Below are 56,352 nucleotides of genomic sequence, written 5' to 3' on the forward strand. Positions count from 1 at the left end.
TCCGGTTCCGAGCCCGGCGGGGAACTTGAAGTTCAGGCCGACCCGGCCTGCCTTGGGCAGGTCGATCGCGTAGTAATCGGTGTCATCGATGCCTCCGCTGAGTGCCGAACCGGAAACCGTGGTCCCCAGGGGCACCACCGTCGCGGCCGCCATGGTGTTGTTGGGTTCAGTTTCTGCCGTCGCAGCTAGGGAGGGCGCAGCTGTCAGAAGTGAAAGAAGCACCGCCAGGAGTGCTGTGAGTGCAGTGCGTGCCGGACTGAAAATGCGACGCATGGCGCCGATCCCACGTGATGCCAATTTTTCCCCCTGAATTGTGCGTCTGTTGCATTGCACTAGATAAAGTGTGGAGAGCGTCCGCTCAAGATAATGAAGTGCTCGAATTGTCATGCTGAATTTTGCTAAATGACCGGCTTCGTCACATCGAAAGGAAGCTGTCAAGTCGCTTGAGTCGCGGCATGTTGGTTAGGTGGGTGCGGAGAACTCGCTTTGCCGGGGTCGAGCCTCGCTATTCTTGGGGGGGAAAATGACGTTGTGGCGTGACGTTGGCTGCGTTGCTGTGCCACGTCGCAAGGCTAGGTATCCAACCTGTACATTTTCTTGGCTTCCTCGTCGGAACCCGAGTGCTTTCTCGCACGGTGAAGCGCCTGCGCAGAGTGCGGCGCGGTGGTAAATCCGCCCCCAGCGCGAATTAGATGGCATCGACATCATTCGTCGACGTCACCAATTCAGCATCCTGCCAGTCTCCTGGCCCAGTGCACCCGCAGCTCAGGTGGTGCCGGAAACGGTGCTGGCGGAAGCCGTGCTTGTTACCCAGTCGCAGGCTGCGGCGCACCCGTGACGGCGCGCTTCGGATCAGCCGGGGCCGCGAGTCAGCCGGGGCGCTGCCCCGGCGCTTGCTCCGGCCCGGGGCCGCGGGCCGCTTCCTCACCGGCCCGGACAGTGGCATCGATCATGGAGTTCATGAAGCGGGTGGCGATCTCCAGTTCTTCGGGCGTGAAGGTCGCCATGGCTGCACCCATGTGGCGGGCCAGCGGCAGGAACATTGCGCCGCCGTCCCGGTACGCCTTGGGCGTCATGCGCAGCTGCACCTGGCGGCGGTCCGCGCCCTCGCGCTCACGGACCACGTGGCCGGAACTGTGGAGCCGGTCGATCAGTGCGGTGGTGGCCGGGGAGCTGAGGTTCAGCTCTTTCCTCAGCACCCCTGGAGTGACAATCTGGTCCCGCGCCGCGTGCCGCATGATGACGGCGAGGGCGTTGAGGTCCGTGCGGTGCATGTCATTGCGGCCGCCGGCGGAGTCCACATAACGGTTGGCTTCGAGGGTGAATTCCTGCAGGAGCCGGACGAGGGGCGGCGGACCGGCGGCTTCGGGCGGGACTGTGTTCTTGGGCGAGACCGCGTCTTCGGATAGGCCCGGGGATTCGGCTGACACGGCGGACCTCCTTCGTCCCTTGATCCTGCCCCGGCGGTCTGACCGCGGCAGGTCGGCGCTGTCGAGGGCGCCTTCGGGAGTCTACTGCAGGGTCTGCGGAGCGGCCTGACGCCGGCTGTCTCTATTCTCCTCCGGTGCCCCGGGCAAATGGGTTATCTCTATGATGGAGATAGTCTACTATGGAGTTGATCTCTGCTCCCACTCCGAGGCGCACCCTGGAAGGAAACATGAAAACGACTTCGTCCGCGGCGACCCGTGTCCCGTTCTGGCTGCGCTGGCTGGTCCCCGCAGTGCTCGTCTTGGCCTGGCTGGCGATCGCCGGCGTCGGCGGCCCTACATTCGGCCGCCTGAGCGAGGTGTCATCGAATGACCAGGCATCGTTCCTTCCCGCCGGGGCCGAGGCCACCGAGGCCGCGGACTGGCAGGCCAAGTTCAGGGACTCCAAGGAGATCCCGGCAGTAATCGTGGTTGAGAGCGACTCCGCCTTCACCCCGGCCCAGCTCCGCGAGACCGCGGCCCTCAAGGGCAAGCTGGAGGCCCTGCAGGCCGGGAGCACGGTGATCGGTCCCATCCCCTCCGAGGACGCCAAGGCAGTCCAGTTCGTGGTGCCCATTGCTTCCTCGGCGGAAGTGAAAACGGTCGTCAAGGAACTGCGCAACGAGGTCCGGGCGTCCGCGCCAGCCGGAATGCAGACCTTCGTCACCGGACCGGCCGGCCTCACCGCGGACCTTGTGAGTGCCTTTGCCGGCATTGACGGCATCCTGCTGCTCGTGGCCCTGGGCGCCGTGTTCCTGATCCTGCTGATTGTCTACCGTTCCCTGCTGCTGCCCGTCATGGTGCTGTTCACCTCGGTCTTCGCGCTGTGCGCCGCGATCCTGCTGGTGTTTGGCATGGCTAAGGCCGGCTGGATCCAATTGAACGGCCAGAGCCAGGGCATCCTGTCCATCCTGGTGATCGGCGCAGCCACCGACTACGCCCTGCTGTATGTGGCCCGGTTCCGCGAAGCCCTGACCCACACCACCAACCGGACGGCCGCCGCCGTCACCGCATGGAAGGCGGCCTGGGAACCGATCCTGGCCTCCGGCGCCACCGTAATCATCGCGCTGCTCTGCCTGCTGTTCTCCGACCTCAACTCCAACAAGGCCCTCGGCCCGGTGGCGGCGGCGGGCATCCTCTGCGCGCTCTTCGCCGCCCTGACCCTGCTGCCGGCCCTGATGGCACTGCTGGGCCGGGCAGCGTTCTGGCCGTTCCGGCCCAAACTGCTCCCGGAAACCGATCGGGAACCGGAACTGGTCACCGGCCTCGAGGGCCAGAAGGGACTCTGGCGGGCCACCGGTTCGCTCGTATCCCGCCGGCCGCGCACGGTCTGGGTCGCCTCGGTGCTGCTGCTCCTGGTAGCCGCTACCGGCCTCCTGCAGCTTAAAGCCAACGGCGTCGCCCAGACCGACGTCATCCTCACCTCCTCCAATGCCGTCGACGGGCAGGATGCCCTGGGCCGGCACTTCGACGCCGGGTCCGGCAGCCCCGCGGTGATCGTGGCCGACGAGGAAAACGCCCAGGACGTTCTGGCGAAGCTGCAGACCAGCGACGGCGTCGGAGACGCCTATCTGCTGGCCGAAGGGGGCGCCCCGGTCATCACCGGCGCCCCGGGCGCGCCGGCTGCCCCCGCAATCAGGGACGGGAAGGTCCTGATCAACGCGACGCTGAACCACGCCGCGGACTCCGCCGAGGCCGAAAACGCCGTGGTGTCGCTCCGCCAGGACCTGAAGAAGATAGACAGCGGTGTGATGGTCGGCGGTGTGACGGCCACGGCGCTGGATACCAACACCACTGCCCAGCGCGACCTCGTCACCATCATCCCGGTGGTCCTGGGCGTCATCCTGGTCATCCTCATGCTGCTGCTGCGCTCGGTGCTCGCGCCGGTCCTGCTGGTCGCCTCCGTGGTCCTGTCCTATGCCGCGGCGATGGGCGTCTCCGCCTTCGTGTTCAACAATGTCTTCGGCTTCCCGGGCGCGGACGCGACGGTGCCCCTGTTCGGCTTCGTCTTCCTCGTGGCACTGGGCGTCGACTACAACATCTTCCTGATGAGCCGGGTCCGGGAGGAATCCCTCAAGCACGGTACCCGGGCCGGCATCCTGCGCGGCCTCGTAGTGACAGGCGGGGTCATCACCTCTGCCGGGGTGGTCCTGGCGGCCACCTTCGCGGCCCTCGGCGTCATCCCGATCATGTTCCTGGTCCAGCTCGCCTTCATCGTCGCGTTCGGCGTCCTGCTGGACACGGTGCTGGTCCGCTCCCTGCTGGTGCCCGCGCTGGCCTACGACATCGGCCCGCGGCTTTGGTGGCCCGGCAAGCTCGGCCGGCCAGGGAGCGGGGCTGTGGCCCGCGACGGCGCCCGGGCCACGCTGTCCGCCGAAAATCCGAAGGCAGATCCGGCTGAAAACGAGGAGGCCGGGGTCCGCTAGGCGGAACCGAAGACCGCAGCCGCCGTCACTGTCCCTGGTCCCTCCACCAGGCAACGGTGGCGGCGGCTGCCTCGTGCAGCGGGGTCGGTGTCAGCCCCAGCGCGGCCTGGCTCGCCGTGGAATCCATGACGAAGGGGTGCTCGAACTGGTACAGGGTCTCGGCCAGGTCCCGCATATCCGTGGAAAACACTCCCATTGCCCTCACCGCCCACCCGGGAACGCCGGTGACACGCGGTGCCCGGGCGCCGGCCGCCTTGGCGAATGCCCCCGCGATCTCGCGCTGGGTCAGTGCAGGTCCAGTGGGCGCATGCCATACCCGGTTCCACACCTGGGGCCTGTCAGCCGCCGCAATCATGGCGGCCGCGAGGTCCGGGACATACGTGAAGGAATGCGGCTGGTCCGCCCGCCCGATCACCTGCATTGGCTTGCCGGCCGCGACGGGCCGGACCATGCGCTCGCCGGCGTGCGAGTTGCGGACCCGCGGCCCGAAGAAATCGCCGGCCACCATGCTCACGGTGGCGGTGGGGGAGGCCGCCCGGGCCGCGAGCAGTGCGGTCCTGACTCCGCGCTTGCCGCCCTGCGCCTGCCGGGGGCTGTCCTCGGTCATGATGTTTTCCGGGGTGCTGTAGGAGTACAGGCTTTCCGGGAAGACCACGACGGCGCCCGCCGCGCCCGCCGCGGCGAGCACATTCAGCTCGGCGGCCGGGAGCTCCCTGGCCCAAACCTCGGCGTTGTAGCGCGAGCCGTGGATGCAATGAAAAACGGCCGCGGCGCCCTGGACGGCCTCGCCGAGCCGGGCGGGCTCGGACACATCGATCGACACTCTTTCCACCAGCGGGTGGGCGGGTCCGCTGCCGGACCTCGTCAGGAGGCGCACCCGGTGGCCCGCCGCTGCCAACTGCTCGGCGACGGTCCAGCCCACCGGGCCGGCCCCTGTGACGACATAGAGCCTGGACGGTTGGTGCCCGGAGGCTGCAGGTTGGGACATTCCGATCTCCTTTTGAAATAACGAGAGCAGTGCTCTCCCATTCAGGATGCGACGCCGTGGCCGACAAGTCAAGAGCGGTGCTCACATTTGTTGACAGTGCTCTTGGATGTGGAATGCTGGACTCATGCCAGAGGACAGGATTGCGGGCGCGATAGACGCCGGCGTTGCGGCAGGCCCGGCCGGAGCGGCCGGAGCGGCCCCGGCGGCGGTGCGGCTGCGCACCCCGCGCGAGCGTGCCCGGGCCCAAACGGTGGCCGATATCGTCCGGCTGGGCCGGGAGCATCTGGTGCTGCACGGTGCCGCCGCGCTGTCCCTCCGTGCCGTGGCCCGTGATCTCGGGGTCGTCTCTTCGGCGGTCTACCGCTACGTGGAGAGCCGCGAGGAGCTGCTGACCCTTCTGCTGATTGATGCGTACAACGAACTTGGCGATGCGGTGGATGCCGCCGTCGGGGCAGTGCCGGAGGATGACTTCGGCGGGCGCTTCGCGGCGCTGGGCTGCGCGGTGCGGGACTGGGCGCTGCGCGAGCCCTCCCGCTACGCCCTGCTCTTCGGCAGTCCGGTGCCCGGTTACCAGGCCCCGGCGGGGCGGACCACCGGCCCCGGGACGAGGGTGATTACTGCCCTCATTGGAATCCTCGACGGCGCCTTCCGGGCCGGGCGGCTTGCCGTGACCGGCCAGCGGAGTCCTGCCGTGGCCGCCGGGCTGGCGGGGGACCTGGCGAAAATCCGCGCCGAGTTCGGCCTGGCGGTGCCGGATGACCTCCTGGCCCGCGGCGCACTGGCCTGGACCTCGCTCTTCGGTGCCGTCAGTTTCGAGGTTTTCGGCCAGTATGGCCCAGACACGTTCACAGCCCGGGAAGAGCTCTTCGGCCACCACCTCGCGGTGCTGGCCGACGTCGCGGGTCTGCCGGCGGCCGGCGCTGCCCGGTAAACCAGGTTCCCCTGTTGCCTTGCCGTGGCGCTCGATAGACTGCCCCTGCGCCCGCACGGGCGCGCCAGATGCGTCCAGGAAGGATCCATCCATGTCTGAAGAGACCAGGCCTGAAGAGAACAGGCCTGCAGAGAACACGCCTGAAGAGAATGTCCCCGGAAAAGCGGCGCCGCGGAACGTCGATGCCGTTCCTGCGGAAGATGAGGCAGAGGCCGCGGCACCTGAGGGGCAATACGTTGAGGGCGACTACGGCTCCGCCGGCACGGCAGGCCAAGTCCCGCCCACCGCCGTCGAAGGGGAGTACGCCGCGGGGGACTACGGCGAGGCCGGCGTGGCCGGAGCCGCCGTCGTCGGCGACGTGGAAGGCGACTATCCCGAGGGTGACTACGGCGAGGGCGGGGTCTCCGGTGAGCCGGCCGGCGTCGCCGAGGAAGGTGAATACCCCGAAGGTGACTACGGGAGCGCCGGTACGTCCCGTCCCGAGCGATCCGCCCGGCCGGCAACGGGAGAGCCTGCCGACGGCGACGCCGCTCGGGGCGACAACTAGCGAGAGCAAAGCTGGCGGGACCAGCCGGCGCGGGCGCCGGCTGGTCCTCTGCCCAGGTCTTCGCCCCTGCGCCCAGCGGGCAGGTTCGCGCAGGGCGAAACGCCGCCCGGGACGCGCGAGAAGGGCTGGATTGAGGGGAATTTAGGCGGCGAGGAGCTGCCGCGGGCGAGGCGGAAAAGCGAAGTTGAGTCGACTTCGCTCAACTTTAAATTGACTTATGTCCCCCTCTGGGTAAAGTTGAGTGTAGATCGCTCAATAACGGTCGGACCCACTGCGGTTAGAGCAATTGAGGTTAGAGCCACAGCCACTGTGTTGGAGCCACTGCGGGTCCGCGGCCATCTCCGCAAGATTCCAAGGAAGTAAGGAAGCAATCCATGTCACGTGCAGTAGGTATTGACCTCGGAACCACTAACTCCGTCGTCTCCGTTCTCGAAGGTGGCGAGCCCACCGTCATTGCCAACGCCGAGGGTGGCCGCACCACGCCGTCGGTTGTTGCCTTCTCCAAGTCCGGCGAGGTCCTGGTCGGCGAGATCGCCAAGCGCCAGGCCGTCAACAACATTGACCGCACCATCGCGTCCGTCAAGCGCCACATGGGCACTGACTGGACCGTCGCCATTGACGACAAGAAGTACACGGCGCAGGAAATTTCCGCCCGTATCCTCATGAAGCTTAAGAACGACGCCGAGTCCTACCTCGGTGAAAAGGTCACCGACGCCGTCGTCACCGTGCCGGCCTACTTCAACGACGCCCAGCGCCAGGCCACCAAGGAGGCCGGAGAAATCGCCGGCCTGAACGTCCTGCGCATCGTCAACGAGCCCACAGCGGCCGCCCTGGCCTACGGCCTGGACAAGGGCAAGGAAGACGAACTCATCCTGGTCTTCGACCTCGGCGGCGGAACCTTCGACGTCTCCCTTCTGGAGGTCGGCAAGGATGAGGACAACTTCTCCACCATCCAGGTCCGCGCCACCGCCGGTGACAACCACCTCGGCGGCGACGACTGGGACCAGCGCGTCGTTGAATACCTGCTGAACCAGCTCAAGGTCAAGGGCATCGACCTCACGAAGGACAAGATTGCCCTGCAGCGTCTCCGCGAAGCCGCGGAGCAGGCCAAGAAGGAACTCTCTTCCTCCTCCAGCACCAACGTTTCCCTCCAGTACCTGTCCGTCACCCCCGACGGCCCGGTCCACCTGGACGAGCAGCTGACCCGCGCCAAGTTCCAGGACCTCACCAAGGACCTGCTGGACCGCACCAAGAAGCCGTTCCAGGACGTCATCAAGGAAGCAGGCATCAAGCTCTCCGAGATCGACCACATCGTGCTCGTCGGCGGCTCCACCCGCATGCCGGCCGTCTACGACCTCGTCAAGGAACTGGCCGGCGGCAAGGAGCCCAACAAGGGCGTCAACCCCGATGAGGTCGTCGCCGTCGGCGCCGCCCTGCAGGCCGGTGTCCTCAAGGGCGAGCGCAAGGACGTGCTGCTGATCGACGTCACCCCGTTGTCCCTTGGCATCGAAACCAAGGGCGGCATCATGACGCACCTGATCGAGCGCAACACCGCCATCCCGACCAAGCGGAGCGAAACCTTCACCACCGCGGATGACAACCAGCCGTCCGTGGCCATCCAAGTCTTCCAGGGCGAGCGTGAGTTCACCCGCGACAACAAGCCGCTGGGCACGTTCGAGCTGACCGGCATCGCGCCGGCCCCCCGCGGCGTTCCGCAGGTCGAGGTCACCTTCGACATCGACGCCAACGGCATCGTGCACGTTTCGGCGAAGGACAAGGGCACCGGCAAGGAACAGTCCATGACCATTACCGGCGGCACCGCGCTGTCCAAGGAAGACATCGACCGCATGGTCCACGACGCCGAAGAGCACGCAGCCGAGGACAAGGCCCGCCGCGAGGCAACCGACACCCGCAACACGGCCGAGCAGCTCGCCTACTCCGTGGACAAGCTGATCGCCGACAACGCCGACAAGCTGCCCGAAGAGGTCAAGACCGAGGTCAAGGCCGACGTCGACGCCCTCAAGAAGGCCCTCGAAGGCACCGATGACGCCGCCGTGAAGACCGCGTTCGAGAAGCTGCAGGCTTCCCAGACCAAGCTCGGCGAAGCCATCTACGCCCAGGCCGGTTCCCCCGACGGCCACGCCGGTGCGCAGGGTGCCCCCGCAGGCGAGCCGGCAGCCGGCTCCGACGAGGACATCGTCGACGCCGAAATCGTTGACGAAGACGAGAAGAAGTAATCATGCCGCATCACGGTAACGAAGAAGAGCACGGTTCTTCCGAGAGCCGGCGCGACGCGGAACAGCAGGAGAACGAGCCGCAGAAGCCGGTGATCCACGACAACCGCAAGGTTGATCCGAAGACCGGCCAGGCCCGCCACCCCGGCCAGGAGCACGCAGCTGCCGCGGCAGACTCCGGAGACGCACTGTCCCAGGCGGAGGACATCCTCAACAGTGTTGAGGTGCCCGCCGCGGAATCTGTGGCCCAGGGCGCGCCCGCTGCCGAGGCGGAGGAGCTCAGGAATGACCTCCGCCGCCTGCAGGCCGAGTACGTCAACTACCGCAAGCGGGTCGAGCGCGACCGGGCCGTGGCGGGCGAGATGGCCGTCATCGGCGTCCTGAACGCGCTGCTGCCGGTACTGGACGACGTCGACGCCGCCCGCCAGCACGGCGACCTCGCGGACGGCCCTTTCGCCGCGATCGCCGCCAAACTGGAGGCTGCGCTGAAGACGTACGGGCTGGTCCGCATCGATGAGACCGGCGTGGAGTTCGATCCGACCATCCACGAGGCCCTCATCCAGCAGCCCGGCACGGATATCGAAATCGATACCGTCAGCCAGGTGCTGCGCTCGGGCTACAAGTCCGGCGACCGTGTCCTCCGCGCGGCCCAGGTGATCGTGGCGGTACCGGCGTAGGTTGCCTCTGGCGCTCCGCCGGATAGGGGGCGGTGCCCGCTTCGCGGTGCCCTCCACACCGCCGCCCCCTATCCGGCCTCCGCGCCAGCGTGTTGCTCGCCTAAAGTGAGTTGAGAAACAGCGCGAAGCAGATGATGGGCCCCGGGAGTGGCATCGGGCCTGTCGGAGCGTGGGGACACCAATGCGGGGAACGTCGCGTCGGAGAAGAAGTTCAAGGACATCTCCGAGGCCTATTCCGTGCTCTCGGATCCCGATGAGCGCCAGCAGTACGACGCCATCCGGGCCATGGGCGGCGGCGCACGCTTTGCCCCTGGCGGAAGCGGCGGGGCCGGCGGCGGAGCTGGCTTCGAGGACCTCTTCGGCGGGCTCTTTACCGGCGGCGGAGGCCGCCACTCCGGCGGCTACAGCACGGCCGGCGGCATTCCGCCCGAGTTCGCAGATCTCTTCGGCGGCGGCGGATTCGGCGGCGGGGGCCAGTCCTTCCAGCGGGCTCCGCAGAAGGGCTCGGACCGCACCGCGTCGACCTCGATCTCATTCGGCGGGTCCATCCGCGGCACCACGATCGGCCTGCGTGAACCGGACGGTGAGGTCATCGACGTCCGCATCCCGGCCGGCATCAAGGACGGACAAAAGGTCCGCGTCCGCGGCAAGGGGCAGTACGCCCCCGCCGGCAACGGCGACCTCATGGTCACCGTTTCGGTAAAGCCGCACGAATTCTACGTCCGCGACGGCGACAACCTCCGGATCCACGTCCCGGTCTCCTTCCCGGAGGCGGCCCTGGGCGCAGACATCGAGGTTCCGACGGTCGACGGCGACACGGTCAAGGTCAGGGTTCCGGCAGGGACGCCCTCGGGCAGAACCCTGCGCGTCAAGGGCCGCGGCGTCAAGCACGCCAAAGCCACCGGCGATCTGCTGGTGACGATCGACGTCGCTGTTCCGCGGAAGCTGAACAAGGAAGCGGAGGAGGCCGTGAAGGCCTTCGCCGCGGCCACCGCCAATGAGGACGTCCGCGCGGGCCTGGCAGCCAAGGCCCGGCTCTAGGAACGGGATCCAGCCATGGCCATCGACTTCGACCAGCCGATCTTCGTCATCTCCGTTGCCGCGGAACTGGCGGACATGCACCCGCAGACGCTGCGCCAGTACGACCGGCTGGGCATCGTCTCGCCCAGCCGTGCCCCGGGCAAGTCGCGGCGTTACTCGCAGCGGGATGTGAATATGCTCCGCGAGGTCCAGCGGCTCTCCCAGGAGGGGGTCTCGCTGGAGGGCATCAAGCGGATCCTCCAGCTGGAGAACCAGGTGGCCGCCCTGCAGCGCCGGGTCGGAGAACTGACTGAGGAACTGGGCCGGCGCCGCCAAGGGGCCGATTCGCGGATCTTCGCCGCAGGAACTGCCGGCGACGTCGTCAGCCTGGCCCGCGGCAAGCGTCCGCAGGCGCGGTCGCAGGCGCTGGTGGTGTGGCGGCCGAGGGGCATGGGCTAGGACTCATCTCGCGGTTTCCCCAGGTTTCCCTGGCGAGCAGGGCGGCGATGACACGGCCGCGGGGAATGTGTCAACCATCACGTTTTTCGGTTACGTCGCAATGCCGGGGCAAGTAGCGGCAGGAGCAAACCGAGTACACCGGAACGCAATCAGGTACCCGACCATCCGATAGTCGGGTACCTCATTTGCGTGACTTCATGCCCATTCCGCGCGTTGAATTGGAGTGTCAGAAAAGGCTGGCATGACACGCCTACAGCTCCTGCGGGAAGCCCGGGCGCGGAGCCAGCGCAGGAGCAGCGTAGACGCCGGGGGGCATCGCATGCATGATTCAACCGAGTTTGATCAGTCCAGGTGTGATTCGCCCAGGTTTGATTCGCCCCTTCGGGGCGGGTCCCGGCTGCGGCCAGTTGCGTTGACGGGCACGCCGTGAGCCCGGGACTCCAGGCGGCCGTCCTGTTTGCCGGTTCCCTGCCGGGGCACATCCTGATGTCCCTGGGGCAGGCCCTGGTGGTCGTCTGCCTGTGCTTCGACTTCGTCCGCGCGGTCTCCGTGCCGCGATCCCGCAGCCGGTTCGTCGCCAACACGTGGTTCCGGACACTTGCACTGCCTTCCATCGTGGTCATGGCGTTCAGCGTGCTCCTCGATGCCGCCTCCGGCTCTTGGCCCGAGGTCGCCGCCGGAGTGTTCGTCATGGTCGCCGTGATCTTCAGGTGGCACCATGGCAGCGACGAGGACAGCTGGTGGACGGGCAAAGGCAAGGCCGTGGGCCGTTGGCTCCGGAACCGGGCAGCCTCCGGGTCCCTGGTTGCTCCGGCCACGGCCTGAAAAACTACGGCCTGAAAAAGACCTTGCTGTCCGGGCGTCCCAGGGTGTCCAATCCTTAACACAAGGCCCTGCAGGGCACGAGTGGATGCGACGCCGGGAGGTTCTCATGCCGTCGAAAGGCGCCAAGACGCCGTCAAGGGGACCGGTCCGGGGTACGTCTGACCTCCGGCGGGCAGACGCCAACGGCGTCGCGCCGCCGGAACAGCCGGACAAGGTCCGCAATGTGGCACTCGTGGGGCATTCCGGTTCCGGAAAAACGATGCTCACCGAGGCACTTCTTGCCGCCACCGGAGCCATCACCCGCAAGGGCTCGATCGCCGAGGGCACTACGGTGAGCGACTCGGATCCTTCCGCCATCGCGCAGCAGCGCTCCGTGGCGCTCGCGGTGGTGCCGGTGATGGTGGGGGACATCAAGGTCAACCTGCTGGACACTCCGGGCTATACGGATTTCATCGGCGAGCTGAGGGCAGGGCTCCGGGCGGCGGATGCGGTGCTGTTCGTCGTCTCGGCCACCGACGATGTCGACGCAGCGACCACGGCGCTTTGGAGCGAGTGCCAGCGGCTCGGGATGCCGCGGGCCGTGGTCATCAGCCGCCTGGACCATCCGCGCGCGGACTTCGACGCCGCCATCGCCCGCTGCCGCCTGGCATTCGGCGACTCCATCCTTCCGCTCTACCTGCCGGTCCCCGCGGACGGTCCCGTCACCGGGCTGCTGGGACTGCTGACCGACACGGTCTCCGACTACAGTGATGCGGAACCGGCGCCGGCCACCCGCGCCGCGACCGGCGTCGAACTCGCCGCCGCGGAGTCCGCACGGGGCGCGCTGATCGAAGGGATCATTGCCGAGAGCGAAGACGAGACGCTCATGGACCGCTACCTCGGAGGCGAGGAAATCGCCCCCGACGTCCTGATCACCGATCTGGAGACGGCCGTGGCCCGCGGGTCCTTCCACCCGGTGCTGCCGGCGTCGGCGGAGTCCGGGCTCGGCCTGGCGGAACTGCTCGAGGTCCTGGTGCGTGCGTTTCCGACGCCGGCGGAGCGCGGCGTCCCCGCAGCGACCGACCTCGACGGGGTGCCCGCCGGCGCGCTCGGCTGCGACCCCGACGGTCCGCTGCTCGGGGAAGTGGTCCGTACGACGATCGACCCGTTCCTTGGCCGCGTCTGCCTGGTGCGCGTTTTCTCCGGCGTGGTGCGGGAGGACGCCGCCATCCATGTGGGCGGCCGCGGAATGGCCGACCGCGGCCACGAGGACCACGACAGCGACGAGCGGGTCACCCACCTGTACTCGCCACTGGGATCAGGACTGCGGCCAGTGCCTTTCTGCGTCGCGGGGGATATCTGCGCGCTGACCAAGCTGGGCACCGCCGAGACCGGCGACACGATTTCGGCCAAGGAGCTGCCGCTGCTGGTGGCCGCCTGGGACATGCCGGACCCGCTCATGCCGGTCGCCATCGAAGCCGCCACGCACGGCGACGAGGACGCCCTGGCCAGGAACCTGGGGAAGGTCACTGCCGGGGACCCGACGCTGCGGGTGGAACGCAACTCCGAAACCCACCAGCTGATCTTGTGGTGCATGGGCGAGGCGCACGCCGACGTCGTCCTGGGCAGGCTGCGGGACCAAGGGGTGAACCTGCAGAGCGTCCAGGTCATCACGCCGCTGCGGGAGACGTTTGCCGCGCCGGCCGCCGGACACGGGCGCTATGTCAAACAATCCGGCGGCCACGGCCAGTACGCGGTTTGCGACATCGAGGTGGAACCGCTTGACCGCGGCGGCGGGTTCGAGTTTGTCGACAAGACCGTTGGCGGCGTGATTCCCGGGCCGTTCATTACCTCGGTGGAAAAGGGCGTGCGGGCCCAGATGCAGAAAGGCGTCTCGGCCGGTTTCCCGGTAGTGGATATCAAGGTAACGCTGATCGGCGGCAAGACGCACAGCGTGGATTCCTCCGATGCTGCCTTCCAGGCGGCCGGGGCGCTGGCCCTCCGGGAGGCGGCCGGGGCAACCCGCATCCAGTTCCTGGAGCCGGTCTCGTCCGTGACCATCAGCGTTTCGGAGGACCACGTGGGCGCCGTGATGAGCGACTTGTCCTCCCGGCGGGCACGCCTGACCGGAACCACCTCCGCAGGCGCCGACGGCACCGAGATCAGCGCCGAGGTGCCGGACCAGGAACTGTTGCGGTACGCGGTGGAGTTGCGGGCCCTGACAGCCGGCAGCGGCCGGTTCCGGCGCAGCTACCTGCGGCACGAACCCGTGCCGCAGGCGCTGCGCTGATGGCCCCTGCTAAGTGCAGCGTCAGCCGTTGATGACCTGCGGAACGCCGAGGGCCTTGAGGCCTTCGACACCGAATTCGAGTCCGTAGCCGGACTGCTTCGCGCCACCGAACGGGATGCGGGGGTCCACGGCCCCGTGCTTGTTGATCCAGACGGTGCCGGCCTCGAGCCGGGCCGCCACCTTGCGTGCTTCGGCGGGGTCGGAGGACCAGACCGAGGCGCCGAGTCCGACGTCGACGGCGTTGGCCATGGCGATGGCCTCGTCCACCGTGCCGTAGCGGATGATCGGCAGGGCGGGGCCGAACTGCTCCTCGGCGACCAGCGGGTTGCTGTTGGCGATGTCCGCGACGAGGGTGGTGGGGTAGAAGTTCCCGGGCCGGTCGTTCTCCGGGTTGCCGCCGAGCAGGATCCTGGCGCCGGAGTCGCGGGCTGCCTCGACGAGCCTGGCGACGATGTCGAACTGCTGGCGGTTCTGCAGCGGGCCCAGGACGTTGGCCTCGTCGAGTCCGTTGCCCATGGGCATGGCACGGGCCACGCTGGCGAGTTCCTCGCAGACGGCGTCGTAAATGGCGTCGTGGACGTAGAGGCGCTTGAGCGCCGCGCAGGTCTGGCCGGTGTTGATGAAGGCGCCCCAGAACAGGCCCTCGGCGATCGCCTTGGGGTCGGCGTCGGGCAGGACGATGCCGGCGTCGTTGCCGCCGAGCTCCAGGGTGAGGCGCTTGACGGTGTCGGCGGAGGATTTGATGATGGCCTTGCCGGTGGCGGTGGAGCCGGTGAACATGATCTTGCCGACCGCGGGGTGTCCGGCCAGGGCCTCGCCGACGTCGCGGCCGCCGGAGACCGCCGTGAGGAGGCCTTCGGGGAGTTCCTGGTTGAGGATTTCGACGAGGGCAAGGACGGACAGCGGGGTGTATTCGGACGGCTTGATGACGACGGCGTTGCCCATGCGCAGGGCTGGGGCGAGCTGCCAGACGGTGATCATCATGGGCCAGTTCCAGGGGCCGATCGCGCCGACGACGCCGATGGGCCGGTAGTGCAGTTCGGCGCGGGTTTCGCCGTCGTCCACCACGGTTTCTGGGTCCAGGGGCGTGCCGGCGGCGACGCGGAGCCAGGCGGCGCAGGCGCCGACCTCAAAGCGGGCGTTCGGGCCGTTCAGCGGTTTGCCCTGCTCGCGGGAGAGCAGGCGGGCGAGTTCCTCGGCGGAGCGTTCGACGGCGTCGGCGGCCTTGAGCAGCGCGGCGGACCGGGCGTCGTGGCCCAGTGCAGCCCAGGCCGGCTGCGCGGCGGCTGCGGCGGAGATGGCGGCTTCGAGGTCCTGAACGGTGTGGACCGGTGCTTCGCCGACCGGCTGTCCGGTGGCCGGGTCACAGATCGTGCGGGTTTCCCCGGACACCGGGGTGATCGAGGCGAGCAGGGCGTCGTAGGTTTCCATGGGGGTACTCCACATCGAGTAGGTCAGAGAACGCGGCCGGTGCGGCCTAAGAGTGCTGTTTCAAGCGTGCTCCGGCGAGGGGCCGAGGGGCTTGTCTATCCGCGAAGAGCTGTTGTGCGGGAGCGAACGGAACACCGAAAGCTATTTCCTGAGGCTGCGGACCCGAAGCCGTCCGGCCCGCCGTGCGGCCGGCGCAGGGCCTGGTGCTGACTACGCTCAGGAACAACAACCGGTCGCTAATCGACAAAAGCGTGACGGGCGCCACCTGCCATGCTGGATTTCACGGTGCAACGCACCCCATCTCCCAGACTCATGACCGTTAAGAAGGATCCGATGAGTATTTCAAATTCAGATTCCCGGACCGCAGAATCCAGCCACCGCACGGAGCACTCCACCGCGCTGCGTGCCGGCAGCGTCGGCGTCATGGGCATTCTCTTCTTTGTTTTGTCAGCCCAGGCGCCGTTGACCGGAATCGTCGGGGCATCACCCCTGGCCGCAGCGCTCGGCAACGGCGCCGGCGCCCCCGGCGCGTATCTGGTGGTGGGCATCGTCATCGTGATCTTCGCGGTCGGCTTCGTGGCCATGAGCCGGAAGATCCAGGCCAACGGCGCCTTCTACGCCTATGTCACCGCCGCCTTCGGACGGAAGGTCGGCGCGGGAGCGGCGTGGCTCGCGCTCCTCGCGTACAGCACGGTCCAGGCCGCGATGTATGGGCTGTACGGCGCGGCATTCTCGGGCCTCCTCGGATCTGCCGGGATGGTGGTCCCTTGGTGGCTTCTGGCCGCCATCACCATGGCGGGCGTGCAAGTGCTGGGCTCCTTCAACATCGAACTGGGGGCGCGGGTCCTGGCGGTGCTCGTGGGTCTGGAGGTCGCCATCCTGCTCATGTTCGGCTTCACCGTGCTGTTGCGGGGCGGCGGGCCGGAGGGGATCAGCCTGGCGGCGTCCTTCTCTCCCGCGGCGATCGGCGCAGGCGCCCCGGGCGTTGCCATCATGTTCGCCGTCGCCTCCATGTTCGGCTTCGAATCAACGGCCATCTACTCGGCCGAGGCCAAGGACGCCCACCGCACGGTCGCCCGGGCCACGTACCTTTCGGTAGTCGTCATCGCGGTCTTCTTCTCCTTCATTTCCTGGATGCTGGTCAGCTACTACGGACCCTCGCACGTCATCGACGCCGCGGGCGCGGCCCTCGAATCGGGCGATTCCACCGCGTTCGTGCTGACGCCGATGGTGGAGCTGTTCGGGCCGTGGGCCGGAACGGTCACCGGCATGCTGCTCGTGACCTCCCTGCTCGCCGGCATCATCGCCTTCCACAACGGCATTAACCGCTACCTCCATTCGCTGGCCCTGCGCGGGTCGATGCCCCGCGGAGTGGCCCGGACCAACCGGCACAAGGCGCCCGCCGTCGCTGCGCGGATCCAGACCGTGGTCGCCTTCCTGCTCGTGGCGCCGTTCGCGGTGCTGTCCCTGGATCCTGTCCTCACCCTCTTTTCCTGGTTCAGCGGGCTGGCCGTGGCCGCGCTCCTGGTGCTGTACATGCTCTGCTCGCTGGCCGTCGTCGCCTACTTCCGGCGGGAAAGGGTGTCCGGCCAGCTCTGGCAGACCGCGGTGGCACCGGTGCTCGCCACCCTGCTGCTTGGCTGGGTCCTGTCCCTCGTCATCATCAACTTCACCGCTCTGATCGGCGGCAGTGCCGAAACGGCCGTGGGCCTGCTGCTGACCGTACCCATTGTGTTTACCGCCGGTGTGCTGGTGGAAATTGCCGTGGAGCGCAGGGCCGCGCGCGCAGGGGTCACTGCCTGACGGCGGGCCCTGCCCAGGGCGCCGTCCTGCTCCGGATGTCTTATTTCGACACGTTTATCCTCATCGCTGTCGCTCCGTCCGTAACATTGAAACTAATAGAGGCTTCGGCTTGCCAAGTTCGCTGTAAAGGACTAGTCCGCATTGTCACTCGAATCATTGCCCGTCCTGGACTTCTCCCGATTGAATGCAGGGCCTGAGGAGGCCTCCCAGTTTCGGGACGAGCTGCGTAACGCCATGCATGAAGTCGGGTTCCTTTATCTGGCGGGCCATGGCATCCCGCAGAAGCTCGTTGACGACATGCTCGACGTCGCACGCCGCTTCTTCGAACTGTCCGAGGAACAGAAGCTCTCCGTCGAGAACGTCCACAGCCCGCAGTTCCGCGGCTACACCCGCGTCGGCGGCGAACTCACGGACGGGGCGGTGGACTGGCGCGAGCAGATCGATATCGGCGTCGAGCGTGACGCTGTGGAGCCGGGTGCCGGCGTCGCTGACTACTGGCGCCTGGAGGGGGCCAACCTATGGCCGGATGCACTGCCCGAAATGCGGGCGATTGTCTCTGAGTGGACCGAGCGGCTGAGTGCCATTTCCCTCGCTCTCCTGCGGGCGCTTGCCGTGTCCCTGGGAGCGCCCGAGGACACCTTCGACGCGGCTTTTGCCGCACGGGCTTTTCCCCTGCTTAAGGTTGTACGTTATCCGGGGGAGTCCAATCCGGAGCCCAAGCAGGGCGTCGGGTCCCACCGCGACGGCGGCGTCCTGACGCTCCTTCTGGTCGAACCCGGAAAGGGCGGACTCCAGGTCGAGTATCAGGGGAAGTGGATCGACGCACCTCAGGTGCCCGGAACATTCGTGGTCAACATCGGCGAGATGCTCGAACTGGCCACAAATGGCTATCTAAAGGCGACTCTGCACCGCGTGATCTCGCCCCTGCGCGGCACTGACAGGATCTCTCTGCCGTTCTTCTACAACCCTGCGCTGGACGCGACCATGCCGAAGCTTGCGGTGAGCCCGGAGTTTCAGTCCAAGGCCCGCGGACTGTCCGTTGACCCGACCAACAGCCCGATCCTGGAAACCTACGGAGACAACGCTCTTCGCTACCGGCTCCGGGCCCACCCGAACGTCGCCGCAGTTCACCACGCGGATCTGATCACGAACTGACGTTGGCGCCGGTGCTGACGACGGCAGGTGCTCTCGGCAGGGGGTGAAGGCCAGGCTCAGGCGCCGCGCCGCCAGTCGCTGGGGGACTCACCGAAGGCATCACGGAAGGAGCGGCTGAAATGGGCCGCATCCAGGAAGCCCCAGCGCGCGGCCACGGCTCCGACCGGCATTCCGGCCAGGAGCGGATCGCGCAGTTCGCGGCGCGCCCCCTCCAGCCGCTGGGTCCGGATCCAGCTCGCCACGGTGGTCCCGGATTCATGGAAGACGTTGTGCAGGTGCCGGGTGGAGATGAAATGGGCCGCCGCGATGGACGCCGGTGACAGCATTGGATCGGCCAGGTGGGCATCGATGTACTCGCGGACGGATGCCGCCAACAGGGCCTGGGGCCTCATACGGTCGGGGGACATGTCCAGTTCCGAATGCAGCATCGTGGAGACGAGATCAAGGGCGTTGGTGGCCAGCCGCGATCCGCTGGGGCCGCTCAGCGCCTCCAGGTTCTCGGCGAGATGGGCGATGAAGGGACCGACGATCGCGGCGAGGCCCCCGTCGGCGGCCATCCGCAGCGCCGAAAGCTGCGCGATGCAGTCCGGCGGCAGGGACAGCGCGTCCCAGGGAAACATCAGCACCATGAGCCGGGCGTCGCCCTCGAAGGCAAGCGTGTACGGGCGGCTGGTGTCATAGATGGACAGATCGCCCGGATGCAGGACTGCCTCGCGGTTGTCCTGGATGAGGAGCCCGGTGCCCTGCAGCTGGAGATTGAGCTTGAAATAGCGCTGGTTGGACTGCGCAATCAGCGCCGGCGTGCGGTGGACCTCATGGCTCGAGGAGGAGACCTCGACGAGTGCCACACGGTCCAGCCTGCGGGCCCGCATGCGGCCGCGGAAGTTGTCCGCATCGGCGCTCGAGGCGGCCAGGGGAACGAAGGACTCCGCGACCAGGTGCCTCCAGTGGTCGAAAGATTCTGCTGTGCTGGTGAGTACATGCTGTCCGGCGGGGCTGGCCACTGGGCGGGTTGCAACTGCAGTCATCGAAGATCCTGACGCCGTCGTAATTCTTGGAATGTGTCATGGGACACAGTCCTTTCAGAGTAGCGGCGCGGCCCGCCGATGTCATCTTTTTTCGACGCTCGGCGAATAAAGATTGCCTGGGGCCTAGCAGGCCAGCAGGGTCAGGAAGCCTTCCAGCTGCTCGTTCAGCCCGAGTTCCACCTGGCCTTCCGGGGTGAGTGCCGCCGTAATCTGCGCGCCGAGGAGGAGGTTGAGCAGCTGCCCGGCCAGGGCGGCGTCGTCGACGGCGGTGGTGACGGCGCCGGCCTGCCGCGCCTCGGCAAGGTACCGCCGCATCGCCGCAAGCCATTGCTCCATCGAATCCCGGTGGATCCGGGCCTTGCCGGGGTCATTGATGGCCTTCTGCCAGAACGGGATGACAATCCGGGCCTCGTTGATCCGCTCCTCATCCAGCGGCAGCACCTCGACGCAAAACGACCGCAGGGCCGCCAGCCCGGCCTGCCCGGCGGTGACTCCAGCGATGCGCTCGTTGGTGCGGTTGAAGACGTGCCCGAACGCGAAGGTCAGCAGGTCATCCTTGGTGGGGAAGTAGGGCTTGAGGGCGCCGTTCGCGAAACCTGCCTCGAGGGCAATTTCCCGCATGGTGGCACTTTCAATCCCGAGCCGGGCGATGATCCGCCACGTGGCGTCGACGAGTTCAAGCCGCCGCTGGTCGTGGTCGACAATCTTTGGCACCGGACAGCTCCCCAAATATTTTGAGTCGGACTCTTGTGGCACAGCTTACATTTCCGTATTCTCTACAACTATAGAAAATAAAGTTCTGACCCGCCAGGGTCACCGAACGAAGGCCGTCATGATGACCGCACAAACTGACACCCGCACCCCTTACAGCCCCTACAGCCTGGCCACGGGCGCCGAAATCACCGCGGTCCAGGGCATCCTGCGTGCCGCGGGACTGCTGGGCGGGACCCGGCGCATCGCGTACCTCGGTCTGCTGGACCCCGCCCGGAACGCGCCGGCCGAAAGTGAGGATCGCCGGTTCCGGGTCTTCCTTCACGATGCCGCAGGGGGAAGACCGGCCGATGTGACCGTTTCGGTCTCCAGCGGCACGGTGGTTTCCGCCGTCGAGCTGGACACGGCGGCGACCGGCGAGCTCCCGGTGCTCGAGGAGGAATTCGAAGTCGTCGAACAGCTCCTGGCCACGGACGAGCGCTGGCTCAAGGCCCTCGCCAGCCGCGGTCTGGACGTCAGCAAGGTCCGCGTTGCCCCGCTGTCCGCCGGCGTCTTCGAGTACCCGGAGGAAAGGGGCCGCCGGATCCTGCGTGGCCTGGCCTTCGTGCAGGACTTCCCCGAGGACAGCGCCTGGGCGCACCCGGTGGACGGGCTCGTGGCCTATGTCGACGTCGTGAGCCAGGAAGTGACGCAGGTGCTGGACACCGGCGCCGTCCCGATTCCCGCGGAGCACGGCAACTACACCGATCCGGAGCTCACCGGCCGGCTGCGCACCACGCAGAAGCCCATCAACATCACGCAGCCGGACGGGCCCAGCTTCACGGTCACCGGCGGCAACCACGTCGAATGGGAAAAATGGAGCCTCGACGTCGGCTTCGACGTCCGCGAGGGGGTGGTGCTGCACAACCTTGCCTTCCAGGACGGCGACCGCCTGCGTCCCATCATCAACCGTGCATCGATCGCCGAAATGGTGGTCCCGTACGGGGACCCGTCGCCGATCCGGTCGTGGCAGAACTACTTCGACACCGGCGAATACCTCGTGGGCCAGTACGCCAACTCCCTGGAACTGGGCTGCGACTGCCTCGGCGAGATCACCTACCTCAGCCCCGTCATCAGCGACGCCTTCGGCAACCCCCGCGAGATCCGCAACGGCATCTGCATGCACGAGGAAGACTGGGGGATCCTGGCCAAGCACAGCGACCTCTGGACGGGCATCAACTACACCCGCCGCAACCGCCGCCTGGTGATCTCGTTCTTCACCACCATCGGCAACTACGACTACGGCTTCTACTGGTACCTCTACCTCGACGGCACCATCGAGTTCGAGGCCAAGGCCACCGGCGTGGTTTTCACCTCCGCCTACCCCGAAGGCGGCTCGGCCAACATCTCCCAACTGGCTCCGGGCCTGGGCGCCCCGTACCACCAGCACCTGTTCAGCGCGCGGCTGGACATGGCGGTCGACGGCCTCACCAACCGGGTCGAAGAAGAGGACGTGGTCCGCCAGGGAATGGGCGAGGGCAACGAACGCGGCAACGCGTTCTCACGGAAGCGGACTGTCCTGGCGCGCGAGTCGGAAGCCGTCCGGGAAGCCGACGCGCGCAGCGGCCGGACCTGGATCATTTCCAACCCGGAATCACGCAACCGCTTGGGCGATCCCGTGGGCTACAAGCTGCATGCCCAGGGCCAGCCCACTCTCCTGGCAGACCCGGAGTCCTCCATCGCCCGGCGCGCCGCCTTTGCCACGAAGGACCTGTGGGTCACGCGGTTCGCGGAGGAGGAGCGGTACCCCACGGGCGACTTCGTCAACCAGCACGCCGGGGGAGCAGGCCTGCCGGCCTACATTGCCCAGGACCGCGACATCGACGGCCAGGACATCGTGGTGTGGCACACCTTCGGCCTGACCCACTTCCCGCGTCCGGAGGACTGGCCCATCATGCCGGTGGACACGGTCGGCTTCAAGCTCCGGCCCGAGGGCTTCTTCGACCGCAGCCCCGTGCTGGACGTGCCGGCCAACGCTCAACAGTCCTCTGGCTGCCATGGCGATGGCGACGCCGGCGCACACTGCCACAGCTAGGCCGACGCCGTGAGTGTCGCAGCCAGCTTGGGCCGCCGGGCCGGCCCCGCCGGCGTCGTCTTACATTCCCGGATCTGCGCCGCCGTGACCGCGGCGTCGTGCCTCGCGCATCTGTGGCTGGCCGCCGGGAACCAGCACGGGACCTGGCTGAACGTGCTCATGCTCGCCATGGTGGCAGTGTGCCTGCCGTGCGCCGTGCACATCTGGCGCCACGGCAGGCTCAGGGCCCTTCGCCAGGTGATGGCCGCGGCGCTGGCCATGACCGCGGTGCACGCGGTCCTGCTCCTCGGCACGGGAGCCGGCGGCACGGGCCACAGTCACCACGGAACCGCCGCAGCGGCCGCAGGGGCCGGCGCGGCGCCGTCGGGTTCCGGGGCGCTGCTGGCAGTCATCGCGCTGGAAATGACGACGGCGCTAATCGCCGCGACGCTGCTGGCCCGGCTGCGGGCGGACCCCGGTCGGCCGTATCTTGGTTGAAGCGCGGCTGAAGCGCTGCTTCCGGGTTGGTCAGCGTCAGTCGTTGAACAGGCCCGCCAGGTCCTCCGCCGTCAGGGCGCCGCCGGTGAGTGCGTCGCCTTCCATGACGTCGGCGAAGAGCTGGGATTTTTTCGCCTTGAGCGCCATGACCTTCTCCTCGATCGTGTCCTTGGCGACCAGCCGGTAGACCATGACGTTCCGGGCCTGGCCGATCCGGTGGGTCCGGTCCACGGCCTGGGCCTCCGATGCCGGGTTCCACCACGGGTCCAGCAGGAACACGTAATCGGCCTCGGTGAGGTTCAGGCCGAAGCCGCCGGCCTTGAGGCTGATGAGGAATACCGGTGCGGCGCCGTTCTTGAACTCGTTCACGACGTCGGTGCGGTTGCGTGTGCCGCCGTCGAGGTAGCAGAACTCGATGTTCTCCTCGACCAGGCGCTCCCGGACCTTGCCCAGGAAACCGGTGAACTGGCTGAAGATCAGGGCCCGGTGCCCTTCGGCCACCAGGTCCGCGAGCTGCTCGAACAGGACATCGAGCTTGCTGGAACGCACCCCGGACAGGGAGGGATCGATCAGCGAGGGATCCAGGCTCAGCTGCCGGAGCAGGGTCAGCGACTGGAAGATGGTGAACCTGTTCTTGTTGACGTCCTCAATCAGGCCCAGGATCTTTTGGCGCTCCCGCTGCAGGTGGGTCTGGTAGACCTTCTGGTGCCGCGGGTTCAGCACGACTTCCAGGATCTGCTCCTGCTTGGGCGGCAGGTCACTGATGACCTGTTCCTTGGTGCGCCGCATCATGAGCGGCCGGACGCGCCGCCGGAGCTTGTCCAGCTGCCCCTTGTCGCCGTTCTTCTCCACCGGCTTCTGGTAATACTCGGCGAACCGTTTGGGGCTGGAAAAGAGCCCGGGAGCCACGATCGAGGTCAGTGCCCAGAACTCCATCAGGTTGTTCTCCAGCGGAGTGCCGGTGATGGCGAGTTTGAAGGCGGCGGGCAGTTTGCGGGCGCACTGGTAGGCCTTGGACTGGTGGTTCTTGACGAACTGCGCCTCGTCCAGGACCAGCCCGGCCCAGGTCTGGGAGGCGTAGGCCTCGTAGTCGATCCGGAACAGGGCGTAGGAGGTGATGATGATGTCCGCTCCGGCCATCGCCTCGGCCGGGTGCGAGCCGCTCTTGGCGAAGGTTTCGCCGATGGCGCGCACGCTGAGCCCGGGCGCGAACCGTGCCGTTTCCGCCTCCCAGTTGCCCACCACGGAAGTGGGGGCGACGACGAGGAACGGGGCGGCCCCGGACCCGGGCCCGGCTTCATCGCCTGCGGCGGCGTCTTTTGCGGCACAGATCAGTGCGAGGGCCTGGACGGTCTTGCCCAGGCCCATGTCGTCGGCCAGCACGCCGCCGAGGCCGTGGCGGTACAGGAAGCTCAGCCAGTTGAAGCCCTCCAACTGGTACGGGCGCAGCTCGGCGTTCAGCGACCCGGGCAGCGGAAGGCCCTTGATGCCACCTTCAAGGAGACCGCCCACGGACTCGCGCCACGCCGCGGCCTGTTCATCCACGATGCCCAGGTGTGCGAGCTCGTCCCACAGCCCGGCCTGGAAGCGGCTGATCTGCAACGGGGCGTCCTTGTCGCCGGGGTTGTCCTGCAGGGAGCGGGCCTCGTCGATCAGGGCCCGCAGCTGGTGCAGCTCCGGCAGGTCCAGCGCGAAGTACGCCCCGCTGGGGAGCAGCATGCGGGTCTGGCCGGCGGCGAGGGCGGAAAACAGTGCCGCGAAGGAAACCGGTTGGCCCTCCAGGGTGATGACGATGCCCAGATCGAACCAGTCGCGGCTGTCCGTCGCCTTTGTGGAGATCGCCACCACCGGGGCTTCGTCGGCTTCGCGGTAGTCCGCAATCTCGCCGGAGGTATCCACGGAGACGTCGGGGAGGTCCCGGAGCCGGGGGAGCACGTCCTCGGTGAAGGCGAGGGTGTCCAGTCCGGCCAGCTCTGCCGTTGCAGCCAGGCGCGGCGTGCCCCAGCCGCCGGTCGCGGATTCGCCCAGGGCAGGCACGACGTCCCAGGGCTGCCCGACCGCCTCGAGGATGCGAGCCTCGGCCGGGTCGTCCCGGTAGCCGTGATCGCCCGGGTGCCGCCACAGCGGCTGCGCCGTGACGAGGTTTCCGGACGTGTAGTGCCATTCCCAATGCAGCCGGACCCGGTGGTCGGCCCCGTAATTGGCCAGCAGGGACAGGGTGGGGACGGCGAGCGTGGGCAGTTCCACCGACTCGTCGGAGGCGGTAACCCGGGCGGTTTGCTTGAGCTTGGGGTAGAACCCGGTCAGGAAGCGGCTTTCGTCCCGTGCGGGGATGTGCAGGGTGGTCCCGCCCGTGACGAAGGTCAGCAGTTCCTCGCTGAGACCGCTTTCCAGCGGGGCGAGGGTGATGACGGGGTCTGCGGGGGCGGTACCGGGCAGGGCGCCGCTGTCGGACGCCAGGAAGATTCCGTGCGCCGGGCGGCCGATGGTCCCGACCGACGCCGGATCCACCACCTCACCTTCGACCGTGATGGTCGGCGCGAGCTCGAGACCGCCGTCGTCCCCGCCGGTGCCGATCCGTGCCAGGTTCAGCCCGACGGCGGCAGGCTGTTCGACCAGGCGCACCGGCTCCGTGCCGCGGCTGTGCACCAGGGCGACGCCGATTTTCTGGGCCTGGGACAGCAGGCTCCACAGGTTCTTGCCGGCGTAGGTGTTCAGTCCCAGCCACAGTCCGGTGCCGGAGTGCTGGCGGTTTGCCACAGCGGTGTGCGAGGCGAGGAATTCCTGCATCCACTCGACGTGCGCCTCGTTGCATTCGCGCCGGTAGTTCAGGTAGCTCAGTGTGCTCCAGGAGACGTCGCCGCGGATCCACTTGCCCTTGGCGCCCATGATGACGGGGCGTGCCTTGAGCTGGCGGACGCTGCGGAGCGGGTCGCGGCGGCCCGTGTAGGAAAAGTGCGGGGCGGGTTCCTCGACGTCGAACTGGAGCGCCAGGGGGGTACCGTTGGCGGATGGCGTGATCCCCGGGTGGGCGATCAGGGGGCTAAGGGCCTGCTCCCAGTCGGCCATTTCCGGTGGCGCGCTTTGGCGGGAAAGCCGCGTGCCCTCGGCGGGGGCCAGCAGCTGCATCCTGGTGGCGGGGTTGTCTTCGGCCGCGAAGAGCAGGGCCGCCACGTGCTTGCAGTCCTTGCGGACCGGGCAGCTGCAGACGCCCACCGTGCAGCTCCAGCCGCCTGCCTTCCGGACCAGCTTCGCCGTCGTGGAATAGGGCACGTCGGAACCGCCCCGCACCTTGCCCAGCAGCAGGCCCGTGGCGGCGTCGAAGGAGATCCCGGAAACGCGGCTCCCCATGGCGTAGGCGAGCCCGGCCGCGAGGGAGCGGTCGTTGATCGCGGGAGTCTGTATTGCCAGTGCCGCACTCTCGTCCGGATGGGATGGCATGTGCGCGCTACTTTCGGCAGGTGGTCATCTGATCCATCTTACCGAGCCGGCCGGGACCCCGGAACTTCGCCGCCGCCAGCACAAGCGCCGCTTAAACTTCGCCTGACGTTCAACCGGGGCTCGGCCGCCCGCCGTGACGACGGCCCTACCGTGGAGAGGTCCGGAGTATCAGCAGCGCCAGCAGTAAGGATTCCGCATGACCCACAGTGAGCCCACCATCCAGTCCGCCCACAGCTACCCCACCGTGCTGACCACCGAAAGCCTCAAAGGCGGAAACGAGGACGTTGTCGACGCGAACGTCAACGTGGTCAACGCCATGTTCGAGGAGTTGCTGGACACGGAAGAGATCTCCCCGGCTGCGCTGCGCAGTTACTACGTGGACTTCTACCTGACGCAGGCGCTGGCCGGCGGCTTCGCGCAGTACGTGTTCACCGCGCCCGAACGCGAGGAAGTCGACCCCTACGTCCGGGAAGGCCTGGAGGCCATGGGTGCCGCCGCGCACTTGGACCTCTTCAACCGCACGGTGGCCGCCTTCGGCGCCCTGAGCGACACCGACGTCGACAGCTACCTTGATGGCGGCAGCGGCTGGGCCGCCGGAAGCACAGAGGAAGACGAACCGGGCGACGGGGTCTCCGACGCCGTTCGGCGCATCGAAGAACTGGACGGGGAATTCGAGTCGATCCTCGCAACAGAGGACATCGCTGCGCTGAATGCCGCGTGGCTGCGCGGCCAGGAGGACTTGCTGGTCCTTTCCGACGACGACCTCGACGCCCACATTGCCGGGCGGGTGGCCCGGCTTTCCGACCTCGCGGAGCGCCAGGCGGCAGCCGCCGAGGAGGCGCTCCTGGACGCGCCGGAGTTCGAGCAGATCATCCGCGAGCTGTGCGCCCTCGCGGGCCACAGCCTGGTGCGGATCACCATGGGCGATCCGAATTATGAGCACAACGGGGAAACCACCCTGGCCTGGCACTTCACCACGGAACAGGGCGAATTCCTCATGCTGGAGGACGACGAGGAGGCCTTCATGCTCAATCCGCGGACCCAGGAAATCCTCGCGGCTGTTGAGTTCGAAGGGGCTGTTGAGTTCGCAGGGTCAGCGGAGTTCGAAAAGGCCCGCCCGTAGGCGGCCTTCCGCGACAGTTTTCCGGTACGGCCGGCGTCTGCCCCCAAATGCAGGCGCCGGCCGTGCCGTGTTGAGCAACCCGTGCCGACTAACTCTGGCCCGGCCGTGCCGGGTTTAGTTTTCCTGCCCGGCGGACCGGCCGCGGATCCGCGGCCGGTGAGCCTACCCGGCCGGCGGTGCCGTGATCATTTCCCCGGAGGGTGACACGAGGAACCAGACCCCGCCGACGCCCTGGCCGTTGATGTCCCCCGCGGCCTGGTCCTTGGAGTAGTAGTAGATCGGCATCCCGTTGATGGTCACCTGCATCTTTCCGTCAGCCGTGGGAATGGTTCCGACCTTGCCGGTGACGCCGTTAACTGTGGGAGTCGCCGTCGTCGACGTGACAGCGGGCCACGACGTCAGGCACGCGCCGGTGCAGACGCTGTTCCCGGAATCCTTCGTGTTCTTCGTGAAGAAATAGACGCTCAGTCCCTGGTCGGCCACCACGATCTGGCCCGCCTTGGACTCGCCCACCGAGAGCTCCGCCGCGGTCATGGACGACGGCGCGGAACTCGCCGGCGCGCTGGACTCTGCGGGAGCCGACGTGGCCGGTGCCGCCGACGTCGGCGTCGTGGTCGTTCCGCCGCCGCAGCCGGACAGGAGGGCGGCCAGAGCGAACGCGGACAAGCCAATGCTGAGATGCTTCTTCATTTGCTGCTCCTAGACTCGAGCCAGCCCAACTCGGAGGCCGGCGCTACGAGATACGACGCCATGGAGAGCGGAATGGTTCATGGCGGAACCGACATGTTCGTGTCGGGCTGTCCTGGGGCACACTGAACTATTGGGCCTGCCCGTACGTCGTAGAGGGGCAGAGCACGAATTTCCGGGAGGTGGGCAATGCCGCTGGACGAAGACGTCGTGGCTGCGATTTACCGCGACCACGGAACGGCCCTGAAACGCTTTGTCCTCAGCGTCTCCCGGGATCCTCAGCTCGCCGACGACGTCGTCCAGGAGACGGTGCTGCGGGTCTGGCAGCAGGCGCCGCAGATCACAGGCAGCCTGCGCAGCTACCTGTTCCGGACGGCACGCAACATCATGATCGACAATTACCGCAAGGCCCAAAGGCGGCCGCAGGAAGCCGGCGACCGCGATGTCCAGGCCCTCCCGGAAGGCGGCGTCGGCGCGGGGCGCATTGACGAGCTGCTCAACAAGGTGCTGATGGAAGAGGCGTTGCTGCGGCTCAGCGCGGAACACCGCGAAGTCCTTGTTGCGCTCCACTACCGCCGCTACACAGTCCAGGAGGCATCCGCCCAATTGAAGATCCCCAGCGGCACGGTGAAGTCCCGGGCGTTCTACGCCGTCCGGGCCCTACGGACGATCCTCGACGAAATGGGGGTGCAGCAGTGAACGGGACCGAGTTGCATCACTACCTCGGCGCGTACCTGCTCGGCGGGCTGGAGCCGGCCGAAGCCGCGGCCTTCGAGCAGCATCTTGCGGTGTGCGCCCACTGCCGTCAGGAGCTGGACGAACTTGCCAGCCTCCCCGCGCTGCTGGACGCGATCCCGGTGTCCGACGCCGTCGCGCTCACCGCCGCGGCGGCGGCCGCCCGGGACCGCGCGCTGATCCCGCCGGAACGCGAACCTGTCCCAAGCCGGCTCCTGGACGAGCTCGCCGCCCGACGCCGGAAGGTGCGGCGCCGGTGGACGTCGGCGGTGGCCGCGGCGGCCGCCGCATGCCTGGGGCTGGGGATCCTGGCTGGTCCGCTGCTGAACCAACCCGCCAAACCGGACGCGAGCTATTCCGTTGCGGCCAGCAGCGGGTTGGAGGTCACTGTGGGGCTCGTCAAGAAGACCTGGGGCACCGAACTGGCGGTGGACGGCCGCAGCCTGCCCGTCGCCGGGACCCTCTCACTCTGGGTAAAGGACCGTGACGGCGGCGTGGACCGCGCCTGCGCGTGGACGGCGACGCCCACCGGCAGAGTCCGGATCACCGGGGCGACGCCGGTGCAGCTGGCCAGGATCGCCAGTGTCGAGATGCGCGATGAGCAGCAGCAGACCGTTGCTGTCATTGCCGTGCCCCAGGGGTAGCCCACTCGTGGGGCGCGGCGGTCCGTCCGGTCCGGGACATGCTTCCGGTCCGGGACATGGAAACCGACGCGGGCCTACATCTTCGCGAGCTTGGCCCGCATCGCCATGTAGATGCCGTAGCAGATCAGGCCTACGCCCACTGCGGCCAGCAGGTACACGCCGAACGGCTGCTCCCGCAGGGCCTTCAGGCTGCCGTCGAGCCCGGTTGACTCTTCGGGGTGTGCCTTCACCGTGGCGATGATGATGAGCAGGCCCACCAGCAGCAGGGCAAAGCCTTTGGCAACGTAGCCCACCATGCCGATCACCGTCACTGCGGTGCGCGCCTGCGGCTGGGACGGCATCCGCAGGTACTTGATGAAGGACTTCTTGAAGCCGCGGATCGCGTAAACGATCCCGGTGACGGCTACCGCGGCGCCGATGATCACCAGGAGTGCGACGCCTCCCGGTGCCTTCATGAGGTTTACGGTCATATCGGACGTCGACTCGCGGTTGTCGGAGCCGGCCCCGGTGGCGACCGACGCGAGCGTCAGGGCGAACGCGGTGTACACCACGGCCTGCAGGGCCGCCTTGAGTTTCTTGCCGACCTTTTTCTTGGTCGGCAGGTGCCCGAAATCGAAAATGGCGTCGGACGCCTGCCAGATGGCCAGCGCCACGCAGGCGGCAAACGACGTCCAGAGCAGCAACGGCCCCGCTGGCTGCCCGGCGAGCTCTTCCACCGCGCCGCTGACATCGGCCTGGCCCTGGCCGCCCATGGCAAGCCGGATCGCGACCAGCCCGATGAGGAAGTGCAGCAACCCCGACACGGCGAACCCGGCCCGCGCTGCGATTTCGAGGGGCTTCGAATTGGTGACGTCCTCGGCGACGTCAGCAGCGTCGTTCAATTCTCGTTTGATGATCGTTTCCTTAGTACTACCCAGCGTGGTTCGTTCCGTAATCGTGCCACGCGAAGCCGCTCAACAAAAGGTACCCGCGCGCCGTGGTGCCTAAATCCGGCGGTAGCTGAGGTCGAAGATCAGGCGGCCGGCTTCGTGCGCCTTGTTTTCGAAACTGGTCAGAATACGGCCCTCAAACCGCGGCGCCCACCCGCCGGTCCCGTCGACGCCCTCGTTGGGTCCGGTGTGCTCGGTGCTGACCGGCGCCCGGCCTTCCTTGACCGGTGCTCCGCCCACGCGGGACTCGACGCCGGATTCCCACACCTGGGTCAGGGGGCTGTCCGCGCCGGCGCGCTCGCCCTCGTGCAGGTTCTCGAACTCCGCCGAGCCCGCCATGACCTCGCGGACGTGAACGGCGTAGTTGGACCAGTCGGTCGCGATCCGGAAGATGCCGCCGGGCTTGATGGCCCGGGCGGCGAGATCAGCGAACGCCGGTTGAATGAGGCGGCGCTTGTGATGCCGGGACTTGTGCCATGGATCCGGGAAGAACACCCATAGTTCCGTGACGGAGCCGGCCGGGAGCATGGTTGCGAGCACCTCAGGGGCGTTCGCCTCGACCACCCGCACGTTGCTCAGTCCGCGGCTGTTGATTTTGATCAAGGTGTTGGCCAAGCCGGGGGTGTAAACCTCCACGGCCAGGAAGTCCTTGTCCGGGTTTTGCTCCGCGGCGTGGCAAACGGCGTCGCCCAGTCCGGAGCCGATCTCGACAACCAGCGGAGCCGTGCGGCCGAATTCGGCCTCTGCGTCGAACACATAGTCCGGGTGGACGGAGGTGTTGGCGACATGGCGGGGGACCTCAACCGCCCAACGGTCTGCGTGTTCCTCCCAGGCCGCCTGGCGTCGGCCCTGAAGGCGCGTGCCGCGGCGTACAAAGCTCACCGGGCGGCCCCCATAGGTGCCGAACGAGGCCTGGCTGCCGGGGGTCACGGGGCGCGGCAACTGGCTCTGGTCCGGGAAGCCGGACTCCGGGTTTGCCTGCAGGCCGGGGGATTCTGGGGATTCGCTCATCCCTTCCAGAATAGTTGAGTTCGCCGGGCCGGGCCGCCCGGGGATCCCGCGGCCGCCCCGGCGGGCCGGTCGCGGAGGAAGGATTGAAGGGAAGGGGTGAAGACGCGGGCCTGCAAGAATGGGGCGGGTGACCTCAGCTGGGAAAACTGACGAGTTGGACCATTCGGCCGGCGCCGTTCTCCGGGACGGCCCCGTCGGGCCGCCGCGCGCTGCCGGCCGCCGGCAGCTCGCGTATTTGGGGATCTGCCTGGTCCTGATCGGGCTGAACCTCCGCACAGTGTTTTCGAGCTTCGCTGCGGTACTGCCGGAGGTGACGGCCGACGCCGGGCTTCCGGCCTGGGCGGTCATGGTGCTCACCACCGTCCCGGTGACGCTGCTCGGGGTGTTCGCTCCGCTCGCCCCTGGGCTGGCACGCCGGTTCGGGGCCGAACGGGTGCTGCTCGGTGCCATGGCGGTGCTCACCGCCGGGCTGCTGCTGCGGCCCCTGGAGCTGCCGGCGGCCGGCCACCTTCCGGCTCTGCTCGCCGGGACCGCCGCGTGCGGGGCCGCGATTTCACTGTGCAACGTGCTGCTGCCGGGCGTGGTCAAGCGTGACTTTCCGCATCGCCTGGGCCTCATGGGCGGCCTCTACACCACGGCGATCTGTGCCTCGGCCGCGCTCGGTGCCGGCTTCACGTTCCCGGTCTTCCGCGCGAGCGGGGAATGGACGGCGGCGCTCTGGTTCTGGGCGTTGCCGGCCGGCGTCGTCCTTCTGCTGTTCCTGCCGCCGGCGCTCCGGGCCCGTCCCGGCGGGGCGGCGCGGCCGGCCGGAGGCGTCAACGTCTGGCGTTCCGCCGTGGCCTGGCAGGTGACCGGGTTCATGGTCCTGCAGGCCATGATGTCCTTCAGCGTCTTCGCCTGGCTGGCGCCGATCCTGCGCGAACGGGGGGTGGACGGCGGCACGGCCGGCCTGATCGTCTCGGCCTCGATTGCGCTGCAGATGCTGGGCTCGCTGTTCGCGCCGGCGCTGGCCACCAGGTTCCGGGACCAGCGTGCCCTCAACACGGTGGTGGCGCTCATGACCGGCGGTGGCTTCGCGCTGAGCATCTTCGGGCCTGTGGAACTCCTGTGGCTGTGGACCGGGCTGCTCGGCCTGGGGCAGGGAAGCCTGACCGCCGCCGCGCTGACGCTGATCATGGTCCGCACCCGGGACGGGCACACCGCGGCCCACCTTTCCGGGATGATGCAGGGCGTGGGCTACGGGATTGGCTCCAGCGGCACGCTCCTGGTCGGCCAGCTGCACCAGTCCACCGGATCCTTTGCCGCGGCGGGTGTGCTGTTCATGCTGGTGGGCTCTCTCGCAGCGGTGTTCGGGTACCGGGCCGGGCGCGACCGCTACATCGGCGACTGACGTTTTAAATGCGATGAGCTATCAGTTGTGGCTGTCCTGGACCCTCCAGAACAGCCACAGCTGATAGCTCAACCGGGCGGGACCGGATCAGAGCGTGAGGTCCTTGCCCTTGGTTTCCGGGATGGTGAAGACGCAGGCCGCGGAGATGGCAAGCAGCAGCACGGCGTACACATTGAACAGCTGCGGCATCTGCACGGTGGTGCCGAGCCACTGCTGCAGATAGGGCGCGGTTCCGCCGAACACGGCCACACAGATCGAGTAGGGCACTCCGACGCCCACGGTGCGGATGCTGGTGGGGAACAGCTCGGCGTAGACGGCCGGGACGATCGCCGCGCTGGCGGCGATGAAGATCAGCATGACGGACATGCTGACGGCCAGCTGCCAGGCGGAATCCTTGAGCAGGGCGGTCATCGGGAAGTGCATGATTCCTGCGCCGATCGCACCGGCCCACAGCACTTTCTTGCGTCCGATCCGGTCCGCCAGCTTGCCCCAGAAGGGCAGCGCCGCGATGAACACGATGTTGCCGATCACGCCGGCCCACAGGGCCTCGCCCCGGTCGATCTTCAGGGCGGTGGTGGCGTAGCTGGGGGCGACGACACCCCAGATGTAGTAGATCACGGTCAGGCCGACCGTCAGGCCGATCACCTGGAGGGCCTGCTTGCGGTGGCGGACAATCTGCGGCCAGATCGGAGCGCGCTTCTCCGTCGCGGCCTCACCCTCGAAGACGTCCGTTTCGTGCAGCCGGGACCGCATGATCAGCGCGTAGAGACCCATGGCCGCGCCGATCAGGAACGGGATGCGCCAGCCCCACGCGTTCATGAGTTCGGTGCTCAGCGTCATGTTCAGCACGGCACCGAGCAGGGTTCCGAACAGGATACCCACGGTGCCGGAGGTGTAGATCAGCGTGGCCCAGAAGCCGCGGTGTTCCTTCGGCGCCATTTCGGACAGGTACGTCTGCGACGACGGCAGCTCGCCGCCGTGGGCCAGGCCCTGGATCAGGCGCGCCACCAGGAGCGTGAGCGATGCCCAGACGCCGACGGCCGCGAACGTCGGCGCGATGCCGATCATCAGGCTGCCCACCGACGCCAGCCCCACGGCCAGGGTCATGGAAGCCTTCCGGCCGATCCGGTCACCGATCCAACCGAACAGGAAGCCGCCGAAAGGGCGGGCAACGAAGCCGACGGCGAAAATCGCCAGGGTGGACAGCACCGCGGACGCAGGATCCGACTTGCTGAAAAGCTGGCTGGCGATGAACGGCGTGAACGTGGCGTAGATGGCCCAGTCATACCATTCGACGGCATTGCCGATGCCGGTGCCGACGAGCGTCTTGCGGGTGGATGTTCGGGTTGCCGCCGGCGTGATCGTGGCTGCAGTCATGGTCTTCTCCCTCGGGGTGCGGGTTAGGAAAGGGCGGAGGCGGCGGCTACCGTGTTGGCCGCGGCAGGAGCGTCGGCGGCCGCGAGTGCGGCCAGCCTTGAGATGGCGAGCTCGGCGTAGAGTGCGGCGCCGTCAGCCAGCACGCCGTCGTCGAACGTGGCGTACGGGGAGTGGTTGAACGCGGAGGTGGCATGGTCGGTGTCCCGGGGGACGGCGCTCAGCCCGATGAACGTGCCGGGGACCTCGGCCAGAACCCTCGAGAAGTCTTCGGAGCCGCTCAGCGGGGTGGCCCAGCGGGAGAGCCGGGAGTCGCCGAACAGGCCCGCAATGACGTTCTCCGCGGTGTGCGTTTCGTCCTCGTCCGTGATGGTCAGCGGATACTCCTGCTGGTAGTCGACGTCGACGTCCAGGCCGTGTGCCGCCGCGATTCCCTTCAGCAGCCGCGGCACGGCGTCCATCATTTTCTGCCGGGCTTCCTCGGAGAAGGTCCTGATGGTGGCCTCGATGCGCGCGGTTTCCGGGATGATGTTGCGCTTGGTGCCGGCCTGGAGGACCCCCACGGAGAGGACTACGGGGTCGAACATGTTGAACTGGCGGGTGATCATGACCTGGAGGGCAGTGACCATCTCGGCGGCCGCCGTGACGGGGTCCTTGGCCGAGTGCGGGGCCGAGCCGTGACCGCCGGCGCCGAGCACGGTGACCACCAGGCCGTCGGAGGAACTCAGCATGACGCCGGGCTTGGTGCAGAACGTGCCGTGCGGTTCGAGGGCGGAAAACACGTGCATGCCGTAGGCGGCGTCCACACGCCGGCCGGCGGCATCCAGCACGCCTTCGCGGATCATGTGGCTCGCGCCGTCGAAGCCTTCCTCGCCGGGCTGGAACATCAGGACGACGTCGCCGGCCAGCTGGTGCCGGCGTTCGGCCAGGAGGGTGGCGGCCCCTGCCAGCATGGAGGTGTGCAGGTCGTGGCCGCAGGCGTGCATGGCGCCGTCGATCCTGGACGTGTAGTCCACGCCCGTCTTCTCCTGCACCGGCAGGCCGTCCATGTCAGCGCGCAGCAGCACCGCCGGGCGCGAGCCCCCTTCGGCCCCGGGCCCCTGCCCCCGCAGTACTGCGGTGACCGACGTCGTCTCCTGGCCCAGGGTGATCTCGTAGGGAAGCCCGTCCAGGGCCTTGAGCACCTTCTCCTGGGTGCGGGGCAGCGCCAGGCCGATCTCGGGTTCCCGGTGCAGTTCGTGGCGGAGCCGGGCAAGGTCCGTCTGCATTTCCCGGGCATCTGCGGTGATCGGCACGTGTTCTCCTTGTTTGTCGTTTGTCGTTTGTCGAAAATCGCCTGGCTGGCGACTGGCTTGTTTTTCGAAGTTCCTTGGTTCACGTCCGGCGGGGACGTCCTGCGTCTATTCTCAAGTGACACAGTTCACACCCGCCCGAAGGGCAGAAAAAATGCACGAATAGACTGTTGCCGCAGGTTTCGTGCACGGATGAAGGGATAAATGATGGAACTCAGCGAGGACGATCTCGCCCTGATCAACGTCCTGCAGATTGCCCCGCGGCTGAGCTGGGCGGATGCGGCCCAGGTGCTGGGCGCGCACGCCACCACCCTGGCCGCCCGGTGGGAGCGGCTGCTGGACTCTGGCGTGTCCTGGATCACCGCCCACCTAATCGGTGACCCCCAGCAAATGTGCCTGGCATTCGTCGCCGTGGATTGCGAAATGCACCGGCGCGAGGAAGTCACCGCCAGGCTCGCCGAGATGCCGGAAATCGTCACTGTGGAGGAGGCGGCCAGCCACCGGGACCTCATGCTGACCGTCATTACGCCCTCCCTGGACGATTTCAGCCTGAAAGTCATCTCCCGGCTGAAGGAGATTGACGGCCTCCTCAAATATCAGACCGCCCTGTGCACCAGGCTGCACGCGAGCGGCGGCTCCTGGCGGCTGAACGTGTTGAGCCGCGCGCAGCAGGCCGCCGTGCGGGCGTTGGCCGGCCCCGAGGCCACCGGGGTTGCCCAGGTTGCCGCCCGGGAGGCGCTGCCGGACAGCCACCTGGCGCTCCTGCCGTTCCTGGCCAGGGACGGGCGGGCCACGGCGGCGGACATTGCCCGCGGCCTCGGCAGGCACCCGGCCACCGTCCAGCGCCAGCTCAACCGTGTGCTCGCCAGCGGCATCCTGTCATTCCGGTGCGAGGTGGCCCAGAAACTCTCCGCTTTCCCCGTGACCTGCCAATGGTTCGTCAACGTCCCCGCCGGGCGGCACGAGGCCGCCGCCGCCGAGCTGAGGACCATGCGGAACGTCCGGCTCAGCGCCTCCACCACGGGGCCCACGAATTTCGTGATCATCATGTGGCTGCAGTCCCTGGCGGACGTCATGAACATCGAGGTGGCGCTGCAGCAAAAAGTTCCCGGGATCGAGCTCGTGGAAAGCGTCGTCATGCTGAGCACCGTCAAGCGTGTGGGCTGGATGCTGAACCCGGACTCCAGGGCCAGTGGCGCCGTCGTGGTTCCTGTCCAGGGGTTCGACGAGGCGGGCTGACGGCGGCGGACCGGCAGCTGATGGGCCCACCGGCCAGCTGATAGGCCCACAGGCGGGCGGGCTGTGAGGGTCCGGTTGTAAGCTGTGGCACGTGCCCCAGACCGACCCGCCCCATCACCAGGAATCCCGTCCGAAAGCCGTCCCGGAATCGGCCGGCATCTTCCACCGCAGCTACCTGCTGGTGACCCTCGGCGCCTGCGCGCTTGTGTTCCTGGCGGCCTTCGAGTCCCTGGCGGTGACCACCATCATGCCGCTCGTCAGCCGGGAACTGGACGGTGCGGGACTCTACGCCTTGGCCTTCGCCGGGCCGCTTGCCACCGGGGTGATCGGCATGGTGGCCGCGGGCAGCTGGTCGGACCGCAAGGGGCCGGTGGCGCCGCTCCTGGCCGCAGTGGGCATGTTCGTGCTCGGCCTGCTCATCGCCGGTACCGCCGGAACCATGCCGGTCCTCGTGTCCGGACGGCTGGTGCAGGGACTCGGCGGCGGCGGGCTTACCGTGGCCCTCTACGTGGTGATTGCCCGGGTCTACCCGCCGGTCCTGCATCCGAAAATTTTCGCCGCCTTCTCCGCGGCCTGGGTCATCCCGTCCCTCGTGGGACCGTTCGCGGCCGGCGCCGTGGCCCAACTGGCCGGCTGGCAGTGGGTCTTTCTCGGTGTGGTCGGACTGGTGGTGCCGGCCCTGCTCCTGACGGCCCCGGCCCTGCGCGGCCTGAACGGCAGCACGGGCGCCGACGGAGATTCCCCGGCCGCTGAGCCAGGGTCCCGCGGCCGGCCGGGAGGCCTTGCCAAGTTGGCGCTGGCGGCACTGGCAGCGCTCGCCGTGCTGGGCCTGAACCTGTCCGCAGCGGTACCGGTCGCCGGCGGGGTGCTGGCGGCGGCCGCCGTCGCCGTCGCGCTCCTGGCCGTCCGTCCCCTCATGCCGCGCGGAACGCTGACCGCCCGGCGCGGCCTGCCGAGCGTGATCCTTACCCGCGGCCTGGCATCCGCGGCGTTTTTCGGCGCCGAGGTCTACCTGCCGTACCTGCTCGTGGAACGCTACGCCTTCGCCCCGACGTTTGCTGGCCTAACGCTCACCGGCGGCGCCATCGCCTGGGCTGCTGCGTCGGCCATCCAGGGCCGGCTGGGGACCCGGCTGGAGCACCGGAGGGCGGTGCGGATCGGATCGGCCCTGGTCCTTGGCGCCGTCGTCCTGGCCCTCGTGACCACGGTGCTGGCCTGGCCGGCCGCGGTCGCGATCGCGGGATGGATCTTCGCCGGGGGCGGCATGGGCCTGATGTATCCGCGGCTGAGCGTCATGACCCTGGCACTCTCCACCAAGGACACCGAGGGTTTCAACAGTTCGGCGATGTCCATTTCGGATTCCCTCGGCGGCGCCCTGGCCCTCGCCGGCACCGGGATCGTGTTCGCAGCGTTCGCGACGGCGGCGCCGTCGGCGTCGTTTGCCGGAGTGTTCGCGCTGACGGCGGTGATCGGGACCGCCGCCGTGGCCGTCGCGCCGCGCGTCGCCGTCGCCCCGGCCGCCGTCACCAAACGCGCGTAGCGGCAAGCACTATGACGGGCACAGCACCATGACGGGCACTGCACCATGACGCGCACTGCACCATAACAAGCACTGCACAGGAGCCCCGGCCGGATGATCCGGCCGGGGCTCCTGTGCGTCAGCGCTCCTTTGTTTCAGCGCTCCCTTGTTTCAGCGCGGGGATCAGGCAGACGCGCGGGCTTCCTCCTGCGAGCGGACGGCCTTCCATTCCACAATCCGGGCCTGCTGCAGCGGGGACTTGCGGTTGAAGTGCCAGGCCGCGCCCAGCAGCAGGAACCACACGGGCGCCACGAAGAGTGCCAGCCGGGTGTCGTCGGCCTGCCCCAGGGCCACCAGCATGAACACGAAGAACGCGAGCACGACGTACGGCATGAAGGCGGAGCCGGGCATCTTGAAGGACGAAGCCTCGTGCAGGGCCGGCCGGCGGCGGCGGAAGACGATGTAGCTGACCAGGATCATGGACCACACAAACATGGTCAGCACGGACGCCACGGAAGTGACCACCGTGAACGCGCCGATCACGGAGTCGCCGGAATAGAGCAGGACCAGGCCGGCCAGCAGGAAGATGCAGGAGAACAGCAGCGCGTTCTGCGGTACTTTGCGGACGCTGAGCTTTCCGAACGCTTTGGGCGCGTTCCCGTCCTGGGCGAGGCCGTAGACCATCCGGGAGGTTGAGTAGATTCCGGAGTTGGCGCTGGAGGCGGCGGAGGTCAGGACCACAAGGTTGATGACCACCGCGGCGATCCCCAGCCCGGCGAGGGTGAACATGCCGATGAACGGGCTGCTGGCGGGGTCGATGGTGCGCCACGGATTGACGGCCATGATGACCACCAGGGCGCCCACGTAGAAGAGGAGGACGCGGACCGGGATGGAGTTGATGGCGCGCGGCAGGTTCTTCTCCGGGTCCTTGGTTTCGGCGGCGGCGGTGCCCACCAGTTCGATTCCGGCGAAAGCGAAGATGGCGATCTGGAAGCCGAGGACGAAGCCGAACATGCCGTGCGGGAACATGCCGCCGTCGTTCCACATGTTGGCGAGGTTGGCTTCTGCGCCGTTCGGGGACGTGAAGTGGGTGGCGATCATGACCGCGCCGGTGACGATCAGGGCCACGATGGCGACCACCTTGATGATGGCAAACCAGAACTCCGCTTCACCGAACGCCTTCACGGTGGGGAGGTTCAGGAGGATCAAGACCACGGGCGTGAGCAGCGCGGGGATCCACAGGGGCGTGCCGGGAGCGAGCTTGTCCACGTAGCCGGAAATGGCGACGATGTCCGCCACCCCGGTGACCACCCAGAAGAACCAGTAGGACCATCCGGTGAAGAAGCCGGCCCACGGCCCGAGGAGGTCACCGGCGAAGTCGCTGAAGGACTTGTAGTTCAGGTTGGAGAGCAGGATCTCGCCCATGGCACGCATCACGAAGAACAGCATGAAGCCGATGATCATGTAGACGAAGATGACGGAGGGGCCGGCGAGCGAGATGGTCTTCCCGGACCCCATGAACAGGCCGGTGCCAATCGCGCCGCCGATGGCGAGCAGCTGGATGTGGCGGTTGCCGAGGGCCCGGGCGAGGTGCGGTTCGCGGTTCCCGGAGTCACCGTTGGCGGAGGCGGCAGTTCCAGTTTGGGCAATGTCAGATTCTGCAGTGGCCGGAGCGGCCGTGGTGATGCGTTCAGACATGAGGCTTCTTCCTTGTCACAGGCGGTCGCCGGCGGGGGTTCCACAGTGCGGGCCGCACGGATCCGTCAGAGTGTGACGGAGGTAACAGTTTTGGCGGGTAGATCAAGGTTAGGGCCGGTATTTCGTGGTCCCTGTTGTCACGTCGGTCCGTGTAGGTGGACCGTCTGGTCGGTGGAGTGCCGCCGCGCTCCCGGCGGGACGAAGCTCCCGGAAGGCGCGGGAGCCGGTCCGGGACCCTCATCTTTCGCCGGGCCCTAGGGAAAATTGCGACGCCGGCACGCCCGCCCGCTGCGGGGCTCCGAATCGCATTGGCGCAGATCACCCGCCCGTGGGCGGCTTCGACAGCTGTCGATCATCTTAGCTTCAGTTGTCGTCCGCTGTCTTTTGTCATATTTTGCGCGTAGGGGCTTCTGAAACCTGGTCGGTGCCGATCTGGACGATGCCAACGTGGACATTCACAGGGTGCGGGCTGAAGTGCCGCCGCACCGCCGCGGCCACGGCCCGGGCCACCTCCGGGGCCGGGTACGCCCCGCTCACGCCGATGCGCGTCCTCACAGTCGAAGGTGTCGCGCCGGCACCGGAATCGATGACGTCAACAGCCGGCGGCGCTTCTCCGGTCACGGCCGACCGGGCCGCGCCCGCGATCGTTTGCCAGAGCGGTCGCGCCGGATACACCGCCGTCACGCCGTGAACGGCATCGATGACCGCCCGCAGCTCGGCCGGCAGCGCGGCGTCGGGCAGCTCGGCCGGCAGCGCGCCGTCGGGCTGTTCGGCCGGCAGCGCGGCGTCGGGCAGTGCCGCAGGCGTGCCGTGCCCGGGAGGCAAGGGCTGGGTCATGGCGTCTCCTCTGGGTCTGGATTGCCGGGCTCCAAAACGTCGGTGATCGTGACATCGATCGCCGTGATGTTCAGTTCTGTCTGCAGGGCCAGGGTCGTGGCCAACTCCCAGCGAAGCGCGGTGGCGCGCTGTTCCAAGGGATGCCCGTAGACGACGGCGAGGTCGACGCCGATGGTGATGGGGGCCCCCGGCTCGGTGACGTCCCCGTACAGGCGGCATTTTCCGGCAGCGGTGCCGGGCAGGGAATCCGCAACAGAGCGGATCAGCGCCGATATGGCGCCCTCTGTCTCGGTGAGGAGGTCGCCGGGTGTGTCGGCGCGCAGGGGAATGTTCCTGCCCGGCCGCAGTTCCAGGTGCAGGTTGTCCAGAATGGTCTTCATCCAGTCGTCGCTGCCGCTGCCGGCCGCAGCGGTGTCGGCGTCGAGCAGTTCATTGCCGAGGGCCGCGAGCCTGCGCAGCGAGGCCAGCCCGGACTGGCATTCGGGACAGTCCTCAAGGTGGCCGGGATCGCCGATCCGTCCGGTGTCCAGGTATTCGCTCAGGTCTGCCAGGTTGTGCCCGCAGCCGAGAGTCTCGCCAGGGGTGCTCATCGCCAGTCCTCCATTTCGCGGGCCAGAGTGATGCGTGCCCGGGAAAGGCGGCCGCGGACGCTGGCAGTGCTGATGTTCAAGGTTTGCGCAATTTCCTCATAGCTCTGGTCATTGAACGCCTTCAGCACCCAGCAGCGGCGTTGTTCCTCGGGCAGGGCGGCCAGCGCGGTCTTGAGCGCGTCCATCCGGGAACCGCTCAGGGCGGAGTGTTCGGGGTGGTCCCTGTGAGCGGTGCCCGCACCAGCCTCCAGCCCGTGGTGGAGATCGCCGAGGTCCGAATGGTTTCTTCGCCGGCGCAGGTGGTCGATGCTGCGGCTGCCGGTAATACGCAGCAGCCAGCCCTTCACGGCGTCCCCATCGCGCAGGGTGTCGAGCTGCTTCCAGGCCTGCATCAGCGATTCCTGCACTACGTCGTCGGCATCGGCGAGGGAGCCGGTCAGGCGGCGGGCGCAGGCCCGCATAACGGGGCCATGCCGTCGGGCCAGCGCCTCGAAAGCGGCAGTGTCGCCGTCGGTGGCCCGACCCACCAGCAGGGCGTCCGGTACGAGGTCCAGTTGATGCGGCGCCGAAGGTGAACCAGTCACGCGCTTATCTCTGCTTTCATCGCGGGCCTATCGGGGTGCGGGCTACTCCTTGCTGAAGCCTTCCTTGAGCTTCCGCGCGGCGTCCTTGATGTTCTCTCCGATATCGGCCGCGGCGTCCTTGACCCGGTCGCCGGCCTCCTGCAGTTTTGCCTGGGCCTGCTCGTGCTGGCCTTCACGCTTGAGGCCCTGGTCGCCTGTCATGCTGCCGGCGCCTTCTTTGGCCGCACCGATGTGGTGGATGACTGTGTAGTTGACTTTGTCGTCGATTCCCATGATGTTTCCTTTGCTGCCATTACGGCGTGGTGCGGTGTTGCGGTACGTACTTCCGGCCGGCTAGCGGGCGCGATCCGGTGCGGCCGCCCAGGTTTTGGTGCCGCTGGTGATTCGGACTAGAACCGGGAGCGGATGGCCGAGCAATGTGTCGATCCCCTGGACCAGGACGTCGGCGGTGTCCGCGATCTCCCTTGGAGATGCGCCCTGCCGCGCCTGGAGCCGCAGCCGGAGTCCCGTTGTGCCTCTGATGTCCCATGCCGATACCGAGGTGCCGAGTACCAGGCGGTTGCCGGCGAGGGCCTGTTTGACGGCCGCCGAGACAAACCCGGTTTCGACGACGGTGGTGCCGCGGCCGCCGTCGGATTCCCGGCCGACGCGAGGTGTCCGGCCGCCACCCTGCGATGCGATCCAGGCGATACTGAGCCCGGCGGCCGCGGCCAGCGCGGCGAGCCCGGCCACGGCCCACCAGCTGCGGGCGGGGCCCGGGAACGGTGCCGAGGCGAGGAGTGTTCCGGCCTGGTCCAGGAGGGAGGATCCTGTGGCCGCCCATGCGGCCGCAACGTCCGGCAGGATCCCGGCGGCAGCCGTTGCAGCGCCGGCCGCGAGCAGCACGAGCCCGGCCAGGGCCAGCAGGATCCGATTCAATGCCCTGTTGGTCCGACTCATTGCCCCAGCGCCCCTTCCCTCATGATGTGGATTGTCGGTGCGATCCGGCGGCCAAGGGAGTACCCGGCCAGCTCGTCGTCGACCGCGGCGCTGATCGCGTCCCGGTCCACGGAAACGCCCGACGTCGGACGGATCTGGACGCGTACAGCCCGCTTGCCCACCGTGGTGATGATCTGCCCGGGTGCCAGCCCCGCGGTGAGGCGCGCCCGCCGGGATACTGCCGAGGCGATCACCTCGCCATCGACCACCACGGCGCTCCGGCCGCTGTGCACGGCGTGCCGGGACCGGCGGCCGGGCATGGTTGCGGCTGCGAGCAGCGCCAGACCGAGAACCGCCAGGCCGGCGCCGGCGGCCACCAACCCGGCCGGGAGCGTGGTGGCCGGCACGCCGGTGAGCCATCGGCCCAGCCGGTCGGGGCTGCCAAGGAGCGGGCTCTCCTGGAGGAGGGCCAGGACGGTCTCGAGGGCAAGCCAGAGGAAGACGGCGGCAAGGACGCTAGCGGTCAGGATGGACGCCGTGGCCCGGGAAGAGTGGGTCTCCCTGCGAACGAGGCGCCGAATGGCTCGATCCTGGCTCATGCGATTTTCCTTTCCTTGTGGTTCCGGCGTGGCGCTCCGGATGGCGCGTCGACCCTGGCAGTGCCGGAGTGCTGTGCGGCCCCGCTGAGCCGGATATCTACGCTGCTTAGCGTCCGGCCGGTGAGGTCCAGGCCGCGGGCAATGATGGCTGTCCGGGCCGCCCGGGAGCGGTCGAAGACGGTGCCGCCGTCGGGCCCCCGGCGCGGGCCGAGGAGCGGCGGGAGCGCCAGCTTCACGGAGACTCTCGCGGCGAGCCGGCCCGAATCGTCATCCAGCACCGCGGCGACGTCGGATCTCGGAACGCTGAAGGCGTGGGCCGCGATCGTCTCGATGGTGTGCCTGAGGGCTGCCGGGGTGATCCGGGTGTGCCCCGCCCGCATCACGAGGAGGAGCGCTTGCCGCGCAGGGCGTCCAGCACTCCGCCAAGATCCAGCCGCCCCTCGGCCGCGCGGCCCAGCACGGCCCCTGCCCCCATGAAGAGCGCGGTGAGCAGGAAACCCCAGAATCCAAACGCCAGGGACGCTGCGGCCAGGACGGCTCCGATGGCCAGGCCGGCCAGCGTGGGGCTCAAGCCACCCTCGGCTCGGTCCGTGCGTCCTCGGTGTCCTCGTCATCGGAGGGCACATGGATGTCCGTGATGGTGATGTTCACTTCCGTCACCTCCATGCCGACGAGGTCCCCGATGGCCGTATAGACAGCGTCGCGGGCCTTGTCCGCGACAAGCTGGAGCGGGTGCGGGTACTCGACCACCAGGGTGATGTCGACCGCTACCTGCGTTTGTCCGACTTCCACGCTGACGCCCTGGGTGAGGTCCTTTTGGCCGACCTTTTCACGCAGGGTTCCCAGCGCACGGGCTGCTCCGCCGCCGAGGGCGTGCACTCCTTCGATTTCCTGGATCGCGATGCCGGCGATCTTTGCCACAACGCCGTCTGCGACAGTGGTCGCACCGCGGCCGTCGATGCCTGGGGCCGGTGCGGGCGCGCCCAGCGTGGGGGACTTCGCGGCGGGCGCCTTCGCTGCGGGTGCCTTCGCTGCGGTTGCCGGGCCGGCCTGTCCCTGGACGTCTGCCGGGGTGTGCGTCTGGGTGGTCAAGGCAATCACTCCTGATCGGTTGAGGAAGACGCTCTGTGGCGCCGTCATAGATAAGACGGGCCGCGAACGGAAATCCTCACGGTCGAATCGGAGTGAGCTGCATCACATGCGGTCCTGGACATCCCGGGGCCGCCTGAGGCAGCGGCCCCGCAGGCCATCCAGACAATGGCCCGACAGGCCGTTGGGCCGTCTACTGGGCGGCCAGGCGCGTGGCCCGCAGCACGGCATCCGTAAGGGACACTGCCTCGCCGTCGGGCCCGACGGCGCTGCGACGCCGGCTGTCCAGGACCTCGGCACGCCACATCGGCTCCTCGATCCGGAGTTCCCGGGCAAGGTCCTCGGCCGTGAAGAACTTCTCCGGAGTATGGTGCGCGCCCCACGGAGGCAGCCCGTCGGGGTGATGGCCGACGATCAGCAGCGTTCCGCCGGTCCGCACCGCGGCCGCGGCGAGCTGCAACGCCTGCTGCCACGGCATCTGGGTGGAATGCAGGAACTGGGCCGTGACGAGGTCGAACAACCGGTCCGGGACCCATGTGGCAAGATCCTGCTGCACCCACTCGATGGTGGCGTCCTGGCCCCGTTCCCGGGCGTGGGCGGCCGCACGCTCCAGGGCGACGGCGGAAACGTCCAGGCCCGTCACGCTCCAACCGCGGGCAGCAAGCCATATCGCGTCCGCGCCCTCGCCGCACCCCAGGTCCAGGGCCTCGCCGGCAGGAAGGTCCGCCACCTCGGCGACGAGTTGCGGATTCGGCTCCCCGCTCCACATCCTGGACCGGCTGCTGTACTTTTCATCCCACAGCCGGGCCGCGGAACCGGGCGCCGCATCCTCGACCGCCGCGTGTTCGGCGGCGACATGCCCGTGGCTGTTGCTGCGTTTTGTCATGGTTTCCCCTCATCATGGCGGTTCGCCGGGTTTCGCTGTTTGTTTTCAGGCACGACGGCGGTGACGAACCCTCCCGGCGCGGACCGCCGTCGGGTCTCCCTGCCGAAATTCCTGTGCTCCTCAAGGACCAGTCCGAAGCACCCAACAAAGTCCGCGGCGCTCTTCCTGGCCGGGGGAGTGTTGTCGATCCCAAAGGTCAGGGGCTCGCCGACGAATCTCGCGGCAGCCCGCGCATACCGCATGTAGGGCGATCCCGAGGTGATCGTTTCCCTGGAAAAGTAGTCGAAGGCCACGATGCTGCCCGGGGCGGTGCCGGCGATCCTGCGCAGCGTCGCCTCGACGGAGGCGCGGTCCAGGTACATGGTCACCGCTTCCCAGAGGAACAGTGCGGGCCGGTTCGGGTCGAAACCGGCTGCGAGCAGCTTCTCCATCCAGTCCTCGGTCTCGAAATCGGCGGGTACGTACGTGGCCAGGCGCGTAGAGAGGCCCGCTTTTTCGAGCATCGCGAGTTTGAAAGCCTGGGTCCGGGGCAGGTCGAGTTCAAAGCAACGCACGCGGTCCCCGGGCGCCAGCCGAAACGCCCGGGTGTCGAATCCCGCCCCGAGGATCACGAGCTGGTCGATGCCCCCGCGATGCCGTTGAACGGCCGCGTCATAGAGGCTGGTCCGTGCCGTCGGCTGGTGGCGCATCGGTGCCGGCCCCGGGTACGGATAGCGGTAGAGCCTGGGCACGTAGCCCGTGATCAGGTGGGCGGCGAGCGTGGGGGCGGTCTCCATCTGGATGCCAGTCGCGGACACGTTCGGCAGAACGGCCATGAGCCGGGCCGCGGGGACATCCGGCCGTGTCCCCAGGCGGTGCTGCATCCAGCGCGTGTAGAGGGATGCGAGCAGCGTGGCCGACGTGCCGGTGCGCCGGCTGTAGGCGAGCATCCCGGGGACGGACGTGATGTAGCCGGCCGCACTCAAGGGAAACAACGCCAGCTGGATGACCCGAAACAGGCCAGCGGAGACTATTCCCGGCATTGCGTCCGACTCCCCTCACGGGCCGCCCCTCGTGCGGCCCTTCCCGCCCACCATGGTCCTCCCGGACGTAAGGGCGGTCAATACGCCGTCCGGGCTTCCGTCCGGGCGCCGCGCAGGCGGACGGACACGTGGAAATCACGCTCCGGAAACCAATCTGAAACCTGCGTCATGAATGCTGGGCACAAGACATTGAACGCTGGGGAAGGGCAATGACCATGGACGTTGACGAAGCACGGCAGATCCGCAGCTCGGCCGAGTTGAACGTGGGGGACGAGATTGAGGCGTGGCACAACGGGAAGCTCTTCCACCGGGGCCCGGTGACCCAGACCGTCACAGGCGTGGACCTGTTCTGGATCCTCGATGCCCGGACGGGGACCCGCCGCCTCATCGACGCCGAGGCGCTCGTGATCCTGCGGCCAGCCGACCGGGGACCGGCCAAAACGCCGTCACGGGCGGCCGTCAACACATCCGCTCATGCATCCGCCCAGTTGTCCCACATGCCGCTGTTCCAAGCCCCCAGCATGGCGGGCTAGGGGCCGGGCCGGCCGTCACGGATACGGGACCCGGGCCTGCCGGGTGGTAGGCTAGTGGAACTTGATGTGCAGTGATGCCCACTTTTGATTTGGTTGACCGGCTTCGGTCCATCAGCCGGATCCCTGCCGGATTCCTTCGGGAATCCGCACGCAGGCAGTGGGATTTTTTCATGTGAGAGGCACATCCTGCGTCGATGAACGCGTTCCATTTGGTCCCGGCGGCCGCTTGCTGAAGTTTGGCAACAGCCCGGTTGATCACCTGACTTTTCTTCGGCGAACCCTTGAGCCAACCGGCATCGGGGGCCGATATCCGCACGGATACCGCCTGAAAGACTTTGAAACACATGACTACATTTGCTGCCCTCGGCACGCCCAAAGCACTTGCCGACACCCTGACCGCACAGGGGATCGTGGAGCCCTTCCCGATCCAGGTCAAGACCCTTCCCGACACCCTGTCCGGACGCGACGTCCTGGGCCGCGGCCGCACCGGCTCCGGCAAGACCATCGCATTCGCCATCCCGCTGGTGGCACGACTCGCCGAGCGCGAAGCCAAGCACTTCCGCAAGCCCGGCCGCCCGATGGGCCTGGTCCTGGCTCCCACCCGCGAGCTGGCCACGCAGATCAACGCGACCATCGAGCCGATGGCCAAGGCCATGGGCCTGACCACCACCGTGATCTACGGCGGCATCTCCCAGGCCCGCCAGGAAAAGGCCCTGCGCGCCGGCGTCGACATCGTCATCGCCTGCCCGGGCCGCCTGGAGGACCTGATCCGCCAGCGCATCCTGACCCTCGAAGCAGTCGAGATCACCGTCCTGGACGAGGCCGACCACATGGCCGACCTTGGCTTCCTCCCGGTGGTCAAGAAGCTCATGGACATGACCCCCACCCAGGGCCAGCGCCTGCTGTTCTCCGCCACCCTGGACAACGGCGTGGACAAGATCGTCCAGCGCTACCTGTCCAACCCGCTGACCCACTCCGTGGACGACCCGCAGGCCGCGGTGACCACCATGGAACACCACGTGCTGGTGGTCAATGACCAGACCGTCAAGAAGCAGCTGATCGTCGAGCTCGCCTCCGGCGCCGGCCGCCGCGTGCTCTTCATGCGCACCAAGCACCACGCCCGCAAGCTGGCCAAGACCCTGACCGACGCCGGCATCCCCGCCGTCGATCTGCACGGCAACCTCTCGCAGAACGCCCGTGACCGCAACCTGGCCGAGTTCTCCTCCGGCGATGTCCGCGTCCTGGTGGCCACCGACGTCGCGGCCCGCGGCGTCCACGTCGACGACGTCGAACTGGTCATCCACGTGGATCCGCCCACGGAGCACAAGGCGTACCTGCACCGCTCAGGCCGTACGGCCCGCGCCGGTTCCGACGGCACCGTGGTCACGCTGACCCTGCCCGAGCAGCAGTCCGACGTCAAGAAGCTGATGAAGGCTGCCGGCGTCGAGGTCAACTTCGAGCGCGTCACCGCCAACTCCCCGCTGGTTGCTGAACTGGTCGGCGAAATGGCCGACAAGATCGATCCCCGCACCCGTGCCGCCCTGCTGGCAGCCAAAGCCGCCCAGCACGGCGGCGGCACCTCCACCGGTGCCAACGCCGAGCGCAAGCGCGCCCGCCGCACCACCCAGGCTGCACCCACCGCGGGTGGTCGTGGTGGCCGTGGCGGACGCGGACGGGTGTCCGCCGAGGCACCGCGGACCGACCTGCCGCGCGCCGAGCGCCGCGCCGTCGCCTACGAAGGCAAGGCTGCTGCCCGCAACGCCGCCGACCGTGTCGCCGAGCAGAACCAGGACCGCGCAGATGCCGAGCGCGCCGAACGCCGGAATGCGCGTGGCCGCGGCCGCACCACCGCCTACGCGCACCACAACGATGTTCCGGCCGCCGGCGGCCGTGCCGCAGCCGGCCGCGGTTCGGACGGACGCGCCGCAGACGGACGCAGCGACGCCCGGGGCGCTTCGGCTCCCCGCAGCGGAGCACCCCGCACAGGTGGCGCTCCACGCACCGGCGCTTCGACAGGCGGCCAGCGCAGCGGACGCCCGGCAACCGGCCAGCGTGCGGCTGCCGGCGCCAAGTCCGCCAGCAGCAAATCCGGAGGCAGCGCGGCGGTCTGGTCCTCCAACGCCGGTGGCACCTCGGGCGGATCCTACGCCGGCGGCGGCAACGGCCGTTCCGGTGAAGGACGTCCGGCCCGCGGCTCGGGCCCCCGCCGCGCGTCGGCTCCGGCCTCGAACGAACGCCGCGGCCGCTAAGGTTCCGGTTCTCAGCTACGCAAAATAGCTGGCGCTGCGCAAACGGACGGCCGCTACGGGAATCCCCGTAGCGGCCGTCCGAAAGCGCAGCGGTTGTCCAAGAACGCCGCGAAAAGCTGAAGCTACCAGCCGCGGGCGCGCCACTCTTCCAGGTGGGGCCGTTCCGCGCCGAGGGTGGTGGGCTGGCCGTGTCCCGGGTGCACCACGGTGTCATCCGGATACACGTCGAACAGCCGCTCGCTCACATCGGTGATCAGCTGGGCAAAGCGCGCCGGATCCTTCTGTGTGTTGCCTACCCCGCCGGGGAACAGCGAGTCGCCGGAAAAGATGTGAGCCGGGCCTTCGGGGTCCTGGTACACAAGGGCGATCGAACCCGGTGTGTGGCCGCGCAGATGTACAGCCGTCACATCGAAGCCGTCGAAGTTGCCGACGTCCCCGTGATCCAGCAGTACATCCACCGGCACCGGCAGCTCCGGGGCATCCTCTGTCCCGGCCGCCGTTTTCACACCGGTGGCTTCCACCAGGCCCGGCAGCGCCCGGACATGGTCCCAGTGCTGGTGGGTGGTGGCAACCAGCGCCAGCTTCGGCGTCGCGGAAGTATCCGCGGCGGCTTCCGCGAGCAGCCCCTGGATGGCGGCCAGATCATCGGCCGCATCGATCAGGAGCTGCGCGCCGGAGGCCCTGGCCGTGAGCAGGTAAACATTGTTGTCCATCTCGCCGACCGAAATCCGGCGGATGGTGATGTCACGTAAAGAGTGAATGAGCGAGTCCATGGGCATCAGTCTACGGAGCCGCTATTCACGGCCCTGGGACACCCAGTTGGGGTCCGCGGCGCGGGAACCGACGACGGCGTCCGCGGCGGACTCGAGCGTCCTCAGTTGCGCTGCGGTGAAGTCGAGGGCCAGGGCGCCCAGGTTTTCGTCGATCCGGTCCGCCTTGCGGGTGCCGGGAATGGGGACCACGGGAAGTCCCAGCTGGCGGCCCCGCGCAAGCAGCCAGGCCAGCGCCACCTGGGCAGGAGTTGCAGCCTGCCCGGCAACGCTCAGTTCCGCAGCGACCGCCTGCACGGCCGCCACCACGCCCTGGTTGGCGCTGGCAGCGTCCGCCGCGAAACGCGGGATGTTGCGGCGGAAGTCGTTGCTGCCCAGCGTCGAGGGGTCCACGGTGCCGGTGAGGAATCCCCGGCCCAGCGGCGAATACGGCACAAAGCCCACCCCGAGTTCGGCGGCGGCGGGCACTACGTTGCGTTCCACGTCGCGGCTCCAGATGGACCATTCGCTCTGGACCGCGGCGATCGGGTGGATGCGGCTGGCCTCGCGCAGCTCCTCGGCCGTCACCTCTGACAGGCCCAGATGCCGCACCTTGCCGGCCTGTACCAGCCCCGCCATGGCCTCCACGGTTTCCACTATCGGAACGCGGAGGTCACGGCGGTGCAGGTAGTACAGGTCAATGGTGTCGGTGCCCAGCCGTTGCAGGCTGCGGTCCACGGCCTGCCGCACGTAGGCGGCGTCGCCGCGGATGTCCGTGTAGCCGGCCGACGGTGTGCCCACGAGGCCGAACTTGGTGGCCAGCTGGACTTCGCCGCGGCGTTCCTTGAGCAGACGCGCGATCAGCTCCTCGTTGCTGCCGCCGCCGTAAATGTCCGCCGTGTCGATGAAGCTGACGCCGGCGTCCACCGCGTGATGCAGGGTCCGCAGGGCCTCGGCCGGGTCCACCTCGCCGTAGACAGGGGTCAGGGCCATACCGCCGAACCCCAGGGGACTGACCATCAGGCCGTCGCCGAGCCGGACTGTTGCTGCCGTCATCTTGGTCTCCATTCGCGCACTGAATAGTTCCGTAGGACTTCCGTCCCTGCCAAGAACCCCAGGATGCGCGCGGCTATTCCGGCCCTGCTATCGGCCGGGCAGACGATTCTCCCCACCTTTGACCCTTGCGCGGCCGGCACGACGGCGCGCCGCAGGGGACACGCCGTCGGACTGCCCTAAACGTGGGGAATTTCCGCAGGGGAGGCCGGCCGGACAGCGCCTTGTGCCGGTTCCTCGGAGTCCGCCGTTGGCGGGAGGAGCTTCAGGCCCGCCGCGCAGCCGACGATTCCGGCGATGAACAGCAGCTTGAGCGGACTGGCCGGTTCGACGCCGGTGGCCATCGCCCAGCCGACCGTCAGTGCAGCGCCGATCCCCACCCAGATGGCGTAGGCGGTGCCGAGCGGAATGCGCTTCACGGCCAAGCCGAGCCCCACCATGCTGAGGGTGGCCGTCACGGCGAACACGAGGGTCGGCAACGGGCGGGAGAACCCGTCGGACAGGCCCAGTGCCGTGGCCCAGACCGCCTCCAGCACAGCGGAAGCGAGCAGAATCATCCATGACATTGCAGCTGGTTTCATCATGGTCACGCCACCAGCTTCAGGCCGGCGACGCTCGCGGCAATCCCGCCAAGAAGCAGGATCCGTGCCGCCGTCGGGCGCTCAACCTTGGCGGCTATCGCGTAGCCGGACGTCAGGACGACGCCGACCCCCACCCACACGGCGTAGGCCGTTCCGGTAGGGATGGACTGCATGGCGACGGCGAGCCCGCCGGTGCTGGCGAGGACGGAAACGAGGAAAACGAGGGCCGGGACCAGCCGGCGGCGGCCCCTGGCCTGGGCGGTCCGGTGCAGGGCGGCGGCCCAAACGGCCTCCAGCGCCCCGGAAAGAATGAGTATTAGCCACGACATGACAGCTCCTGTGGCCAGTCTTGTCGCGTGCCGGGTACTGAACCGTCGTCCGGAGGCCTGGAAGAGGGGCCTTGGCCTCCAAGTCTAGCAAATCGGCATCAGAGCCCGACGGCGTCGCTGCAAAGAGTGAACGTGCGCCCCACGGGGTACTGCGCGCACGGCTCGTTCGGCGCGGTAAGGTCGCCGGCGTCGATATCGTATGCCGCCGACACGATGGCCCGGCCGTCGGCATTGGCCAGGGTGGCCCGGCCGCCGATCCGCCGCAGCGCCGCCATGGCTCCGCGTTCCAGGCGCTGAACTGTCACGTCGATGCCCACGATTCCCGCGACCGGGCCGTCCGGGCGGGTAAACACCGGGTGCGTGAAGGTCAGGACGTACTCGTCGGTGCAGAGGAAATCCACGTAGGGCCCGGTGACGTGGGCCCGTCCTGTTTCCACGGGGATCCGGAACCACTCGGCCTTGACGTAGCGGCTGATGGAGTTGGGACTGAAGTTGGCCAGCGCGTCGACGTGCTCCAGATCCGGGCCCTGCCACCAGGCGATGTAGCTGCGCCCGGGCCCGAGCAACCCGGCGTTGGCGATGAACCCCGCTCCGGCCGCGTAGCCGCCGGGCAGCTGCACCAGTTCCTCGACCACCGGACGGATGAGCTTGTCCACGGCCGTGCCGGTGACTTTGCCGGACATGGCGGCCAGGGCGGCCCCGGTGTCAGCGGCCCACCCCGTCAGGCAGTGCTCGATGCCGGCGATGGTGGCGTCGAGTTCGGCTGCGGCCAGCTGGGCCGCCTTCTCAGCAGCGCCGGGTTCGGCCGGCGCTGCCATGGACGCTGCGGTGGGGCCTGCGGTGGAGGTGGTTTCGGACATCGGTGCTGCCTTAGCTCGAAGGTGCCGGACATTTGCGGTCAAAGATGGCCACGATCGTGGCTCCGGGATGCGGGTGCGGTCAATAGCTCTTGGCCTGCTCGGTCAGCAGCCAGTCGGTGGTGGCGGAGATGAGGGCCTTGACCCCCGTTTCGGCGGCCCCGGGGTCGTGGGTCTCGATGGCGGCCGCCACGTCCCCGAGGATCACGGCGGTGCGTCCGCGGTAGCCGGTGTCGGCGCAGGGCAGCAGCGTGAGGGTGCCGAGATCTGCCTGCAGCCGGATGAGCTCCCGGGCAAGCCGGGCCGAGCGGGCAATGGCCGCGACTTCCAGCAGGAACTCCGAGAGGGCCAGACGCCAGCTCAGGGAGTCATCGTCCGCTGCGGGGATGAATGAGCGCAGCGTGGCGATGTCGGCGGCGTCGGAGCGGCGGGCCGCCACGCCCGCGCAGGCCGCGGCGATCGCCTGGTAATGCAGCGCGAGGTCCCTGATCTGCAGCCGGCTCAGCTCATGCAGTTGCGCCAGGGCCCGTTCCCGGGAGGGCAGCACGTCGTCGGCGATGAAGCTTCCGCCGCTGCGGCCGCGCGCGGTCCGGATGATTCCCGAGGCGCGCAGCTGGGAGAGTGCCTCCCGTGCCGTTACCGCGGACACTCCGAGGGCCGCGGCCAGCTCGGTTTCGTTCGGCAGCCGCTGGCCGCTGGTGAGCAGCCCGGTCTCCACGGCCTGTTCGATCCGGCCGCACACTTCATCCACAAGCCCGCGTGATTTGATCGGCGTGAACACCGCCGCCAGGCTCCGGGAGGCGCCCGTGGGCGACAACACCATTCGGGCCTCCCTTCCCTCCGGCGGTATCCGCCCCGCACCGGCCGTGCATCCCTGCGGCTTCCGCGGTGCCGCCGCGCGTCGCCCGGGCTGATGACATCCTAATCCGGGCTTTGCCGGAGGGTCTATACACAAAACCTATGGAGTAATAGCATTTGGCCCAGCAGCCCAGTGTGGACTGGATCACATTCGGTTGCGTGGTTCCTGTGGACGATCCGGCAACGGAGTAAGGCGCACCCCATGACCGAAACACTGGCCGCCGGCACCTCGACCGGAAAGGAAGAGGTTCCGGCGATCCGTCTGCGTAAGCTCACCAAGGTCTTCGGGGACACCGTCGCGGTAACTGGCGTGGACCTGGACATCCGCCACGGGGAATTCTTCTCCGTGCTTGGCCCGTCCGGCTCCGGCAAGACGACGGTCCTGCGCCTGATCGCCGGCTTCGAGCTGCCGACGTCCGGGAGTATCGAACTCGAGGGCAAGGACGTCACGGCCATGGCGCCCTTCCAGCGGGACGTCAACACCGTATTTCAGGACTACGCGCTGTTCCCGCACATGTCCCTCGTGGACAACGTCGCCTATGGGCTGCGGGTGCGCGGCATGCCCGGGAAACAGCGGCGGGAGCGGGCCAGGGAAGCCTTGGACCGCGTCCAGCTCGGGAAGTTCCTCGGCCGCAAACCCGCCCAGCTCTCCGGCGGCCAGCGGCAGCGCGTTGCCCTGGCCCGGGCGCTGGTGGTCGAGCCCAAGGTCCTCCTCCTGGACGAGCCGCTCGGTGCCCTGGACCTCAAGCTCCGGCAGCAGATGCAGGTCGAACTCAAGGAACTGCAGCGCTCGCTGGGTATCACCTTCATCTTCGTCACCCACGACCAGGAGGAGGCCCTGACCATGAGCGACAGGATCGGCGTGTTCAACAACGGCGGCATCGAACAGATCGGCACCGCGCACGAAATCTACGAGCGCCCGGGCGGCATCTTCGTGGCCAACTTCGTCGGCACCTCCAACATTTTCGACGCCGGCCAGGCCCAGACGATCTATGGCCGGCCGGAGCCGCTGTGCATCCGTCCCGAGCGGCTGCGCGTCGCCTGGGCCGGCGAACCGGAGCGCCGTTCCGGCACCACCGCCCGGCCCGGGACAGTGACGTCGTTCGTTTACGTCGGGCACGCCACCCAGGTGCGGGTGCAGCTCGACGGCGGACCCGCCGTCGTCGCGCTCGTTCCGGAAAAGCTGCCCGGCAGCGACACCGATCTGGTGAACGGGCCCGTCACGGTCAGCTGGGACGACGACGCCGTCGTTTGGCTTCCGGTCCCCGGCACTACCTGACGCCGGGCCATGCCGGGCGGGGTTGCCGTCCGTGCCGCGGCGCAGCGTTCCAGTCCAGAGTTTTCTCCACAGCGAAAGGTACGGATCATGGCACCAAGAACTAAGGCCTCCCTCGTAGTCGGGGTGGTTGCGGCCGCAGCCCTCGCGCTGTCGGCCTGCGGAACCAGCGGCGGATCGGGTTCTGCACAGTCGGCGCAGCCGGTCAAAACCGAGATCGGCACCGGTGAAGGCCAGGTGTCCATCCTCGGATGGCCCGGCTACGTCGAGGATGGCAGCAACGACCCGGCCGTCGACTGGGTGCATCCGTTCGAACAGGAAACCCAGTGCAAGGTCAGCTTCAAGCCGTTCGGCACCTCGGACGAGGCCGTGACGCTCATGCGCACGGGACAGTACGACGTTATCTCGGCCTCCGGGGATGCGTCGCTGCGCCTGATCGCCGGCCAGGACGTGCAACCGGTCAACATGAGCCTGCTGAAGAACTACCCGGACATCTACCCGTTCCTGAAGGAAAAAGCCTGGAACACCGTCAACGGCGTCAACTACGGAATGCCCCACGGCTGGGGCGCCAACCTGCTGATGTACTCCACGGACAAGGTCGCCCCCGCGCCCGCCTCCTGGAGCGCTGTGTTTGACGACGCCGCCAAGAACACCGGCAAGGTCACGGCCTACGACTCGCCCATCTACATCGCCGATGCCGCCATGTACCTCATGGCCCATAAGCCGGACCTCGGCATCAAGAACCCCTATGCCCTCGACAAGGACCAGCTGGCCGCGGCCGTCGACCTGCTCAAGCAGCAGCGCACGCACATCGGCGAGTACTGGAGCGACGTCGTCAAGGAGGTCCAGGCCTTCACGTCCGGGAGCACCGTGGTCGGCACCACCTGGCAGGTGGGGGCCAACATCGCGACGGCAGACGGCGCCAAGGTCGCAACCCTGGTCCCGGACGAGGGCGCCACCGGCTGGTCGGACACCTGGATGATCGGCTCCAAGACCAAGAACCCGAACTGCGCCTACAAGTGGCTCGACTACATCGCCAGCCCCAAGCCGAACGCCCAGGTGGCGGAGTACTTTGGCGAATCGCCGGCCAACGCGAAAGCCTGCGAGCTGACCAAGGATCCCAACCACTGCCAGACGTACCATTCAGGTGATGCGGCCTACGCCGACAGGATCTGGTTCTGGACCACACCGGTGGCCGAGTGCCTCGATGGCCGCAAGGACGTCAAGTGCACCGACTATTCGGAATGGACCAAGGCCTGGACGGAAATCAAGGGTTGATTCCGGCTCTGCCGCACCAAACCCTTACGAACGAGCCGGCCCCGGGGGCCGGCAGAGATTAAGGCGAGATGGCACTTCATACGCAACAGCTGCCGCCCGGGGCGCCCGGTGATGCCGGGGCCGTGCCACGGGCGAAAACCAACGCCTTTTCGGCGTTGCTGCACCGCTCGCCCCGGCTGAGGCTGGCGGCCCTGCTCACCGCCCCGGCGGGCTGGCTGGTGCTGGTGTACATCGCCGCTTTGGCGGCACTGCTCATCACCGCGTTCTGGACCGTGGATACCTTCACCGGGGAGGTGTCCACGGTCTGGACCACGGAAAACATCGTCACGGTCCTGACCGATCCGGTGTATCAGCGGATCACCCTGCGGACATTGTGGATCGCCGTGGCGGTCACCGTGATTGACATGATCCTGGCACTGCCCATCGCGTTCTTCATCGCCAAGGTCGCTCCCGCCCGCTGG

The 56,352-nt window shown here is 68.0% G+C and carries 54 protein-coding genes and 1 riboswitch (1 of these 55 only partly in view); of the genes, 24 read left to right on the forward strand and 30 right to left on the reverse strand.

Going from position 1 to position 56,352, the window contains the following annotated elements; genetic code table 11:
• Together AC1DKN_RS15580 and AC1DKN_RS15585 are read right to left on the reverse strand one after the other, a co-directional pair.
• Positions 1-222, reverse strand: a 222-nt coding sequence (locus AC1DKN_RS15580; protein WP_476871786.1) for a hypothetical protein, incomplete at its 3' end; no start/stop codon positions are given.
• Between the two features lie 647 nt (positions 223-869).
• The gene (locus tag AC1DKN_RS15585) at positions 870-1,430 is read right to left on the reverse strand and encodes a MarR family winged helix-turn-helix transcriptional regulator (protein ID WP_230010948.1); all 561 of its coding nucleotides are present in this window, start codon (positions 1,428-1,430) and stop codon (positions 870-872) included.
• A 227-nt stretch (positions 1,431-1,657) separates the two neighbouring features.
• Here AC1DKN_RS15585 and AC1DKN_RS15590 point away from each other — a divergent pair, with 227 nt between their 5' ends.
• Positions 1,658-3,892, forward strand: a complete 2,235-nt coding sequence (locus AC1DKN_RS15590) for an MMPL family transporter (protein WP_476871787.1) — start codon at positions 1,658-1,660, stop codon at positions 3,890-3,892.
• Between the two features lie 25 nt (positions 3,893-3,917).
• Here the strand turns inward: AC1DKN_RS15590 and AC1DKN_RS15595 are convergent, their stop codons facing one another.
• Positions 3,918-4,880 (reverse strand): NAD-dependent epimerase/dehydratase family protein, encoded by a 963-nt coding sequence (locus AC1DKN_RS15595; RefSeq protein WP_230008316.1) that lies wholly within the window; start codon positions 4,878-4,880, stop codon positions 3,918-3,920.
• Between the two features lie 124 nt (positions 4,881-5,004).
• On the opposite strand from AC1DKN_RS15595, the gene AC1DKN_RS15600 reads away from it, so the two are divergent.
• From AC1DKN_RS15600 to AC1DKN_RS15635, 8 genes are all read left to right on the forward strand, one after another.
• Complete coding sequence (locus AC1DKN_RS15600) at positions 5,005-5,811, forward strand: TetR/AcrR family transcriptional regulator (protein ID WP_476871788.1); 807 nt, start codon at positions 5,005-5,007, stop codon at positions 5,809-5,811.
• A 91-nt stretch (positions 5,812-5,902) separates the two neighbouring features.
• Positions 5,903-6,358, forward strand: coding sequence for a hypothetical protein (locus tag AC1DKN_RS15605; RefSeq protein WP_476871789.1), 456 nt, complete (start codon positions 5,903-5,905; stop codon positions 6,356-6,358).
• Positions 6,359-6,732: 374 nt separating this feature from the next.
• On the forward strand, positions 6,733-8,595 hold the full coding sequence (dnaK, locus tag AC1DKN_RS15610) for a molecular chaperone DnaK (RefSeq protein ID WP_079550752.1): 1,863 nt from the start codon (positions 6,733-6,735) through the stop codon (positions 8,593-8,595).
• 2 nt (positions 8,596-8,597) lie between these two features.
• Positions 8,598-9,269, forward strand: coding sequence for a nucleotide exchange factor GrpE (locus tag AC1DKN_RS15615; protein WP_230009328.1), 672 nt, complete (start codon positions 8,598-8,600; stop codon positions 9,267-9,269).
• 147 nt (positions 9,270-9,416) lie between these two features.
• Complete coding sequence (locus tag AC1DKN_RS15620; RefSeq protein WP_476871790.1) at positions 9,417-10,310, forward strand: DnaJ C-terminal domain-containing protein; 894 nt, start codon at positions 9,417-9,419, stop codon at positions 10,308-10,310.
• A gap of 15 nt (positions 10,311-10,325) precedes the next feature.
• Positions 10,326-10,748: a heat shock protein transcriptional repressor HspR gene (locus AC1DKN_RS15625; protein WP_028275425.1), complete on the forward strand. Its 423-nt coding sequence runs from the start codon at positions 10,326-10,328 to the stop codon at positions 10,746-10,748.
• Positions 10,749-11,174: 426 nt separating this feature from the next.
• Entirely contained in the window at positions 11,175-11,573 is a 399-nt protein-coding gene (locus tag AC1DKN_RS15630; RefSeq protein WP_476871791.1) for a hypothetical protein, read from the forward strand.
• Positions 11,574-11,679: 106 nt separating this feature from the next.
• Entirely contained in the window at positions 11,680-13,842 is a 2,163-nt protein-coding gene (locus tag AC1DKN_RS15635; protein WP_476871792.1) for an elongation factor G-like protein EF-G2, read from the forward strand.
• A 21-nt stretch (positions 13,843-13,863) separates the two neighbouring features.
• On the opposite strand, the gene AC1DKN_RS15640 is transcribed toward AC1DKN_RS15635, so the two are convergent.
• Positions 13,864-15,273 (reverse strand): aldehyde dehydrogenase family protein, encoded by a 1,410-nt coding sequence (locus tag AC1DKN_RS15640; protein WP_476871793.1) that lies wholly within the window; start codon positions 15,271-15,273, stop codon positions 13,864-13,866.
• A 333-nt stretch (positions 15,274-15,606) separates the two neighbouring features.
• On the opposite strand from AC1DKN_RS15640, the gene AC1DKN_RS15645 reads away from it, so the two are divergent.
• Together AC1DKN_RS15645 and AC1DKN_RS15650 are read left to right on the forward strand one after the other, a co-directional pair.
• On the forward strand, positions 15,607-17,076 hold the full coding sequence (locus AC1DKN_RS15645; RefSeq protein WP_476871794.1) for an APC family permease: 1,470 nt from the start codon (positions 15,607-15,609) through the stop codon (positions 17,074-17,076).
• 141 nt (positions 17,077-17,217) lie between these two features.
• A complete protein-coding gene (locus AC1DKN_RS15650; protein WP_230009156.1) occupies positions 17,218-18,231 on the forward strand; it encodes an isopenicillin N synthase family dioxygenase in 1,014 nt (337 codons plus the stop codon).
• 56 nt (positions 18,232-18,287) lie between these two features.
• On the opposite strand, the gene AC1DKN_RS15655 is transcribed toward AC1DKN_RS15650, so the two are convergent.
• A complete protein-coding gene (locus AC1DKN_RS15655; RefSeq protein ID WP_476871795.1) occupies positions 18,288-19,259 on the reverse strand; it encodes an AraC-like ligand-binding domain-containing protein in 972 nt (323 codons plus the stop codon).
• Between the two features lie 123 nt (positions 19,260-19,382).
• Entirely contained in the window at positions 19,383-19,973 is a 591-nt protein-coding gene (locus AC1DKN_RS15660; RefSeq protein WP_223917200.1) for a TetR/AcrR family transcriptional regulator, read from the reverse strand.
• Positions 19,974-20,091: 118 nt separating this feature from the next.
• Here AC1DKN_RS15660 and AC1DKN_RS15665 point away from each other — a divergent pair, with 118 nt between their 5' ends.
• Positions 20,092-22,044 (forward strand): primary-amine oxidase, encoded by a 1,953-nt coding sequence (locus tag AC1DKN_RS15665; protein ID WP_476871796.1) that lies wholly within the window; start codon positions 20,092-20,094, stop codon positions 22,042-22,044.
• 9 nt (positions 22,045-22,053) lie between these two features.
• Positions 22,054-22,521: a hypothetical protein gene (locus AC1DKN_RS15670; protein ID WP_476871797.1), complete on the forward strand. Its 468-nt coding sequence runs from the start codon at positions 22,054-22,056 to the stop codon at positions 22,519-22,521.
• A 36-nt stretch (positions 22,522-22,557) separates the two neighbouring features.
• Here AC1DKN_RS15670 and AC1DKN_RS15675 read toward each other — a convergent pair whose 3' ends face one another.
• A complete protein-coding gene (locus AC1DKN_RS15675; RefSeq protein WP_476871798.1) occupies positions 22,558-25,962 on the reverse strand; it encodes a DEAD/DEAH box helicase in 3,405 nt (1,134 codons plus the stop codon).
• A gap of 196 nt (positions 25,963-26,158) precedes the next feature.
• Between AC1DKN_RS15675 and AC1DKN_RS15680 the strand changes: the two genes are divergently transcribed.
• Positions 26,159-27,085 carry a DMP19 family protein gene (locus AC1DKN_RS15680; RefSeq protein ID WP_476871799.1) on the forward strand — a complete coding sequence of 309 codons (927 nt, stop codon included), beginning with the start codon at positions 26,159-26,161 and terminating at the stop codon, positions 27,083-27,085.
• Positions 27,086-27,247: 162 nt separating this feature from the next.
• On the opposite strand, the gene AC1DKN_RS15685 is transcribed toward AC1DKN_RS15680, so the two are convergent.
• Positions 27,248-27,775: a COG4315 family predicted lipoprotein gene (locus AC1DKN_RS15685; RefSeq protein ID WP_476871800.1), complete on the reverse strand. Its 528-nt coding sequence runs from the start codon at positions 27,773-27,775 to the stop codon at positions 27,248-27,250.
• A 186-nt stretch (positions 27,776-27,961) separates the two neighbouring features.
• On the opposite strand from AC1DKN_RS15685, the gene AC1DKN_RS15690 reads away from it, so the two are divergent.
• The gene (locus AC1DKN_RS15690) at positions 27,962-28,471 is read left to right on the forward strand and encodes a sigma-70 family RNA polymerase sigma factor (protein ID WP_026538160.1); all 510 of its coding nucleotides are present in this window, start codon (positions 27,962-27,964) and stop codon (positions 28,469-28,471) included.
• Positions 28,468-29,151, forward strand: a complete 684-nt coding sequence (locus tag AC1DKN_RS15695) for an anti-sigma factor family protein (RefSeq protein WP_476850731.1) — start codon at positions 28,468-28,470, stop codon at positions 29,149-29,151. The genes AC1DKN_RS15690 and AC1DKN_RS15695 overlap by 4 nt, the downstream gene beginning before the upstream one ends.
• A 74-nt stretch (positions 29,152-29,225) precedes the next feature.
• Here AC1DKN_RS15695 and AC1DKN_RS15700 read toward each other — a convergent pair whose 3' ends face one another.
• Positions 29,226-30,032: a DUF1206 domain-containing protein gene (locus tag AC1DKN_RS15700; protein ID WP_230007768.1), complete on the reverse strand. Its 807-nt coding sequence runs from the start codon at positions 30,030-30,032 to the stop codon at positions 29,226-29,228.
• Positions 30,033-30,134: 102 nt separating this feature from the next.
• Positions 30,135-31,091 carry a tRNA (guanosine(46)-N7)-methyltransferase TrmB gene (gene trmB, locus AC1DKN_RS15705; protein WP_476871801.1) on the reverse strand — a complete coding sequence of 319 codons (957 nt, stop codon included), beginning with the start codon at positions 31,089-31,091 and terminating at the stop codon, positions 30,135-30,137.
• 154 nt (positions 31,092-31,245) lie between these two features.
• Here trmB and AC1DKN_RS15710 point away from each other — a divergent pair, with 154 nt between their 5' ends.
• Entirely contained in the window at positions 31,246-32,481 is a 1,236-nt protein-coding gene (locus AC1DKN_RS15710) for an MFS transporter (protein ID WP_476871858.1), read from the forward strand.
• A gap of 87 nt (positions 32,482-32,568) precedes the next feature.
• On the opposite strand, the gene AC1DKN_RS15715 is transcribed toward AC1DKN_RS15710, so the two are convergent.
• Both AC1DKN_RS15715 and AC1DKN_RS15720 read right to left on the reverse strand, forming a co-directional pair.
• Positions 32,569-33,858: an MFS transporter gene (locus tag AC1DKN_RS15715; protein ID WP_079550797.1), complete on the reverse strand. Its 1,290-nt coding sequence runs from the start codon at positions 33,856-33,858 to the stop codon at positions 32,569-32,571.
• A gap of 23 nt (positions 33,859-33,881) precedes the next feature.
• Positions 33,882-35,150, reverse strand: coding sequence for a M20 metallopeptidase family protein (locus AC1DKN_RS15720; RefSeq protein WP_476871802.1), 1,269 nt, complete (start codon positions 35,148-35,150; stop codon positions 33,882-33,884).
• 204 nt (positions 35,151-35,354) lie between these two features.
• On the opposite strand from AC1DKN_RS15720, the gene AC1DKN_RS15725 reads away from it, so the two are divergent.
• Both AC1DKN_RS15725 and AC1DKN_RS15730 read left to right on the forward strand, forming a co-directional pair.
• Positions 35,355-36,386 (forward strand): Lrp/AsnC family transcriptional regulator, encoded by a 1,032-nt coding sequence (locus AC1DKN_RS15725; RefSeq protein ID WP_476871859.1) that lies wholly within the window; start codon positions 35,355-35,357, stop codon positions 36,384-36,386.
• 91 nt (positions 36,387-36,477) lie between these two features.
• The gene (locus AC1DKN_RS15730; RefSeq protein WP_476849810.1) at positions 36,478-37,926 is read left to right on the forward strand and encodes an MFS transporter; all 1,449 of its coding nucleotides are present in this window, start codon (positions 36,478-36,480) and stop codon (positions 37,924-37,926) included.
• A 162-nt stretch (positions 37,927-38,088) separates the two neighbouring features.
• Here AC1DKN_RS15730 and cycA read toward each other — a convergent pair whose 3' ends face one another.
• The 12 genes from cycA to AC1DKN_RS15790 all read right to left on the reverse strand — a co-directional run bounded on the left by cycA (position 38,089) and on the right by AC1DKN_RS15790 (position 46,128).
• Positions 38,089-39,603 carry a D-serine/D-alanine/glycine transporter gene (gene cycA / locus AC1DKN_RS15735; RefSeq protein ID WP_476871803.1) on the reverse strand — a complete coding sequence of 505 codons (1,515 nt, stop codon included), beginning with the start codon at positions 39,601-39,603 and terminating at the stop codon, positions 38,089-38,091.
• A gap of 387 nt (positions 39,604-39,990) precedes the next feature.
• On the reverse strand, positions 39,991-40,440 hold the full coding sequence (locus tag AC1DKN_RS15740) for a hypothetical protein (RefSeq protein ID WP_476871804.1): 450 nt from the start codon (positions 40,438-40,440) through the stop codon (positions 39,991-39,993).
• On the reverse strand, positions 40,437-41,030 hold the full coding sequence (locus AC1DKN_RS15745) for an Asp23/Gls24 family envelope stress response protein (protein ID WP_476871805.1): 594 nt from the start codon (positions 41,028-41,030) through the stop codon (positions 40,437-40,439). Before AC1DKN_RS15745 ends, AC1DKN_RS15740 begins: the two co-directional genes overlap by 4 nt.
• Complete coding sequence (locus tag AC1DKN_RS15750; protein WP_476871806.1) at positions 41,027-41,614, reverse strand: RNA polymerase sigma factor; 588 nt, start codon at positions 41,612-41,614, stop codon at positions 41,027-41,029. The genes AC1DKN_RS15745 and AC1DKN_RS15750 overlap by 4 nt, the downstream gene beginning before the upstream one ends.
• Positions 41,615-41,656: 42 nt before the next feature.
• Positions 41,657-41,887, reverse strand: coding sequence for a CsbD family protein (locus tag AC1DKN_RS15755; protein ID WP_476871807.1), 231 nt, complete (start codon positions 41,885-41,887; stop codon positions 41,657-41,659).
• Between the two features lie 60 nt (positions 41,888-41,947).
• Positions 41,948-42,553, reverse strand: coding sequence for a hypothetical protein (locus AC1DKN_RS15760; protein ID WP_476871808.1), 606 nt, complete (start codon positions 42,551-42,553; stop codon positions 41,948-41,950).
• Positions 42,550-43,131, reverse strand: coding sequence for a hypothetical protein (locus AC1DKN_RS15765; protein ID WP_476860216.1), 582 nt, complete (start codon positions 43,129-43,131; stop codon positions 42,550-42,552). The genes AC1DKN_RS15760 and AC1DKN_RS15765 overlap by 4 nt, the downstream gene beginning before the upstream one ends.
• On the reverse strand, positions 43,128-43,511 hold the full coding sequence (locus tag AC1DKN_RS15770; RefSeq protein WP_230008646.1) for a hypothetical protein: 384 nt from the start codon (positions 43,509-43,511) through the stop codon (positions 43,128-43,130). The genes AC1DKN_RS15765 and AC1DKN_RS15770 overlap by 4 nt, the downstream gene beginning before the upstream one ends.
• Complete coding sequence (locus AC1DKN_RS15775; protein ID WP_223917174.1) at positions 43,511-43,702, reverse strand: hypothetical protein; 192 nt, start codon at positions 43,700-43,702, stop codon at positions 43,511-43,513. The genes AC1DKN_RS15770 and AC1DKN_RS15775 overlap by 1 nt, the downstream gene beginning before the upstream one ends.
• Positions 43,699-44,118 carry an Asp23/Gls24 family envelope stress response protein gene (locus tag AC1DKN_RS15780; RefSeq protein ID WP_476871860.1) on the reverse strand — a complete coding sequence of 140 codons (420 nt, stop codon included), beginning with the start codon at positions 44,116-44,118 and terminating at the stop codon, positions 43,699-43,701. The genes AC1DKN_RS15775 and AC1DKN_RS15780 overlap by 4 nt, the downstream gene beginning before the upstream one ends.
• A 295-nt stretch (positions 44,119-44,413) precedes the next feature.
• A complete protein-coding gene (locus AC1DKN_RS15785; protein ID WP_476871809.1) occupies positions 44,414-45,106 on the reverse strand; it encodes an SAM-dependent methyltransferase in 693 nt (230 codons plus the stop codon).
• A complete protein-coding gene (locus tag AC1DKN_RS15790) occupies positions 45,103-46,128 on the reverse strand; it encodes a class I SAM-dependent methyltransferase (RefSeq protein ID WP_476860214.1) in 1,026 nt (341 codons plus the stop codon). The genes AC1DKN_RS15785 and AC1DKN_RS15790 overlap by 4 nt, the downstream gene beginning before the upstream one ends.
• A gap of 215 nt (positions 46,129-46,343) precedes the next feature.
• Here AC1DKN_RS15790 and AC1DKN_RS15795 point away from each other — a divergent pair, with 215 nt between their 5' ends.
• The gene (locus AC1DKN_RS15795) at positions 46,344-46,661 is read left to right on the forward strand and encodes a hypothetical protein (RefSeq protein WP_476857000.1); all 318 of its coding nucleotides are present in this window, start codon (positions 46,344-46,346) and stop codon (positions 46,659-46,661) included.
• A gap of 344 nt (positions 46,662-47,005) precedes the next feature.
• On the forward strand, positions 47,006-48,910 hold the full coding sequence (locus AC1DKN_RS15800; protein ID WP_476871810.1) for a DEAD/DEAH box helicase: 1,905 nt from the start codon (positions 47,006-47,008) through the stop codon (positions 48,908-48,910).
• 122 nt (positions 48,911-49,032) lie between these two features.
• Here the strand turns inward: AC1DKN_RS15800 and AC1DKN_RS15805 are convergent, their stop codons facing one another.
• The 6 genes from AC1DKN_RS15805 to AC1DKN_RS15830 all read right to left on the reverse strand — a co-directional run bounded on the left by AC1DKN_RS15805 (position 49,033) and on the right by AC1DKN_RS15830 (position 53,302).
• Complete coding sequence (locus tag AC1DKN_RS15805) at positions 49,033-49,683, reverse strand: MBL fold metallo-hydrolase (RefSeq protein ID WP_476871811.1); 651 nt, start codon at positions 49,681-49,683, stop codon at positions 49,033-49,035.
• Positions 49,684-49,704: 21 nt separating this feature from the next.
• On the reverse strand, positions 49,705-50,715 hold the full coding sequence (locus AC1DKN_RS15810; RefSeq protein ID WP_476871812.1) for an aldo/keto reductase: 1,011 nt from the start codon (positions 50,713-50,715) through the stop codon (positions 49,705-49,707).
• Positions 50,716-50,891: 176 nt separating this feature from the next.
• Positions 50,892-51,278, reverse strand: a complete 387-nt coding sequence (locus tag AC1DKN_RS15815; protein WP_476871813.1) for a DMT family transporter — start codon at positions 51,276-51,278, stop codon at positions 50,892-50,894.
• A 20-nt stretch (positions 51,279-51,298) separates the two neighbouring features.
• On the reverse strand, positions 51,299-51,622 hold the full coding sequence (locus tag AC1DKN_RS15820; protein ID WP_028275448.1) for a DMT family transporter: 324 nt from the start codon (positions 51,620-51,622) through the stop codon (positions 51,299-51,301).
• Between the two features lie 9 nt (positions 51,623-51,631).
• A riboswitch (guanidine-III (ykkC-III) riboswitch) is annotated at positions 51,632-51,698 on the reverse strand.
• Between the two features lie 22 nt (positions 51,699-51,720).
• A complete protein-coding gene (locus AC1DKN_RS15825) occupies positions 51,721-52,482 on the reverse strand; it encodes a cache domain-containing protein (RefSeq protein WP_476871814.1) in 762 nt (253 codons plus the stop codon).
• Positions 52,483-52,561: 79 nt separating this feature from the next.
• A complete protein-coding gene (locus AC1DKN_RS15830) occupies positions 52,562-53,302 on the reverse strand; it encodes a FadR/GntR family transcriptional regulator (RefSeq protein ID WP_230009582.1) in 741 nt (246 codons plus the stop codon).
• 237 nt (positions 53,303-53,539) lie between these two features.
• Here AC1DKN_RS15830 and AC1DKN_RS15835 point away from each other — a divergent pair, with 237 nt between their 5' ends.
• From AC1DKN_RS15835 to AC1DKN_RS15845, 3 genes are all read left to right on the forward strand, one after another.
• A complete protein-coding gene (locus AC1DKN_RS15835; RefSeq protein WP_476871815.1) occupies positions 53,540-54,616 on the forward strand; it encodes an ABC transporter ATP-binding protein in 1,077 nt (358 codons plus the stop codon).
• Between the two features lie 87 nt (positions 54,617-54,703).
• The gene (locus AC1DKN_RS15840; protein WP_476871816.1) at positions 54,704-55,891 is read left to right on the forward strand and encodes an ABC transporter substrate-binding protein; all 1,188 of its coding nucleotides are present in this window, start codon (positions 54,704-54,706) and stop codon (positions 55,889-55,891) included.
• Between the two features lie 68 nt (positions 55,892-55,959).
• A protein-coding gene (locus AC1DKN_RS15845; protein ID WP_223917155.1) for an ABC transporter permease crosses the window boundary here: on the forward strand, positions 55,960-56,352 show its 5' end (the start). 537 nt of this gene lie beyond the right edge of the window; 393 of the gene's 930 nt are visible here — the first part of the coding sequence; the start codon lies at positions 55,960-55,962; its stop codon lies off the right edge, out of view.

The organism is Arthrobacter sp. 01N444 (assembly GCF_056399305.1).

Bases quoted from the DNA above. Each gene is read 5' to 3' on its own strand.
- AC1DKN_RS15815 (WP_476871813.1), bottom strand. From the start codon at position 51,278: ATGTCATGGATGATTCTGCTCGCTTCCGCTGTGCTGGAGGCGGTCTGG.
- AC1DKN_RS15800 (WP_476871810.1), top strand. From the start codon at position 47,006: ATGACTACATTTGCTGCCCTCGGCACGCCCAAAGCACTTGCCGACACC.
- AC1DKN_RS15665 (WP_476871796.1), top strand. From the start codon at position 20,092: ATGATGACCGCACAAACTGACACCCGCACCCCTTACAGCCCCTACAGC.
- AC1DKN_RS15785 (WP_476871809.1), bottom strand. From the start codon at position 45,106: ATGACAAAACGCAGCAACAGCCACGGGCATGTCGCCGCCGAACACGCG.
- AC1DKN_RS15755 (WP_476871807.1), bottom strand. From the start codon at position 41,887: ATGGGAATCGACGACAAAGTCAACTACACAGTCATCCACCACATCGGT.
- AC1DKN_RS15770 (WP_230008646.1), bottom strand. From the start codon at position 43,511: ATGCGGGCGGGGCACACCCGGATCACCCCGGCAGCCCTCAGGCACACC.
- AC1DKN_RS15790 (WP_476860214.1), bottom strand. From the start codon at position 46,128: ATGCCGGGAATAGTCTCCGCTGGCCTGTTTCGGGTCATCCAGCTGGCG.
- AC1DKN_RS15600 (WP_476871788.1), top strand. From the start codon at position 5,005: ATGCCAGAGGACAGGATTGCGGGCGCGATAGACGCCGGCGTTGCGGCA.
- AC1DKN_RS15595 (WP_230008316.1), bottom strand. From the start codon at position 4,880: ATGTCCCAACCTGCAGCCTCCGGGCACCAACCGTCCAGGCTCTATGTC.
- AC1DKN_RS15795 (WP_476857000.1), top strand. From the start codon at position 46,344: ATGGACGTTGACGAAGCACGGCAGATCCGCAGCTCGGCCGAGTTGAAC.
- AC1DKN_RS15725 (WP_476871859.1), top strand. From the start codon at position 35,355: ATGGAACTCAGCGAGGACGATCTCGCCCTGATCAACGTCCTGCAGATT.
- AC1DKN_RS15715 (WP_079550797.1), bottom strand. From the start codon at position 33,858: ATGACTGCAGCCACGATCACGCCGGCGGCAACCCGAACATCCACCCGC.
- AC1DKN_RS15745 (WP_476871805.1), bottom strand. From the start codon at position 41,030: ATGAGCACCCCTGGCGAGACTCTCGGCTGCGGGCACAACCTGGCAGAC.
- AC1DKN_RS15690 (WP_026538160.1), top strand. From the start codon at position 27,962: ATGCCGCTGGACGAAGACGTCGTGGCTGCGATTTACCGCGACCACGGA.
- AC1DKN_RS15805 (WP_476871811.1), bottom strand. From the start codon at position 49,683: ATGGACTCGCTCATTCACTCTTTACGTGACATCACCATCCGCCGGATT.
- AC1DKN_RS15765 (WP_476860216.1), bottom strand. From the start codon at position 43,131: ATGAGCCAGGATCGAGCCATTCGGCGCCTCGTTCGCAGGGAGACCCAC.
- AC1DKN_RS15615 (WP_230009328.1), top strand. From the start codon at position 8,598: ATGCCGCATCACGGTAACGAAGAAGAGCACGGTTCTTCCGAGAGCCGG.
- AC1DKN_RS15590 (WP_476871787.1), top strand. From the start codon at position 1,658: ATGAAAACGACTTCGTCCGCGGCGACCCGTGTCCCGTTCTGGCTGCGC.
- trmB (WP_476871801.1), bottom strand. From the start codon at position 31,091: ATGAGCGAATCCCCAGAATCCCCCGGCCTGCAGGCAAACCCGGAGTCC.
- AC1DKN_RS15830 (WP_230009582.1), bottom strand. From the start codon at position 53,302: ATGGTGTTGTCGCCCACGGGCGCCTCCCGGAGCCTGGCGGCGGTGTTC.
- AC1DKN_RS15740 (WP_476871804.1), bottom strand. From the start codon at position 40,440: ATGACCCAGCCCTTGCCTCCCGGGCACGGCACGCCTGCGGCACTGCCC.
- AC1DKN_RS15840 (WP_476871816.1), top strand. From the start codon at position 54,704: ATGGCACCAAGAACTAAGGCCTCCCTCGTAGTCGGGGTGGTTGCGGCC.
- AC1DKN_RS15685 (WP_476871800.1), bottom strand. From the start codon at position 27,775: ATGAAGAAGCATCTCAGCATTGGCTTGTCCGCGTTCGCTCTGGCCGCC.
- cycA (WP_476871803.1), bottom strand. From the start codon at position 39,603: ATGTCTGAACGCATCACCACGGCCGCTCCGGCCACTGCAGAATCTGAC.
- AC1DKN_RS15680 (WP_476871799.1), top strand. From the start codon at position 26,159: ATGACCCACAGTGAGCCCACCATCCAGTCCGCCCACAGCTACCCCACC.
- dnaK (WP_079550752.1), top strand. From the start codon at position 6,733: ATGTCACGTGCAGTAGGTATTGACCTCGGAACCACTAACTCCGTCGTC.
- AC1DKN_RS15810 (WP_476871812.1), bottom strand. From the start codon at position 50,715: ATGACGGCAGCAACAGTCCGGCTCGGCGACGGCCTGATGGTCAGTCCC.
- AC1DKN_RS15645 (WP_476871794.1), top strand. From the start codon at position 15,607: ATGAGTATTTCAAATTCAGATTCCCGGACCGCAGAATCCAGCCACCGC.
- AC1DKN_RS15835 (WP_476871815.1), top strand. From the start codon at position 53,540: ATGACCGAAACACTGGCCGCCGGCACCTCGACCGGAAAGGAAGAGGTT.
- AC1DKN_RS15605 (WP_476871789.1), top strand. From the start codon at position 5,903: ATGTCTGAAGAGACCAGGCCTGAAGAGAACAGGCCTGCAGAGAACACG.
- AC1DKN_RS15675 (WP_476871798.1), bottom strand. From the start codon at position 25,962: ATGCCATCCCATCCGGACGAGAGTGCGGCACTGGCAATACAGACTCCC.
- AC1DKN_RS15760 (WP_476871808.1), bottom strand. From the start codon at position 42,553: ATGAGTCGGACCAACAGGGCATTGAATCGGATCCTGCTGGCCCTGGCC.
- AC1DKN_RS15625 (WP_028275425.1), top strand. From the start codon at position 10,326: ATGGCCATCGACTTCGACCAGCCGATCTTCGTCATCTCCGTTGCCGCG.
- AC1DKN_RS15820 (WP_028275448.1), bottom strand. From the start codon at position 51,622: ATGTCGTGGCTAATACTCATTCTTTCCGGGGCGCTGGAGGCCGTTTGG.
- AC1DKN_RS15655 (WP_476871795.1), bottom strand. From the start codon at position 19,259: ATGACTGCAGTTGCAACCCGCCCAGTGGCCAGCCCCGCCGGACAGCAT.
- AC1DKN_RS15640 (WP_476871793.1), bottom strand. From the start codon at position 15,273: ATGGAAACCTACGACGCCCTGCTCGCCTCGATCACCCCGGTGTCCGGG.
- AC1DKN_RS15635 (WP_476871792.1), top strand. From the start codon at position 11,680: ATGCCGTCGAAAGGCGCCAAGACGCCGTCAAGGGGACCGGTCCGGGGT.
- AC1DKN_RS15825 (WP_476871814.1), bottom strand. From the start codon at position 52,482: ATGTCCGAAACCACCTCCACCGCAGGCCCCACCGCAGCGTCCATGGCA.